General features: G+C 70.8%; 56 protein-coding genes and 1 CRISPR repeat array. Of the genes, 29 read left to right on the forward strand and 27 right to left on the reverse strand.

Going from position 1 to position 54,857, the window contains the following annotated elements:
* From ACIQNU_RS27700 to ACIQNU_RS27715, 4 genes are all read right to left on the reverse strand, one after another.
* The coding region (locus tag ACIQNU_RS27700) for a hypothetical protein (RefSeq protein ID WP_401371632.1) at nucleotides 1–547 on the reverse strand (547 nt) is incomplete at its 3' end.
* Nucleotides 544–822 (reverse strand): hypothetical protein, encoded by a 279-nt coding sequence (locus ACIQNU_RS27705; RefSeq protein WP_401371633.1) that lies wholly within the window; start codon nucleotides 820–822, stop codon nucleotides 544–546. The genes ACIQNU_RS27700 and ACIQNU_RS27705, both read right to left, overlap by 4 nt.
* Entirely contained in the window at nucleotides 819–1,103 is a 285-nt protein-coding gene (locus ACIQNU_RS27710) for a hypothetical protein (RefSeq protein ID WP_401371635.1), read from the reverse strand. The genes ACIQNU_RS27705 and ACIQNU_RS27710 overlap by 4 nt, the downstream gene beginning before the upstream one ends.
* Nucleotides 1,100–1,402 (reverse strand): hypothetical protein, encoded by a 303-nt coding sequence (locus ACIQNU_RS27715; RefSeq protein WP_401371636.1) that lies wholly within the window; start codon nucleotides 1,400–1,402, stop codon nucleotides 1,100–1,102. The genes ACIQNU_RS27710 and ACIQNU_RS27715 overlap by 4 nt, the downstream gene beginning before the upstream one ends.
* Nucleotides 1,403–1,613: 211 nt before the next feature.
* Between ACIQNU_RS27715 and ACIQNU_RS27720 the strand changes: the two genes are divergently transcribed.
* Both ACIQNU_RS27720 and ACIQNU_RS27725 read left to right on the forward strand, forming a co-directional pair.
* Nucleotides 1,614–2,858, forward strand: coding sequence for a Twin-arginine translocation pathway signal (locus tag ACIQNU_RS27720; RefSeq protein ID WP_401371638.1), 1,245 nt, complete (start codon nucleotides 1,614–1,616; stop codon nucleotides 2,856–2,858).
* A 2-nt stretch (nucleotides 2,859–2,860) separates the two neighbouring features.
* Nucleotides 2,861–3,181, forward strand: a complete 321-nt coding sequence (locus tag ACIQNU_RS27725) for a 4a-hydroxytetrahydrobiopterin dehydratase (protein WP_401371640.1) — start codon at nucleotides 2,861–2,863, stop codon at nucleotides 3,179–3,181.
* Nucleotides 3,182–3,264: 83 nt separating this feature from the next.
* Here ACIQNU_RS27725 and ACIQNU_RS27730 read toward each other — a convergent pair whose 3' ends face one another.
* The 4 genes from ACIQNU_RS27730 to ACIQNU_RS27745 form a co-directional block, all read right to left on the reverse strand.
* Nucleotides 3,265–4,296 carry an NAD-dependent epimerase/dehydratase family protein gene (locus ACIQNU_RS27730; protein ID WP_401372061.1) on the reverse strand — a complete coding sequence of 344 codons (1,032 nt, stop codon included), beginning with the start codon at nucleotides 4,294–4,296 and terminating at the stop codon, nucleotides 3,265–3,267.
* Nucleotides 4,297–4,791: 495 nt separating this feature from the next.
* Nucleotides 4,792–5,433 carry an HAD-IA family hydrolase gene (locus tag ACIQNU_RS27735; protein WP_401371642.1) on the reverse strand — a complete coding sequence of 214 codons (642 nt, stop codon included), beginning with the start codon at nucleotides 5,431–5,433 and terminating at the stop codon, nucleotides 4,792–4,794.
* A 94-nt stretch (nucleotides 5,434–5,527) separates the two neighbouring features.
* Nucleotides 5,528–6,223 (reverse strand): HNH endonuclease family protein, encoded by a 696-nt coding sequence (locus ACIQNU_RS27740; protein WP_401371644.1) that lies wholly within the window; start codon nucleotides 6,221–6,223, stop codon nucleotides 5,528–5,530.
* A 92-nt stretch (nucleotides 6,224–6,315) separates the two neighbouring features.
* Nucleotides 6,316–6,900 (reverse strand): short chain dehydrogenase, encoded by a 585-nt coding sequence (locus ACIQNU_RS27745; protein ID WP_401371646.1) that lies wholly within the window; start codon nucleotides 6,898–6,900, stop codon nucleotides 6,316–6,318.
* Nucleotides 6,901–7,129: 229 nt separating this feature from the next.
* On the opposite strand from ACIQNU_RS27745, the gene ACIQNU_RS27750 reads away from it, so the two are divergent.
* Complete coding sequence (locus ACIQNU_RS27750; RefSeq protein WP_401371648.1) at nucleotides 7,130–7,507, forward strand: DUF4267 domain-containing protein; 378 nt, start codon at nucleotides 7,130–7,132, stop codon at nucleotides 7,505–7,507.
* Between the two features lie 64 nt (nucleotides 7,508–7,571).
* Here the strand turns inward: ACIQNU_RS27750 and ACIQNU_RS27755 are convergent, their stop codons facing one another.
* Nucleotides 7,572–9,899: a hypothetical protein gene (locus ACIQNU_RS27755; protein WP_401371650.1), complete on the reverse strand. Its 2,328-nt coding sequence runs from the start codon at nucleotides 9,897–9,899 to the stop codon at nucleotides 7,572–7,574.
* Nucleotides 9,900–10,108: 209 nt separating this feature from the next.
* On the opposite strand from ACIQNU_RS27755, the gene ACIQNU_RS27760 reads away from it, so the two are divergent.
* The 3 genes from ACIQNU_RS27760 (at nucleotide 10,109) to ACIQNU_RS27770 (ending at nucleotide 12,542) form a co-directional block, all read left to right on the forward strand.
* Complete coding sequence (locus ACIQNU_RS27760) at nucleotides 10,109–10,615, forward strand: hypothetical protein (RefSeq protein WP_401371652.1); 507 nt, start codon at nucleotides 10,109–10,111, stop codon at nucleotides 10,613–10,615.
* A 187-nt stretch (nucleotides 10,616–10,802) separates the two neighbouring features.
* A complete protein-coding gene (locus tag ACIQNU_RS27765; RefSeq protein ID WP_401371654.1) occupies nucleotides 10,803–11,648 on the forward strand; it encodes a hypothetical protein in 846 nt (281 codons plus the stop codon).
* A gap of 375 nt (nucleotides 11,649–12,023) precedes the next feature.
* Entirely contained in the window at nucleotides 12,024–12,542 is a 519-nt protein-coding gene (locus tag ACIQNU_RS27770) for a DUF1203 domain-containing protein (protein ID WP_401371655.1), read from the forward strand.
* A 19-nt stretch (nucleotides 12,543–12,561) separates the two neighbouring features.
* Here the strand turns inward: ACIQNU_RS27770 and ACIQNU_RS27775 are convergent, their stop codons facing one another.
* Entirely contained in the window at nucleotides 12,562–13,062 is a 501-nt protein-coding gene (locus ACIQNU_RS27775; protein WP_401371657.1) for a hypothetical protein, read from the reverse strand.
* Nucleotides 13,063–13,351: 289 nt separating this feature from the next.
* Between ACIQNU_RS27775 and ACIQNU_RS27780 the strand changes: the two genes are divergently transcribed.
* Nucleotides 13,352–15,292, forward strand: coding sequence for a YncE family protein (locus ACIQNU_RS27780; RefSeq protein ID WP_401371659.1), 1,941 nt, complete (start codon nucleotides 13,352–13,354; stop codon nucleotides 15,290–15,292).
* Between the two features lie 45 nt (nucleotides 15,293–15,337).
* On the opposite strand, the gene ACIQNU_RS27785 is transcribed toward ACIQNU_RS27780, so the two are convergent.
* The 4 genes from ACIQNU_RS27785 to ACIQNU_RS27800 are packed head-to-tail and all read right to left on the reverse strand — an operon-like array spanning nucleotide 15,338 to nucleotide 19,725.
* Entirely contained in the window at nucleotides 15,338–16,174 is an 837-nt protein-coding gene (locus tag ACIQNU_RS27785) for a carbohydrate ABC transporter permease (protein ID WP_401371661.1), read from the reverse strand.
* Entirely contained in the window at nucleotides 16,171–17,130 is a 960-nt protein-coding gene (locus ACIQNU_RS27790; RefSeq protein ID WP_401372063.1) for a carbohydrate ABC transporter permease, read from the reverse strand. Before ACIQNU_RS27790 ends, ACIQNU_RS27785 begins: the two co-directional genes overlap by 4 nt.
* 5 nt (nucleotides 17,131–17,135) lie before the next feature.
* Entirely contained in the window at nucleotides 17,136–18,440 is a 1,305-nt protein-coding gene (locus tag ACIQNU_RS27795; protein ID WP_401371663.1) for an ABC transporter substrate-binding protein, read from the reverse strand.
* A 49-nt stretch (nucleotides 18,441–18,489) separates the two neighbouring features.
* Nucleotides 18,490–19,725 (reverse strand): aminotransferase class V-fold PLP-dependent enzyme, encoded by a 1,236-nt coding sequence (locus ACIQNU_RS27800; RefSeq protein WP_401371665.1) that lies wholly within the window; start codon nucleotides 19,723–19,725, stop codon nucleotides 18,490–18,492.
* Nucleotides 19,726–20,065: 340 nt separating this feature from the next.
* Between ACIQNU_RS27800 and ACIQNU_RS27805 the strand changes: the two genes are divergently transcribed.
* From ACIQNU_RS27805 to ACIQNU_RS27830, 6 genes are all read left to right on the forward strand, one after another.
* The gene (locus tag ACIQNU_RS27805; RefSeq protein ID WP_401371667.1) at nucleotides 20,066–20,776 is read left to right on the forward strand and encodes a FadR/GntR family transcriptional regulator; all 711 of its coding nucleotides are present in this window, start codon (nucleotides 20,066–20,068) and stop codon (nucleotides 20,774–20,776) included.
* 104 nt (nucleotides 20,777–20,880) lie between these two features.
* Nucleotides 20,881–21,458: direct repeats of the CRISPR family, unit length 29 nt; unit sequence GTGGTCCCCGCGCGTGCGGGGGTGGTCCC.
* 370 nt (nucleotides 21,459–21,828) lie between these two features.
* Nucleotides 21,829–23,082, forward strand: a complete 1,254-nt coding sequence (locus ACIQNU_RS27810) for a helix-turn-helix domain-containing protein (protein WP_401371668.1) — start codon at nucleotides 21,829–21,831, stop codon at nucleotides 23,080–23,082.
* Between the two features lie 94 nt (nucleotides 23,083–23,176).
* The gene (locus ACIQNU_RS27815; protein WP_401371669.1) at nucleotides 23,177–23,614 is read left to right on the forward strand and encodes a hypothetical protein; all 438 of its coding nucleotides are present in this window, start codon (nucleotides 23,177–23,179) and stop codon (nucleotides 23,612–23,614) included.
* Nucleotides 23,611–23,769 carry a hypothetical protein gene (locus tag ACIQNU_RS27820; protein ID WP_401371671.1) on the forward strand — a complete coding sequence of 53 codons (159 nt, stop codon included), beginning with the start codon at nucleotides 23,611–23,613 and terminating at the stop codon, nucleotides 23,767–23,769. Before ACIQNU_RS27815 ends, ACIQNU_RS27820 begins: the two co-directional genes overlap by 4 nt.
* The gene (locus tag ACIQNU_RS27825; RefSeq protein WP_401371673.1) at nucleotides 23,766–24,266 is read left to right on the forward strand and encodes a hypothetical protein; all 501 of its coding nucleotides are present in this window, start codon (nucleotides 23,766–23,768) and stop codon (nucleotides 24,264–24,266) included. The genes ACIQNU_RS27820 and ACIQNU_RS27825 overlap by 4 nt, the downstream gene beginning before the upstream one ends.
* A 115-nt stretch (nucleotides 24,267–24,381) precedes the next feature.
* The gene (locus ACIQNU_RS27830; protein WP_401371675.1) at nucleotides 24,382–24,570 is read left to right on the forward strand and encodes a hypothetical protein; all 189 of its coding nucleotides are present in this window, start codon (nucleotides 24,382–24,384) and stop codon (nucleotides 24,568–24,570) included.
* 66 nt (nucleotides 24,571–24,636) lie between these two features.
* On the opposite strand, the gene ACIQNU_RS27835 is transcribed toward ACIQNU_RS27830, so the two are convergent.
* Both ACIQNU_RS27835 and ACIQNU_RS27840 read right to left on the reverse strand, forming a co-directional pair.
* Nucleotides 24,637–25,104 carry an NUDIX domain-containing protein gene (locus tag ACIQNU_RS27835; RefSeq protein WP_401371677.1) on the reverse strand — a complete coding sequence of 156 codons (468 nt, stop codon included), beginning with the start codon at nucleotides 25,102–25,104 and terminating at the stop codon, nucleotides 24,637–24,639.
* On the reverse strand, nucleotides 25,091–25,852 hold the full coding sequence (locus ACIQNU_RS27840) for a DUF5919 domain-containing protein (protein WP_401371678.1): 762 nt from the start codon (nucleotides 25,850–25,852) through the stop codon (nucleotides 25,091–25,093). Before ACIQNU_RS27840 ends, ACIQNU_RS27835 begins: the two co-directional genes overlap by 14 nt.
* A gap of 284 nt (nucleotides 25,853–26,136) precedes the next feature.
* Between ACIQNU_RS27840 and ACIQNU_RS27845 the strand changes: the two genes are divergently transcribed.
* Genes ACIQNU_RS27845 through ACIQNU_RS27855 form a run of 3 tightly spaced genes read left to right on the forward strand, consistent with a single transcriptional unit; the run spans nucleotide 26,137 to nucleotide 27,001 of the window.
* The gene (locus tag ACIQNU_RS27845; RefSeq protein ID WP_401371680.1) at nucleotides 26,137–26,442 is read left to right on the forward strand and encodes a hypothetical protein; all 306 of its coding nucleotides are present in this window, start codon (nucleotides 26,137–26,139) and stop codon (nucleotides 26,440–26,442) included.
* Entirely contained in the window at nucleotides 26,439–26,618 is a 180-nt protein-coding gene (locus tag ACIQNU_RS27850) for a hypothetical protein (RefSeq protein WP_401371682.1), read from the forward strand. Before ACIQNU_RS27845 ends, ACIQNU_RS27850 begins: the two co-directional genes overlap by 4 nt.
* Nucleotides 26,615–27,001 carry a hypothetical protein gene (locus ACIQNU_RS27855; protein WP_401371684.1) on the forward strand — a complete coding sequence of 129 codons (387 nt, stop codon included), beginning with the start codon at nucleotides 26,615–26,617 and terminating at the stop codon, nucleotides 26,999–27,001. The genes ACIQNU_RS27850 and ACIQNU_RS27855 overlap by 4 nt, the downstream gene beginning before the upstream one ends.
* Before the next feature lie 24 nt (nucleotides 27,002–27,025).
* Here ACIQNU_RS27855 and ACIQNU_RS27860 read toward each other — a convergent pair whose 3' ends face one another.
* Both ACIQNU_RS27860 and ACIQNU_RS27865 read right to left on the reverse strand, forming a co-directional pair.
* Complete coding sequence (locus ACIQNU_RS27860) at nucleotides 27,026–27,655, reverse strand: NADPH-dependent F420 reductase (protein ID WP_401372065.1); 630 nt, start codon at nucleotides 27,653–27,655, stop codon at nucleotides 27,026–27,028.
* Between the two features lie 110 nt (nucleotides 27,656–27,765).
* A complete protein-coding gene (locus ACIQNU_RS27865; protein ID WP_401371685.1) occupies nucleotides 27,766–28,593 on the reverse strand; it encodes a hypothetical protein in 828 nt (275 codons plus the stop codon).
* Between the two features lie 185 nt (nucleotides 28,594–28,778).
* Here ACIQNU_RS27865 and ACIQNU_RS27870 point away from each other — a divergent pair, with 185 nt between their 5' ends.
* Both ACIQNU_RS27870 and ACIQNU_RS27875 read left to right on the forward strand, forming a co-directional pair.
* Nucleotides 28,779–29,654, forward strand: a complete 876-nt coding sequence (locus ACIQNU_RS27870) for a helix-turn-helix transcriptional regulator (RefSeq protein WP_401371687.1) — start codon at nucleotides 28,779–28,781, stop codon at nucleotides 29,652–29,654.
* Nucleotides 29,651–31,054: a PQQ-binding-like beta-propeller repeat protein gene (locus tag ACIQNU_RS27875; protein WP_401371689.1), complete on the forward strand. Its 1,404-nt coding sequence runs from the start codon at nucleotides 29,651–29,653 to the stop codon at nucleotides 31,052–31,054. The genes ACIQNU_RS27870 and ACIQNU_RS27875 overlap by 4 nt, the downstream gene beginning before the upstream one ends.
* A 35-nt stretch (nucleotides 31,055–31,089) precedes the next feature.
* Here ACIQNU_RS27875 and ACIQNU_RS27880 read toward each other — a convergent pair whose 3' ends face one another.
* Together ACIQNU_RS27880 and ACIQNU_RS27885 are read right to left on the reverse strand one after the other, a co-directional pair.
* Complete coding sequence (locus tag ACIQNU_RS27880; RefSeq protein ID WP_401371691.1) at nucleotides 31,090–31,632, reverse strand: GNAT family N-acetyltransferase; 543 nt, start codon at nucleotides 31,630–31,632, stop codon at nucleotides 31,090–31,092.
* Nucleotides 31,633–31,642: 10 nt separating this feature from the next.
* Nucleotides 31,643–32,365: a phosphotransferase gene (locus ACIQNU_RS27885; RefSeq protein WP_401371693.1), complete on the reverse strand. Its 723-nt coding sequence runs from the start codon at nucleotides 32,363–32,365 to the stop codon at nucleotides 31,643–31,645.
* Nucleotides 32,366–32,423: 58 nt separating this feature from the next.
* On the opposite strand from ACIQNU_RS27885, the gene ACIQNU_RS27890 reads away from it, so the two are divergent.
* Genes ACIQNU_RS27890 through ACIQNU_RS27905 form a run of 4 tightly spaced genes read left to right on the forward strand, consistent with a single transcriptional unit; the run spans nucleotide 32,424 to nucleotide 35,401 of the window.
* Nucleotides 32,424–33,032, forward strand: a complete 609-nt coding sequence (locus tag ACIQNU_RS27890; protein ID WP_401371694.1) for a GNAT family N-acetyltransferase — start codon at nucleotides 32,424–32,426, stop codon at nucleotides 33,030–33,032.
* A 25-nt stretch (nucleotides 33,033–33,057) separates the two neighbouring features.
* A complete protein-coding gene (locus tag ACIQNU_RS27895; protein WP_401371695.1) occupies nucleotides 33,058–33,939 on the forward strand; it encodes an SDR family oxidoreductase in 882 nt (293 codons plus the stop codon).
* Nucleotides 33,940–33,998: 59 nt separating this feature from the next.
* Complete coding sequence (locus tag ACIQNU_RS27900; RefSeq protein ID WP_401371697.1) at nucleotides 33,999–34,739, forward strand: hypothetical protein; 741 nt, start codon at nucleotides 33,999–34,001, stop codon at nucleotides 34,737–34,739.
* Nucleotides 34,736–35,401, forward strand: a complete 666-nt coding sequence (locus ACIQNU_RS27905; RefSeq protein WP_401371699.1) for a hypothetical protein — start codon at nucleotides 34,736–34,738, stop codon at nucleotides 35,399–35,401. Before ACIQNU_RS27900 ends, ACIQNU_RS27905 begins: the two co-directional genes overlap by 4 nt.
* 43 nt (nucleotides 35,402–35,444) lie before the next feature.
* Here ACIQNU_RS27905 and ACIQNU_RS27910 read toward each other — a convergent pair whose 3' ends face one another.
* The 5 genes from ACIQNU_RS27910 to ACIQNU_RS27930 form a co-directional block, all read right to left on the reverse strand.
* The gene (locus tag ACIQNU_RS27910) at nucleotides 35,445–40,358 is read right to left on the reverse strand and encodes a DNA repair ATPase (protein ID WP_401371701.1); all 4,914 of its coding nucleotides are present in this window, start codon (nucleotides 40,356–40,358) and stop codon (nucleotides 35,445–35,447) included.
* A gap of 122 nt (nucleotides 40,359–40,480) precedes the next feature.
* Nucleotides 40,481–42,568 (reverse strand): SPFH domain-containing protein, encoded by a 2,088-nt coding sequence (locus tag ACIQNU_RS27915; RefSeq protein WP_401371702.1) that lies wholly within the window; start codon nucleotides 42,566–42,568, stop codon nucleotides 40,481–40,483.
* Between the two features lie 131 nt (nucleotides 42,569–42,699).
* Complete coding sequence (locus ACIQNU_RS27920; protein ID WP_401371704.1) at nucleotides 42,700–43,410, reverse strand: hypothetical protein; 711 nt, start codon at nucleotides 43,408–43,410, stop codon at nucleotides 42,700–42,702.
* 262 nt (nucleotides 43,411–43,672) lie between these two features.
* Nucleotides 43,673–44,236: a potassium channel family protein gene (locus ACIQNU_RS27925; RefSeq protein ID WP_401371706.1), complete on the reverse strand. Its 564-nt coding sequence runs from the start codon at nucleotides 44,234–44,236 to the stop codon at nucleotides 43,673–43,675.
* Nucleotides 44,237–44,378: 142 nt separating this feature from the next.
* A complete protein-coding gene (locus tag ACIQNU_RS27930; RefSeq protein WP_401371708.1) occupies nucleotides 44,379–45,086 on the reverse strand; it encodes a DedA family protein in 708 nt (235 codons plus the stop codon).
* Nucleotides 45,087–45,200: 114 nt separating this feature from the next.
* Between ACIQNU_RS27930 and ACIQNU_RS27935 the strand changes: the two genes are divergently transcribed.
* Both ACIQNU_RS27935 and ACIQNU_RS27940 read left to right on the forward strand, forming a co-directional pair.
* On the forward strand, nucleotides 45,201–45,683 hold the full coding sequence (locus tag ACIQNU_RS27935) for a BlaI/MecI/CopY family transcriptional regulator (protein ID WP_401371710.1): 483 nt from the start codon (nucleotides 45,201–45,203) through the stop codon (nucleotides 45,681–45,683).
* Entirely contained in the window at nucleotides 45,680–46,621 is a 942-nt protein-coding gene (locus ACIQNU_RS27940) for a M56 family metallopeptidase (RefSeq protein ID WP_401371712.1), read from the forward strand. Before ACIQNU_RS27935 ends, ACIQNU_RS27940 begins: the two co-directional genes overlap by 4 nt.
* A gap of 300 nt (nucleotides 46,622–46,921) precedes the next feature.
* On the opposite strand, the gene ACIQNU_RS27945 is transcribed toward ACIQNU_RS27940, so the two are convergent.
* Nucleotides 46,922–49,642, reverse strand: a complete 2,721-nt coding sequence (locus tag ACIQNU_RS27945; RefSeq protein ID WP_401371714.1) for a GNAT family N-acetyltransferase — start codon at nucleotides 49,640–49,642, stop codon at nucleotides 46,922–46,924.
* 123 nt (nucleotides 49,643–49,765) lie between these two features.
* On the opposite strand from ACIQNU_RS27945, the gene ACIQNU_RS27950 reads away from it, so the two are divergent.
* The 3 genes from ACIQNU_RS27950 to ACIQNU_RS27960 all read left to right on the forward strand — a co-directional run bounded on the left by ACIQNU_RS27950 (nucleotide 49,766) and on the right by ACIQNU_RS27960 (nucleotide 51,083).
* Nucleotides 49,766–50,404 (forward strand): HhH-GPD-type base excision DNA repair protein, encoded by a 639-nt coding sequence (locus ACIQNU_RS27950; protein WP_401371716.1) that lies wholly within the window; start codon nucleotides 49,766–49,768, stop codon nucleotides 50,402–50,404.
* Nucleotides 50,405–50,519: 115 nt separating this feature from the next.
* Nucleotides 50,520–50,864, forward strand: coding sequence for a hypothetical protein (locus ACIQNU_RS27955; protein ID WP_401371717.1), 345 nt, complete (start codon nucleotides 50,520–50,522; stop codon nucleotides 50,862–50,864).
* A 60-nt stretch (nucleotides 50,865–50,924) separates the two neighbouring features.
* Complete coding sequence (locus ACIQNU_RS27960) at nucleotides 50,925–51,083, forward strand: hypothetical protein (RefSeq protein WP_401371718.1); 159 nt, start codon at nucleotides 50,925–50,927, stop codon at nucleotides 51,081–51,083.
* A gap of 68 nt (nucleotides 51,084–51,151) precedes the next feature.
* Here ACIQNU_RS27960 and ACIQNU_RS27965 read toward each other — a convergent pair whose 3' ends face one another.
* Nucleotides 51,152–52,738: a helicase HerA-like domain-containing protein gene (locus ACIQNU_RS27965; RefSeq protein WP_401371720.1), complete on the reverse strand. Its 1,587-nt coding sequence runs from the start codon at nucleotides 52,736–52,738 to the stop codon at nucleotides 51,152–51,154.
* 143 nt (nucleotides 52,739–52,881) lie between these two features.
* Between ACIQNU_RS27965 and ACIQNU_RS27970 the strand changes: the two genes are divergently transcribed.
* Both ACIQNU_RS27970 and ACIQNU_RS27975 read left to right on the forward strand, forming a co-directional pair.
* On the forward strand, nucleotides 52,882–53,178 hold the full coding sequence (locus tag ACIQNU_RS27970; RefSeq protein WP_003955420.1) for a type II toxin-antitoxin system VapB family antitoxin: 297 nt from the start codon (nucleotides 52,882–52,884) through the stop codon (nucleotides 53,176–53,178).
* Nucleotides 53,179–53,311: 133 nt separating this feature from the next.
* Nucleotides 53,312–53,950, forward strand: a complete 639-nt coding sequence (locus ACIQNU_RS27975; RefSeq protein WP_401371722.1) for a LytR C-terminal domain-containing protein — start codon at nucleotides 53,312–53,314, stop codon at nucleotides 53,948–53,950.
* Nucleotides 53,951–54,857: the final 907 nt, after the last annotated feature.

A 54,857-nucleotide genomic window follows, 5' to 3' on the forward strand; every position in this document is an offset into this window, starting at 1 on the left:
GGCCGGGGTGTCCGTGGGCGAGTTCGCAGTGGGTGTGGGTGGGGGTGTGGGCGAGGTCGTTGCCGAGGACGCGGCCTTGTCCGGCGAGGATGGCGAAGAGGAGGGGGGTGGGGGTGAGGGGGGTGGTGGCTTGGCAGGGGTGCATGGCTGGTCCTAGTGGGGGGTGGGGTGGTTGGACGGTGAGGGTGTAGGAGCAGTCGGTGTCCGGGATGAGGATGAGGAGGGGGTGGCCGGCTTTGATGCGGAGGCGCGCCGCTTGTTGGCGGGTGGGGTTGTGGGCCCATGTGCGGAGGTGGGTGGGGGTGTCGGGTTCGGGTGGGGTGGTGGCTTTGCGCATGGTGGGTTGCACCCACGGCGAGTGGGCGGGGTCGGGGTCGAGGCGGTCGGCGATACGGAGGGCCTGGCTGCGGAGCCAGCGGATGGCGAGTATCGGGGAGATGGTGTGGTGGGTGGCGAGGGTGTGGTGGGCGGTGTGTCCGGTGCCGTAGACGGGTCCTTCGGCGTGGACTTCGCACCGGTAACTCGGCTGGTCGGGGGCGCAGTTCATACGGGCCCCTGGCGCCACATCACCCAGGGACGCTCGATGACTTCGGCGTAGCTGGTGTGCTCGGGGTGGTCGCGGAGGTGGGCGAACGCCCAGGTCAGGGGTTCGGTGGGGTCGGTGCTCGTAGGTGACTTGGCGTCGCACTCGATGTCGTTGCCGTTGTCTTCGGTGAGGGCGAGGCACCGGAAGGCGTACGTGTGCGGCGGGGCGTCGTCGTCCTGGTCGGGTCGTAACGTCCATCGGACGTAGCGGAATACGCGGCGGGTCGCGGTGGTCACAGGTACTCGCCCCGGCTTCGGGCGTTCGCACGGGCGGTCTCGGCACGTAATCGTTCTTCGGGGCTGGACGGTCGTACGTCCTCGGGGTCAACGGTCCATTCGGCCCCGCCAGTTACGGGCCGCAGGGACCACCGGTCCCCGGACGTGCCGCAGAAGACTCCGACCATGTCCCTGTCGGCGTCCACGATCACGGACCCGAAGGCGGGAGGCACCCTGTTCGGGGTCGCGGCTTCCGGGAGCAGCGTGGCCTTGTCGTCCTCGGAGGTGGTGTGGCCGGTCATGAGCGGGTTCCGACGGTGATCGCGTCGGACCCGGCCAGCGCCGCGAGCGCGCGGAGCACGATCCCGAGGCGGCGGTCGTCCAGCAACTCGACGGGCCAAAGCGGGACGGTGCGGGGGAAGCGAACAGCGACGATGAAGGCGAGGAACGCCTTGTCCGCCGGAGTCGGTCCCGGGACCCGGGTGTAGCGGGACTCGAACCCCAACCAGTCACAGGACAACGCGCCGCCGTGTTCCACGACCAGGAGACGGCGTACCCACTCGCGGGCCAGCAACTCGTCCTCCTCGATCAGCGCGGCCACGGCCACCCGTTCGCATGGGGGCAGGTCCCGCGCCCACCTGGTGAGCCAATCGCTGAGCAGAGCACCAGCCGTAACTTCCCGTGCACTTTGCGTAGTCACAGGTGGATGATGGATCCGCACGTCGGACAGAAACCAGGCCAACTGTCGGCCACGCGTGGCCACGTAGCGGCCATGACCGGGAGCGCGCACGATGACACCTCACACTGGGCACATGGGCCGCAACGACGCACTGCGAGCTGCTCGCTTACGCAAGGGATGGCGGACCATGGAGGCAGCCGCCACATCCATCACCGAGCATGGACAACAGCTACTCGACGATCGACAGTTCACCGTGTCCGCACGGACATGGCGCCGGTGGGAGGGCGACCGCCCGGGGTGGCCGGCCGAGGAGACCGCGCTCGTCATTCACGATGCTCTCGGCCGCTGGCCGGAGGATCTTGGGTTCACGACTCCGCCGGGCTGGATCCGGCCTGAGCATCATGAAGAGGCCGACATGCAGCGCAGAGCCTTCATGTCCGTAACCGCCGCTGCGCTGGTCGCTGGACCAGTAGCCCCGCAGCACGTCGATCCGTCCCTCATCGACTACTTCCAACAGCAACTTGAGGGGCATTACCGCGCCGACATGTTCCTCGGACCACATGATCTGATCGGCACCGTGTCCGCGCAGTACCAGCTCATAGACAAGCTGACCCGCTCGGCCAAGGGTGAGACGCGGCGCGGGCTTCTTCGTGTCGGTGCCGCATACGCCGCGCTCGTGGGCTGGCTGTACCAGGATGCCGGAGACATGGACGGCGCGAGCTTCTGGCGAGGCATCACTCAAGAGGTGGCGGTGCGGTCTCGGGATCCGCACCTGATCGGGTACTCCCTCGTCAACCAGGCTCAGGTCCGTACCGACTTGGGCGACGGGCCCGCGGTCGTGGAGCTGTGCGAGGCCGCGCTGGATGACGCTGATCGGCTGGTGCCGAAGGTGCGGGTGATGTCCCTTCAGCAGCAGGCACACGGCGCGAGCCTCCTCGGTGACCGGGCGGCGGTGGACCACCTCATCGATCAGGCATACGGACCCCTCGCCCGGGTCGATGACGATCTGCCATGGGGCAACGCCTGCCGCCGGACGCCCGGTTACTTGGAGGTGCAGCGGGCCACGTGCTATGGGCGCTTGAGGCTCGGTGCCGAGGCCGTCTCCCTGTGGGACCAGGTACTCGACATCGTCCCGGAGACCGCGCGCAGGGACCGTGGCGTGTACCTCGCCCGGCATGCTACGGCGGCGGCTGCGGCGGGCGAACCGGACCACGCCCTGGAGATCGCCCGTAAGGTCACGGACATCGCGATCGAGACCCAATCTTCCCGGATGCGGCGGGAGTTGGTCACTCTTCAGGGCGCGATGCGGCCGTGGCAGGATGCCCAGGTCGGCCGGGATCTCGCCGAGATCCTGGAGCCCGTGACCGTAGGGAGTTGAGCGTGGCCGAGAATCCGGTGCCGCTGACCGGGGACGAGATCGACGCGGCGCTGCGGGAGGTGCCCGGTTGGCGCCGTGAAGGCGACGAGATCACCCGTACGTTCGGAATCCGCTACCACGGCGGCGTCGCACTGATCGTCCACGTCGCCGACATCGAACGCCTCATCGGCCACCACGCCGACATCGACCTGCGCTGGGACCGGGTCCGTTTCGGAATCACGACGCACGACGCCGGAAACCGGCTCACCACGGCCGACTTCGATCTGGCCACCCGTATCGACGGCATCGCCGAGGCACACGGCGCCCGCGCTCTGGACGACTGAAACCACTCGCCTCCGTACCCGCCGATCGACGCGACAGCGACAGCCCACAAACCCGCACCCGCACCCGCACCGACCCCTGACGACTACCCCTTCAGCATCGCGAGGATCCCCTCTTCCCTCGCCCCCGTAATGCCGTGCTCGGCCCACCGGGGATGCTGGACCGCCGTACCCCCGCCCTGCAACCACTCCCACGTAGCGGCAACCGTCTCCGCCAACGGGCGACACCGCAGCCCGGCCGCCTCCGCCCCAGCCGAATCGACGCTCCACACCCCGGCGTGCGTACGCCACAGAGGCAACTCCGTCCACTGCCGCACACCCTGCCCGACCAGAAGACCGTCCGGCGCCCACACCAGCCGCCCGGCCGTCCCCGTCACATCGAGACACGCGGTCAGGAACCCGCCCATCGTCTCCCGCCCCAACGGCGCCGTGACATTGAACGCCCCACCCCCCGAAGCAGCCGCCCGATCAAGTGCAAAGGCGGCCACATCCCTGACATCCACCGGCTGGATGTGCCTCCCCGGGTCACCGGGAGCGAGGATCGCCCCACCCTTCGCCACCCTGCGCAGCCACCAGGGAAGCCGCCCCACATACTCCCCCGGCCCCAGAATCACCCCCGGCCGAAGAATCGACACCCGCCCGGCCCCGAACGCCGCCAGCGAAGCCCGCTCCGCACCCGCCTTCTGACGGCCGTAGTACCAATCCGGCCCGTCCCAGTTCGCCGGCAGACGACCGTAATCCACATCGGCGTCAGCAGGCCCGTCCAGAACCTCCGACGACTCCGTCAACGGCTGGTCCGGCCACCCCCGATACGCATTCACCGTGGAGACATACACGTACCTACCTGCCACCGGCTCCAGCACCTCGGCCCCCGCCAGCACATCCCGCGGCGCCAGCTCCGAAGCCGACGTATCGATGACGGCATCCCACGGCCCGTGACCGGCGAGGGCCGCAAGGTCTTCCGCCACCCTGCGATCCCCGCGAATCTCACGCACCCCGTCCGGCGCCACCCCCGACCGCCCCCGGTTGAACACCGACACCGACCACCCACGCCCCAGCCCCGCCCGAACAACCGCCCGCCCCAAAAACCACGTCCCACCCAGCACAAGAATCCTCATGCCGCCGATCCTGCCCGCCACCACCTCAGCCACGCCACGACCCCGCCGTTGGCCCGCTGCGCAAGTAGGACAGGGACGAGACCCGCAAGCGCAACTACCTCTTCCCGTATGCCACTACGACGGCCGCCAGTGCGGGCGAACCGAACCATGCTCTGGGATCGCCCGGGACGAGCGAGGAGAGCGCGATCGAGTCCCGATCCACCTGAATACGGAGGGAGTCGGCGGGGGTTGGTTACTCACCTTGAGATCCTGGATGCCGTGGCCGAGGGGAGCTGAGCGTGGCCGAGAATCCCGTGCCGCTGACCGAGGACGAGATCGACGCGGCTCTGCGGGAGGCGCCCGGTTGGCGCCGTGACGGGGACGAGATCACCCGTACGTACGGAATCCGCCACCACGGCGGCGTCGCCCTGGAGAACCGGCGGCGCGCGCTCACTCTCACCGGGGGGGCGGAGCAGCGCTGTCGGTACCGGGACTGCGGGGACCGGCGGTCCCTGGTCAACGGTCCGGGCCGGCAGGGGTGCGGTCGGCGAGCAAGGCGTTCAGGAACGTCGCCGTGGCTGTCGGGTCCGTTGTGTGGTGCAGGGTGCGGATGCCCAGCGCTTCGGCCGGGGGCAGGTTCTCGTCGCGGTCGTCCACGAAGACGCACTCGGGGCCCGACAGGTCCAGGGCCTCCAGCGCGCGCCGGTAGATCAGCGGCGACGGCTTCCGTACGCCCTCCCGCTCCGACAGGATCACCGCGTCGAAGAAGCCGGTCCACAGGCCCTTGTCCTCGTACGGGTTGTACGGCTCGACGCCGAACGAGTTGCTGAGCATCGCCACCTTGATACCCGCCGCCCGCGCCCGCCGCGCCGCCTCGACTATCTGCGGCTCCGGGTGGAGGTGGGCGAGGGCGCGGCGCATCAGGTCCGTCGGGTCGATGTCGAGGATGCCGCCGATGACGCGGTTCCACTCCTCCTGCGTGGCGTCGCCGACCTCCAGCGCCGCATACACGGCGACGCCTTCCGGGTGTTCGTCCAGCGCGTGGAGGTAGGCGCCGGGCCGCAGCCCTTCCGCCCGCTCAAACGCTTCACCGATGAGGCTCATGCGCGTCGTGAGCACACCGCCGAAATCGAGGATCAGACCACGGTACGCGGACAAAGCGGCCTCCTTGCAGGGTCGTTGAGTGCCCTGTCCACGATGGCCCGTGGTCAATCCCTCGCCTACGAGTCGGCCCCGCAATTCAACGGCTGCTCTACGGCGCCTGCTCGTACGTCACCGTCGTACCCGGACACCCCTCCGCGAGCCGCCCCAGCGCCTCCACCTCCACGGTGTCCGCGCTCAGGCCCCACCGGAGTTTCGTCCCGATCCACTCCGAGGTGTACCGGCACCTCGCGTCGGTGGCCGGCGGCAGCCACTCGGCCGGGTCCTTGTCGACCTTGGCCCGGTTGGAGGCCGCCGAGACGGCGACGAGCGAGGTCGGGGCGTCGAGGTCATTGGCGTACGCCTCGCGCCGCTGCGCCGTCCACGCCGACGCCCCGGAGTCCCACGCCTCGGCGAGCGGCACCATGTGGTCGACGTCGAGCGCGTTGGCGGGGGTGACCCACTTGTCGTCGTAGTACGACCACCAGCGCCCACCCGAGAGCTTGCAGCCGGGCAGCACTTCGGGCGCGTCGACCGCCTCGGAGATCAGCACCTCCGCGCGGGTGTTGCAGCCGTCCGTGGGGTTCTTGCCCGCGTTCCAGTGCTTGAACTTCGTCCGCACATAGCCGTCGCGCACCTCGGCCGCGAGCGGCAGCAGGTGGACCGCACCGGCCATCGGGACGGTGTACGTCTCGTACCTCTCGGCGGAACGATCCTGCGCGTGGGCCGTGGTGGTGGGTGCGGTGAGCGCCGTCAGGAGGAGTGCGGCGGTAATCGTCGCGGCACGTCGGAGATTTCTCTTGATCACGTCAAGAAGAGTTGACCGACGGTCCCTCGTTCGAGGGGATTGGCTCGAACGGGTGAGCCATATGGCTGCGCGAGTTCACCTGCGTCCAACGGCTATGGACGTACGATCCGTCCCCGCGCGCTGCCCTCCACTGCCTCCACGTACGCGCGGGCCACCTCGGAGACCGGAGTTCCGTCGGCCGGGTCCGCGCCCATGCTCTCCAGGGTCTCTCTGATCCATCCGGGGCTGATGAGGTTGATCCGCAGGCCCCTTGGCAGCTCGTCGGCGGCGTTGCCGACGAAGCCCTCCAGGCCGGAGTTGATGAGGGCTCCCAGCGATCCGCCGGCCAGCGGGCCGGGGAAGGTGCCGCCGGTCAGCGTGACGGAGCCGCCGTCGCGCAGGTGACGCAGGGCGCGCCGGGCCAATGCGACCTGTCCCCAGAGCTTGCCGCGCACCGCGGCGGCCACCTCGTCGTCCGTCGCGGACGCCAGATCCACCAGCGGCCCACTGGCGGCACAGCACACCACCGCGTCGAGATCCGCGACCTGCCCGAACAGGGCGTCGAGAGAGGCGACATCCTCCAGATCAACAGTCACTGGCCCCCTTCGCGAGGCCTTCACGACCTCATGGGAGTCCCCCAACGCATCGACAACAGCCCGACCGACGGTCCCGGTCGCCCCGATCACTAGAACACGCATGTCACCGATCATGCCCGCTGGCCCTGGAGCGTCCACCGGCCGGGGCCGTAACCCGCTGCTGTCTCCGTCTCGGCGCCCAGGCCCTCGCCGCCACGGTCCAGCCAGGACCGACCGGCGCCGCGCCCTAGCAACGCTAGACATCCTGCCGGGGGCAGAGTACCTTCGCTATCACTACTAGCGCCGCTAGACAAAACAGCAGTGGGGCGCCGTCACCAAGGGGGAAACAACCATGCTCACCAACGTCGCCAGCGTGCTCGCCGGACTGATCGGCGCCGGCATCATCTTCATCGGCGTAAGCGCCTTCCGTGCGCCGCAGGGCGCAGTCGGCTTCGGCATCCCGGACACACCCACCGACGACCGCACCTTCCACGCCTGGCTGACCGTCAAGGCCGTGCGCGACATCGCCTCGGGGCTCTTCATCTTCGTCCTGCTGCTGGGAGCGACACCCCACCTGCTCGGCTGGTTCCTGCTCGCCGCCACCGTCACACCCCTCGGCGACGCACTGATAGTGCTGCGCAGCAACGGCCCCAAGACAGCCGTCTACGGCATCCACGGAGCCACCGCCGCGGTGATGCTGACGATCAGCGTGCTCCTGCTCACCGCGTAACCACCTCAACGTGCGGTGGCCCCCCGCCTTTCCGGCGAGGGGCCACCGCGTTGGTGCGTTGCTGCTATGCCTCCGTCGTCCTTCGGCGGCGGATCCACCACACCAGCGTCGCGCCCGCCGCCGCCAGCGCTGCCGCCACGCCCGTGATCAGGGCGAACGGGGTGTCCGAGCCCGTGTGGGCCAGGTCGCCGTTCGGGTCTTTCGCGGGGGGCTCGTGGCCGCCCGAGGGAGGAGTGGGGGCCGGGGTCGCGGGGGCCGTGGGGGTCGGGGTTCCCGGGTTCGTCGGGGTCGGTGTCGGGGTCGGCGTCGGTTTCGTGCCGCCTCCGTCATCCGTGTCCGTCGAGTCCGTGTTGCCGCCCAGGACCAGCAGCCCCGCCGTCTCCGCGTTGTCGGTCAGGGTCTTCACCGCTGTCTTCGTCTGCCGGGGCAGATAGCGGTGTTCGGCGGTGAAACGGGTCCCCGAGATGTTGCGCTTCGGCTGCTTCGAGAAGTCGACGCCTCCGACGCCGTAGGTGTACTGGCCACCGCCGGCGTCGTGCTCCCAGTGGGACTCGCCGTCCTTCAGGGACTTCAGGTACGCCTGGTACGTCTTCTCGCGCGTCCAGTCCTTGTTCTCCCCGCGCAGCGGCCACCGGCTGACGTTGTTGGAGTTGATCAGGGCGTGGTAGTCCGTCGGGGACGCCGCGTCCTGCTGGCGGATCCACTCGGCCGCGACGCGGGCGGTGTAGACGCGGCGCAGATCCGCGTACTCCGGGTCGTTGTTGATGCGCTTCTCGACCTCGGGGATGATCAGCGTGTTGACCTGCTGCTCGGCCCACTTCTTCTGGGTCTCGTCGAAGTCGCACAGGTACGAGCCCGGCGGTACGGCGTCGATCTTCATGTACTCGGACTTCACCTTCAACGGTGTGTCCAGGATGTAGATGCCGCCGTCCTGCTCGCGGACCTGCGCGGTGTCCGGCTCGATCCAGTTGCGTACCTGGAACCAGCACGGCACGCCCTGCGCGTTGCGCGGCATCGACTTCCAGAACCGGTCGGCCTCGGGCCGCTTGGTCGGGTTCATCGCGTCCGCGTAATCACGCTTCATTTCGAGGTCGGCCTCCAGCAGGATCCGGCCCGCGTCCGTCTTGCCGAACGCGGAGTCCATGATCTTGTCCGGCTGGTCCGGGTTGAGGTTGACCCAGAACTTCTCCGGCGTCAGCGCGAGCCACGTGAAGAACGCGTCCGACACGAGCTGGGACTTCGCCTGCCCGCCCCAGCCGGAGTTCTCCTCCGGGTCCTCCTTGGCGCTGAACGCGTAGTCCACACCCTTGCCCTTGACCGGCTTGCCGACGTACCGCAGTTCGAGCGTCGTGAAGTCCACGCCGCCCGGACCCCGGGGGTTCAGCCCGCGCGGGTCGGCCGCCCTGATCCGCTCCAACTGCTGCCGCATCGACTCCGGATTCGGCCGCGACTCGCGGATCAGATCGGAGGCGCCACCGCGGCTGCTGCCGGACTGGCCGGGCGGCTGCAACAGATTCGACGTCGCCCGCGAGCCGCCCTTCGGCGCCAACTCGACTTTGTCGGAACGGTAGTTGTACTCCGTGACCCGGCCCGGCGCCTGCTGCCGCAGGTCCCGCAGGAAGTTCTTCGCCTCGCCCTTCTGCGGCTCGGCGAAGACGTACTTGAAGCGGGTGTCCTTCCACTTCGGGTCCTTCGCCCACGCCTTGTCCTTGGGTATCTGGTCCCGGTCCGGCTTCCCGTTGGACTTGATCTCCACGATCTGACCGGTCCTGGGGTTGTACGCGTCCAGCTTGCGGCGGTACGTCTTGCCGTCCCGGTCGGTGAACTCGACCTCCTTCTGGCACCACCAGTCAGGGCCGACCAGACCGTGGTCCTTGACCACCTTCCGCTCGAACGCCTTGCCGCGCGGGTCGTTCCCGGCGTTCTTGATGTACCGGGCGTCCCGCCAGTCGTCGAAGGCTCCCCACGCGTTCGGGTTGCTCTTGCGGGCCTGGAGCCACGAGTACCAGATCCGGTCCTTGGGCTTGGACTTCGGCGGCTGCTTGTCTAGCTGCTCCAGCTCGGCGATCTTCTCCGCCGTCGGCGCCTCCAGGCCGTCCCACTGCTTGCCCGGATTGACGTACTCGTACGAGTCCCACTGCGACTTGGCGCGGGACGCGTCGTACTCCGGGAGATCCACGATGCCTTGCAGGTCCTCGGCCAGGCCGTACAGCTCGTCACAGCGCTTGCCGGGGTCGAGCGGCTTGGCGGCCGGCGCCGCGCCGGCCGTGCCGGTGAGGCCGGGCAGGGCGGTCAGGCCCAGCACGGTGGCGCAGGCCACGGCGGTCGCGGTACGGCTCAGCGTCCCCCAACGGGCCTGTCGTAAGGCCGGTTTGATGGTGCGTGATGTCACGATGCGTGCTCCCCCTGGGGCCCCGGGAAGGTCGGGTCTCCTGCGGCGCCGAGGAGCCCCCGTGTGCGATGTGGCGCCGCAGAGCGCCCATCACCCTAGGGGCGGGGATACGAGGAAGACACGGAGCACGGCACGGCGCGCCGCCGGTCAACTCGGCATGTACACAGCACCTCCACAGGTTCGAGCCGGGAGTGGTTAGGGTCGGGCGTATGGACTTGGACGACGAGGAGTTCGAAGAGCTGCGGCGGGTGGACGGGCTCAGGTCCGACAATCCGGTGCTCAGGGCGTGGCTGGAGCGGCAGCGGGGTGCGTTCGAGGGGTGGCGGGTGCGCCATGAGGGGGTGTGGGACTTCCGGCCCGACTCGCTCGACCGGCTCGAAGACCTCGTCCGCGCCTCCTACGGCAGCTACGAGGAGGCCCGCGCGGACGAGGACGGCGACCTGCTCCCCGTCGCCGCCTGGTACACGGGCGAGGTGCACAACCGGCACTTCGGCACCGTCTGGCAGTACCACCCCGATTCCCCCGCCGCACCGGGCCCGCGCATCCGCCCCTTCGTCACCCCGCCCTGGGACCGCCTCTTCGACTACAGGGACGAGGACGGCATCGAGGACGACGCCCGCCCCAAGTTCACGCCGATGGAGGCGCTGTTCCGGGTCCTCGTACCGGCGGACACATTGCCGCTGCGCGACGGATCCCGGTACGAGCCCACGAACTAGGACTTGTCCCGTCGCCCGTATGGCGGACATGCCTGGCTTGCAGAGAATCCGTGCAGGAGTGTCACACAGGCTGCACACAGTCTTTCGGGTTACTCGTTAACGTGACTGGCCGCTCGATTCCACGTGCGAACGTGAACGAGGCCGCGGTTCTGCGGCTCGACGGCAAGTCAACTCAGGAAGACCGCAGATGGATTACTGCTCCTCGTGTCGCCGACATCTCAATGGCGCCCTGGTGTGTCCCGGGTGCGGTGCCTACGCCCCGGACATCGCTCCGGTCGGCGAACCCCGCCCCGCCGCGGACGCCGTCCTGGACGCCGTTCCGCCCACCGCCGACGGCCGTGCCGCCGTGGCCCTGGTGGCGCCCATGTCCCTGGCCGAGTGGGAGCGTGAACCGTTCGAGCCGTCCGGTGATGTGCAGGCCCCGGCCGTGCTGCCGCAGGGGCGGGCGGCGCGGCGCCGGCAGCGGGCCCAGTGGAAGAAGAACCAGCGGCGGGCCGTCGTCGCCACCGCCGTCGCGCTCGTCGGGGGCGGGTTGACCGTCGCCGCGATGGACCGGGGGGCCGCCGACAAGGCGCAGGCCAGTGCCGCGCCCGAGCACGACGGTCCTGATGTCACGAGCATGGGTGTCGCCGAGGAGGAGACGGCGGACGAGCAGTCCGGTGCGCCCGCTGCGCGGCCCGAGGGGCGTCATCGGGCGCCGGACGGTGCGGGGTCCGGGTCCGGGTCCGGTCAGCGGAGTGTCGCCGAGGTTCCGAAGCAGCGGTCCGGTGTTTCGCCGCAGCAGAGTGTGGCTCCGCGGGATGTGCGGACCGAGGCCGCGGATCGGCAGTCTTTGGCGACTGCCGTTCCCAAGCCGGTGGTTACCGCGCCGAGTGTGGTGGAGACGGTGCCGGACAGTGGGGTTGCTCCGCCGGCTCAGACGCCTCCGGCCGCGGACCCTGCGGGTGGTACGCAGCCGGCGCCTCCGGAGACCGCCACTCCGCCGGAGAAGACCAAGCCGCAGCTTTGCGTACTGGTGCTTTGCATTGGGTGACGGTTTGGCTCGGTGACCGTTTGACTCCGGGTGACCGTTTGACTCGGGCTGTGCCCACCCGTCCCGCCGTGCGGGACGCCTGCCCACAGCGGGGACCGGGGGGGTAGGGCGGTACGGCGGGCGGGTACGGCGGGCGGGTACAGCGGGTACGGGGGGCGGGTACGCGGGTACGGGGACTAGGGCGGGTACGGCGGGACGGCGGGTACAGCGGGACGGCGGGTACAGCGGGACGGCGGGTACAGCGGGACGGCGGGTAGGGCGGGTACGAACTCCGCGTCCGAACCCCCCGTCCGAACCCCCCGTCCGAACCCCCCTCCGAACTCCCCGTCCGAATCCCGCCAGCAGACCCGCCGTCCCCCGACCGACACTCGCACCATGACGCACTACTCCGCCCTCCCCATCACCCCCTCCGCCCTCAAGGAACTCCGCGACACGGACGACTCGGGGCAGCCGATGCGCCCGTACATCGCGGGCGTGGAGGGTGCCCCCATCGACTCCGTGGGCAGTCCGCTGCGCTGCTGTCTGCGCGGGATCGAGCCCGGCGAACGGGTCGCGCTCGTCTCGTACGCGCCGCTGCGCCGCTGGGCGGCGGCGACCGGGGCCGAGCCCGGCGCGTACGACGAGGCGGGGCCGGTGTTCATCCACGCCGACGAGTGCGCAGGGCCCGCCGAACCGGCGGGATACCCCGCCATCCGGCCGGGAGCCCTGCGCACCCTGCGCCGCTACGACGCCCGGGGCCACATCGCCGGAGGCCGCCTCCTCGAAATCCCCGAGGACGCCGGCACCGCGTTCGACCGGGCCCTCGACGAGGCGTTCGCGGACCCCGAGGTGGCGCTCGTCCACGTACGGGCCGTGGAGTACGGCTGCCTCCACTTCGAGGTACGCCGCCCCTGAGCAGCAGTCCAGGGAGCGCTCACGCGCGACCGCTGTAGGCGAGGCTGCATGCCGAGTAGTCGCCCTTGACCGCGCAGAGCTGGATGTAGACCGCCGTGCCCTCGGTCAGATTGCCCGTGTTCCAGGGGCTGTAGTAGACGGCCGCGTGCCCGCGCGTCGTGGCGACGCGCCCCGTCACCGGGCTGATCATCGTGGCCTCCATGCCCCACCCGTCGGCGAGGCGGTCCAGCACCCGGAAGGCGTCCCCCGGGATGTTGGACGCGTCGATGGGGTCGGCGTTCCACTCCATGAGTCCCGCATAGGTGCCGTCGTAGTACGCGGCGATGGTGAAGCTTCCGTTGGCGGACACCGCGCTCTTGTCGAAGGTCCAGCCGGCCGCCGCCGCGTCGGTCGCTCCGAGCGTGAGGGAGCTTCCGCACACGAGCGCACCGGCCGCGAGGAGCGTGGCCCCACGGTTCCTCAGTTTCTTGTTCACCAGTCGCTTGTTCGTCAGTTTCTTGTTGATCAGTCTCTTGTTCATCTCGATTCCCACCCAAGTAGTCGAGAAATACGCCTGATTGGTCCGAGATCCTGACCCGCCGTACAGGCACGGTCAATCCCTCGATGAGGGGGGTGTGCCGGGAGGCCGGAAAACCCCCTGCGCCGCTGTCGGAGGCATGGCTTACGCTGCCCGATGGAAGCCGCGCCCCGTTCCGGCACCGTTCACGCGGTGTGGTCCGGGTGTTGCGCGGCGCCTTCGTCTCACCGGGCAGGCACCGCCATGCACCGGGATTCCTTGTGGGGGGAACATCACTGTGCGAAGACGCACCATGTCGACCGCGACGGCGCTCGCGGTCCTCTTCAGTTCGGCGGCACTGACCGTCACCACGGCCGGGCCCGCTTCGGCGGCGTCGGCCACCGTCGCCACACCCGGCGGCATCGTCGCCGACGCCACGCTCAAGCGGGTGTTCGTCGGCGACAAGTCGGCCGGAAAGATCCTGGCCGCCGACTACTCCGGCGCCTTCGTCGACTCGGCGAGCGGCATCAGCGGCGTCTCCGACCTGGCACTCTCCGCGGACGGTACGACGCTGTACGCGGCGGCGTCCGCCAGCCACGAGATCGTCGCGCTCGACGCGGCGACCCTCGACGTCAAGGCGCGCTACGCCGTGTCCACGAACACAGGCCCGCGGTACGTGGCCTTCGCCGGCGGCAAGGTCTGGTTCACGTACGGCGACCAGTGGGACGGCGACCTGGGCTCGGTCGATCCGGCCGTGGACCCGGCGAGCGGCACCGACCCGGTGACGCTCGGTCAGTTCCCGCAGGGGGACGGGAACATCGGGATCTGGGGCCCGGGGCTCCTCGACACCGACCCGTCGTCCCCCGGCCTGCTGGCCATCGGCCAGTCGGGCATCTCCACGGACTCGATGGCCGTCGTGGACGTCTCGGGCGACGCGCCGCAGATGGTCGCCTGGCACGACGGCGACTACACGCTGAACGAGGGCATCGGCGACATCGACCTCGTCCCCGGCTCCGCCCAGGTCCTGGTCAACGGCACCGCGCGGGACGCGTACGCGGACGGCAAGTTCACCCAGGCCGGCAAGTACCCCGCCGGGCAGCGCGCCGACATCGCCGCGAACGGCCTCGTCGCCCAGGTCAACGGCGACAAGCTCGCCGTCTACCGCCCCGACGCCACCAAGCCGCTGCGCACCTACACCACCAGCTCGACCGGCACCGGCGACCTGACGTGGGCGCCGGACTCCTCGCGGATCTTCGCGCTCGTCGGCTCGGGGGGCCGCTACACCCTCAAGGCGCTCACCGGTCCGACGCTGAACGTGCCGACCCTGACGGTGAACGCGCCGTCGAAGGCCACGCGCGCGAAGAAGCTCACGGTCACGGGCAAGCTCACCGCGACCGTGCCGCTGCCGGCGGGGGTCTCGCTGACGGTCACCCGTACCGACCTGGAGAGCCCGAACGGCAAGGCGCTGCCCGCCGTGAAGCTGAAGACGGACGGCACGTACAGCTTCACGGACACCCCGCCCGCGGGTGGCACGGTCACATACCGGGTCGCGTACGCGGGTGACGCGGGGCACACGGCCGTCTCCGCGTCCGACAAGGTCGACGTCTCCCGCGCCAAGACCACGCTGACGCTGAGCAACAACGGCAAGGTCTACTCGTACGGCAAGGACGTCTCCTTCAAGGCGCACCTCGGCTCGACGTACAAGAACCGCACGGTCGAGATCTGGGCCAACCCGTACGGCGCCGACAAGCCCAACAAGCTGGTGCGGACCGGGAAGGTCAACTCCAACGGGAACTTCTACGGCACCGTCGACATGAAGCGGGACACCACCGTCACCGCGGTGTTCCGGGGCGACGGGCGGTACGCGCCGAAGACCGTGAAGGTCACGGCGTACGCCAAGGTCAAGCTCTCCACCTCCGTCTCGAAGCACTACAAGACGGGCAAGGTCGGCGGCTCGACCACGTACTACTGGTTCCACAAGAACAGCGACCCGGTCCTGAACACGACGATGACGTACTACAAGGGCCGTCAGATGCGGTTCGACCTCCAGGTCTACTACCAGGGCAGGTGGTACGCCGCGGACTCGGAGTACTTCGCCCTCCCCACGAACGGCAAGCTGTCCGTCCGCCTCCCGGGCCCCGGCGAGTCCGGAATCAAGGCCCGCATGCGCTCGGCGTACATCAACAGCTCATCGGGCGACAACGTCAACTCGACGACCTACGGGTCCTGGAAGTACCTGTACTTCACCAAGTAATCGGTAACAGGCGGCCGGTAAAGGGGTCGGTGAAGGGGGAGCGCCTCATCCCTTCACCGCCCCCGAAGTGAGGCCCTGGACGATGTGGCGGCTGGCGAAGGCGAAGAGGAGCATCGTGGGGGCGATCGTGAGGACCGCTGCGGCGGACATCGAGCCCCAGTCGATGTTGAAGCTGGAGATGAAGCCGTTCAGGGCGGTCGGTACGGTCTTGTGGTCGTCGCCGTTCATCAGGGTCACCGACAGGAACAGTTCGTTCCAGCAGTTGACGAAATTGAAGATGAAAGCGGCGACGATTCCGGGGCGCATGACGGGGAGCAGTACCCGGAAAAGGGCGCCCAGGCGTGAGCAGCCGTCGATCATCGCGGCCTCTTCGAGGGCGTCCGGGATGTTTTCGAAGAAACCGCGGAGCATGACCGTGCAGAACGGGATGCACACCGCGATATAGACCAGGGTGAGCCCGAACCTGCTGTCCACCAGGTTGAGTTCCGTCATCATCATGTAGAGCGGGCCGAGCGCGATGAACGACGGGATCATCTGTGTGACGAGCGCCGCCATCAGGACGGCGCCCTTGCTGCGGAACTCGAAACGGGCCAGGACGTACGCCGACAGCATCGATATCGCCGTGGCCACCGTCCCGGCGGCCGTCGCGATGATCAGGCTGTTGGTGAGATACACACCGAACTGGGCATCGCGGAACAGGCCGGTGTAGTTCTCGAACGAGAAATGCGTGGGCCAGTACGAGATAGGGAAGGAAAAGATCGTCCCGGGGCTCTTGAACGAGGTGATGGTGATCCAGTACAGCGGAAACACCGTGACGACGAGCCAGAGGGAGAGAAAGACGACACGGACCGTGCGCCCGGCGGTGGACTCCTTCCCGATCACAGGTACTTTCCTTTCTTCTCGCGCGTGGCCGTGAGGTGGAAGAGGGAGAAGACGATGAGGATCGCGACGACGATCAGGCCGATCGCCGACGCCCTTCCGTAGTCGCCCTGCTGGGTCACCGTGATCATCCAGGTGGTCACGATGTGCGTCTCGTTGGACGGTCCGCCGCCGGTCATCGCGAAGATGAGGTCGGGGAAGTTGAATATCCAGATGACCCTCAGCAGCACGGTCAGCGACAGCGTTCCCCTGATGGAGGGGATGGTGACCTGGAAGAGGGTACGGACCTTGCCGGCGCCGTCGATCTCGGCGGCCTCGTAGATCTCGTCCGGAATGGACTGGAGAGCGGCGAGGATCATAATGGCGAAGAACGTGACCCCGTACCAGATGTTCGCGATGACGACAGCCGCCATCGCCGTCTTCGGGTCGGCGAGCCAGGGAATCGGCTCATGGATGATGCCGGCCTTCTCCAACAGGTCGTTCACGACGCCGAATTCGCTGTTGAACATCCAGCGGAACAGGATGCCGATCAGGAATCCCGAGATCGCCCACGGGAAGAAGATCAGCGCCTGATAGAGCCCGCGGAAGCGGAAACGGCGCCGCAGCCACAGCGCGATGGCGAACCCGATGACGAACTGCGGCACGATCGAACCGACGACCCAGATCCCCGTATTGCTGAGGACCGTACCGAACACCGGGTCGGTGAAGATGTCCCGGAAGTTCTTGAGGCCGACCCAGGATGTGTCCGTGAGGTCGTTGAGGTTCCAGTTGCGGAAGGCCATCTGACCGCCCGCGATCATCGGGTAGTAGATGAACGCGGCGACGAAGAGGGCGGCCGGGGCCAGGAAGGCGGCGATGGTGAGGCCCTGGCGGCCGGTGAAGACGGGGCGGCGGCGCGAGTGGACGGGCGGCGCCGGCCGCGGAGCCTCGGCCGGCTCCGCGGGGGCGGACGGCTCCAGAGTCTTCACTCGCTCTTCCACTTACCGGTCCAGTACGCGTCCCAGCCCTTGAGCAGATCCTCGGGCGTCATCTTGCCGAGCAGCACCTTCTGGATGTCCGCGTCGGACTTCTGGATCCACTCGGTCCACCACGACGATCCGCGCGGCTGCACCACCGTGATGTACGCGTCCGGGTTCTCCGTCATCTTCACGTAGCTCGCCCAGGCGCCCGTCCTGTAGTACGGGTCGTCCGCCGCGCTCTTGAGGATCGGCACCAGGCTGTTCTTCTTGCCAAACGTGGTCGCCGCGTCGCCCTCCGCGAGGAACTTGATCAGCTTGGTGGCCTCCGCCTTGTGCTTGCTGCCCGACGCGATCCCCCAGCCCGCGGTCGCCACCGGCTGCACGGCCTTGCCGCTGGGCCCGGTCAGCAGCGGCGCCGTCGTCCACTGCTTCTGACTGATCGCCTTCGACTCACCGAGCGTCGCGATGACCTCGGGGTCCTGGAGCAGGAACGCGGTCGAGCCGTTGGAGAAGCCCTCCACCATCTCCGGGTAGCCCCAGGCGACGGACGACGGCGGCGACGCCTTCTTGAACAGGGCGAAGTACGTCTTCAGCGCGTCGAGCGCTTCCGGCGCCGAGAAGATCGTGCTGCCGTCGGTGAGCTTGAAGCCGTTCTCCCGGTCGATCCGGTCGGCGACGTACGCCTCGATGACCGCCACCGCGTTGCTGTTGGCGTTCGTCCCGCCCCGGAACGCGTACCCGTACTGCCGCTTGCCCGGGTTCTGGATCGCGGTGGCCTGCTCCAGCAGATCGTCCCAGCTCGCGGGCGGGTTCTGGAAGCCGGCGCCGGTCACCAGGTCGCTGCGGTAGAAGAGGCTCAGCCCATAGAAGCCGTACGGGATGTAGAACGTGCGGCCCTTGGCGTCCTTCGCGTACTTGACGGTGTTGTCCGTCAGCTCGTCCCAGCCGGGCCAGCCCTTCAGGTCCTTGCTCATGTCGTACAGCCAGCCGTTGGTCGACCACGGGCCCGACGTGATGTCACGGACCTCCAGCGCGTCGACGCCGCTGCCGGACTGGAGCATCTGCTGGATCTTCTGGTCCGCCTGGTCGGTGGGCGGCGAGATCAGATCGACCTTGATCTTGGAGTTCTGCTTCTCGAACTGGGCTATGAGGTCCTTCAGGACCGCCGTACGGGTCGGGTTGGTGAGGCTCTCGACCATGTGCAGGGTGACGGTGCCGTCGGCGGCGCCGCCTCCGCCCGCGGCACAGCCCGACAGCACGAGAGCGGAGGCGAGACCGAGGGCCGTGGCGGCCCTTCTTCTGCTCAACACTGGTGTCCTCCCGGTTCAGGGGTGATCTGTTGATGACGGGTGCGGGCGGTTACGCCTGCGGGGCGGCGCGGGCCCACTCGACGAGCACGGGAACGCAGCGCTCGACGAAGTCCTCGAAGTCGGCGGCCGTGTTGTAGACGTGGGTCGACAGCCGGAAGTACCCGGCGCCGCCGAAGCTGGTGAAGGCGGCCTCGAAGCCGAGTTCGGCGGCGACCCGGTCGCGCAGGGCGTCGGCGTCGGGGTGGGTGGTGCCGAGCCCTTCGGGGAGGCGGACGAGCCGCAGCGCGCTGACGGGCATGCCGACATCTACGCGGGCGTCGGTGCCGGCGCCGGTGGCCTCGGCGAAGGCGTCCGCGATGAGGCGTTCCGCGTAGTCGGCGAGGTCCCGCATGTAGGTACGGGCGGTGTCCCAGCCCCATGCTGTGTCGATGAAGTCGAGCGATGTCGGTGTCGCGAGGTAGCTCGTGACGTCGAGGGTGCCCTGGGTGTCGAAGCGGTGCGGGTACGGTTCCTCAGCGCCCCACGAGTCGATCAGCGGGTAGAGCGCGTCCCGCAGCGGGCCCCGGGCGACCAGGGCCGCCGTACCGCGCGGTGCGCAGCCGAACTTGTGCAGATTGCCGATCCAGGCGTCGCAGTCGAGTCCGGCGAGGGGGTCTTCCGCGAGGCCGGGGACGTGGGCGCCGTCCACGAGCAGCGGGATGCCGCGCTCGCGGGCCAGCGCGCCGATCCGTTCGACCGGCATCCAGCGGGCGGTGGCCGAGGTGATGTGGTCGAGGACGATGAGCCCGGTGGCGTCGGTGAGATGGGCGGCGATCGCCTCGTACGCCTCGTCCTCGCCGGCGTCCAGCGGGACGTGCGCGGTACGGACGGTGCCGCCCCAGCGGCGGGCGAGGCGCTGGGCGCCCATGGTCACGGCGCCGTAGCCGTGGTCGGTGACGACGATCTCGCCGTGGTCCCTGGTGGGGAGGTTGGCGTAGACGACGCTGGCGCCGCCGCTGGCGTTGGGGACGAGGGCGAGGTCGTCGGCCGGGACGCGGAGGAAGGCGGCGATCTCGGTCCGGGCGGCGGCGACGCGGGTGTTCAGGCTCGGGAACCAGGTGCCGGGTGAGGCGTCCATCTCCTCGCGGAGTCGCTGCTGTTCCCGCTGGGCGACGAGCGGGACCGCGCCGAACGACCCGTGGTTGAGGTGCCGGTGCGCGCCGAGCAGCGACCATGCCTCGCGGGCCGGACGGCCGTCGGCGAGGAGGAGGGGGCGGGGCGCCGTGGTGACACCGGTCTCGCTCACGTGGTTCAAGATCTCCCCTAGGTCGTGCCGGCTGGGCGATGGATCGGTGGACTCATCGGACGGACTCATCGGACGGCCTCTGGAAGAGGTCTGATGACTCCGACGACTTGCGCGGCATCTTGGCACCGGATGTCGGAGAAAAACAAGAGTGTTCACGTGGTGGTTACGTGGGGGGAGGTCAAGTCATCTGATGACTGGCTGAGGGGGTGGGGGAAGAGATCGGACAACTCTCCGGCCGACGGTCGGGACACGTCTGTAGGATCGGGGGCACAATCGGGGGCACATTCGACCGTGGGCGACAGGGCGGGCCCGCGGCGCTCAGGTCTCGGGAGGGGAAGCGATGTCCGCAGTGGACCAGGCGTTCCACGGCCTACGGCGCATGATTGCCGACGGCCGGCTCGTCGCCGGGCAGCGCATTCCGCCGGAGGGCGAGCTGTGCGAGGAACTCGGCGTGTCGCGGGGTTCGTTGCGCGAGGGGGTGCGGATGCTCGCGGCGCTGGGGGTGATCGAACCGAGGCATGGCTCGGGCACGTATGTGTCGCAGCTCCGCCCGGAGGACATCGTAGGAAGCCTCTCGCTGACGGTGGACCTGCTCCCGCTCGCGGGCCTGTTGGAGATGTACGAGATAAGGCGGGTCCTGGAGTCGCACGCGGCGGCACAGGCGGCGGCCCGCATCACACCGGAGTCCCTGTCCACGATCTTCGAATACATGGAGGCGATGGAGGCGACGGAGGACCCGGAGCGGGTGTCGGCCCTCGACCAGGATTTCCACGCCGAGATCGCCCATATCGGAGGCAACCCGACACTGAAGTCGCTCCTGGGCGTATTCCGCGCCCGCTCCCGCGCATACCAGGTCTTCACCCTCCCGGAGGGCGCCCGCATCAAGCGGGCAAGCGACGAGGACCACCGGGCGATCGCGACGGCGATCGCGAACCGGGATCCGGTGGCGGCGGGGGCGGCGGCGTCGGCGCATGTGGCGCATACGGAGCGGTGGTTGCACGCGTTTTTGCCTCCGGCACGGGAAGCGGTAGATGGGGTGCCGGGGCAATAGGGTTGCGACATCTCGCCAACGAGGAGCGAATGGTCGGTATGTCCGTTCCCCTGAAAGTAAAGAAAAACGGCACCGTCCGTCCCTAAAGCACCAGGTCAGGGCCTGTGGTCCCCGCGCGTGCGGGGGTGGTCCCCTGTACCAGTCCGAGGCCACCCCTGACGGGATGTGGTCCCCGCGCGTGCGGGGGTGGTCCCCGAATTCGGTCTCTTCCTGGGCCTGTACCTCGGTGGTCCCCGCGCGTGCGGGGGTGGTCCCTCCGGCGGCCCCCGGGGCCGTTCGGGTAACGGGTGGTCCCCGCGCGTGCGGGGGTGGTCCCGTCTTCAATTGTTGACACCCAAGACGGGGGTGGTGGTCCCCGCGCGTGCGGGGGTGGTCCCATCCGCCGGCGTGGACGAAGGAGGCGGTGAGAGTGGTCCCCGCGCGTGCGGGGGTGGTCCCTCCGGCGGCCCCCGGGGCCGTTCGGGTAACGGGTGGTCCCCGCGCGTGCGGGGGTGGTCCCAGGGGGGCTCCCGTGCACAGGTTTCTGAGGGAGTGGTCCCCGCGCGTGCGGGGGTGGTCCCAAGGTAGTTACAACGCTCAACGGCGAGAGCCTGTGGTCCCCGCGCGTGCGGGGGTGGTCCCCTCGCGCTCTACTTCGGAAAGCGGGCCCCCATGTGGTCCCGCTCCTGTGGGCATGGCACTCAATCAGGCATCGTCAACTAGCCAGCCCGATCCGGACGAGGGGTGAACGTCGGGAGGCGGACGGCCACACCTCGTTTGATCCCAACTGGCCTACCGGCTACAGGCGTCAATCCGTCAGACCGACTCGCTGGGCCATCGTCATCAGGTCCGGACGGGTCCGCTGGTGCATGGCGAAGACTACTCTCACGACCTCATGGCACATGGGGTGCAGCTCGCCCATCTCCGGCGCCACCTTTAAGGCGACTTTCAGCGAGTCCAGAGTTCAGTCGGCCGCGACGCAGCCCCCGCGCGTGGGCGAGGGCCACAGGCCATACGTCCTGGACTTGGTCCGGGCGTACATTGCGAGTGTCAGCTACGCAATGGGAGCCATTATGCGCGAGCACAACGCCGCTTCCCCGCTTCCCGGCGAGACCCTCAAGGAACTCCGGCTCGGCCGGGGAATGACCCAGGAGGGACTTGCCGAACGATCCAAGGTCAGCCTCGGCGTCGTGAAGAAGCTCGAACGGGGCGGTACCGCCCGGTTGGAGAGCTATCACGCGCTGGCCCGAGCCCTCGGAGTCCGCACATCCAGGCTCTTCGAGACGAGCGGTCCGCACTCCACGACCCGGTCGGACGACGACAACATCCCCCTCATGCCGTTACGGCAGGCCATCGCTCCCGCCGTGACGCACTCCGGGCGCCTCGACACCGGCAACTCCACCTGGGCCGAGCCGGACTTGGACCAACTCCGCTCGGCAGCACACAAGGTGGGCCAGGCATACGCCTACTACAACGACGACTACAGCTACGTCGCCGAGGTGCTGCCTTCTCTCGTACGCGCGTCACACGATGCCGTGGGGCATTTCAGCGGTTCCCCGCAGCACGGGGACGCCTTGCGCGTGCGCTCGAACATCCTTCAGATGGCGGGCCGGTATCTCACGCAGGTACGCGCCTACGACCTCGCGCACATCGCGCTCAGGGACGCCATCACCGATGCGGCACGGGTCGATGACAAGGGCCTGATCGCCGGCGCCGTCTACCAGCAGGGATGGCTGCTCATCAGACAAGGGCGCCTGGACGAGGCCGAACAGGTCAGCATCGCCGCCGCAGAGGCCGTCGAGCCGCGCATCTCCCGGGCCAGCAGGCCCGCGCTGGGCGCCTGGGGCAAGCTGCTGGTCCACGCGAGCGCGGCTGCGGCCCGGAACAACCGGCCCCAGGAGGCCAGGGAGATGCTGCGCCTGGGGCGTACCGCCGGAGCGGCGCTCGGTGGCGGGCAGGTGGCGGAGCTGTCGAGCTGGGGGCGCTTCGACTGGCGGACCGTCGCCTTTCAGGGGATCGAGAACCATCTGGTGGCGGAACGGCCGGACCGAGTTCTCGGACTGTCCGCCCGATTGCCCCGTGCCAAGGACAAGAAGGACCGGTTGTTCATGCGTCGGCATATGCTCGACGTTGCCCAGGCGCATGTGATGCTGCGGCAGTTCGACGAGTCCACCGGAATTCTGTGGTCCCTGTGGGACGAGACCCCGGAGTGGTTGCGCCATCAGCGCATGGCAGTAGGCACATTCCGCACGATCACCAGAACGAGCAAGCGGCGCCGCATCTCCACGCAGCACCGGGACTTGGCGGCGTTCTTCGGCCCGGAGTAAGGGACACGGAACGTGTCCGTCACGGGGCGGCGGCCTGGCCAACAGCCACGAAGCGTGACTGTTGGCCATCTCGCGGTCACCATAGCTTCCTGGCATGGACGCCAGTGCCGCCGCCGCGGAACCTCCCACCAAGAACCCGAACCCGGCTCCTCCGCCGGACACTCCCCTGCTGACCGACCGACTCACCACCTGGGTACGGGATCAACCCCCCTGTGAACGCTTCGCCTTGGCCGCACTCATCGAAGAAGACGAGTTACTGGCGCGGGAGTGTGTGCGGCGGATTCTCGTCGCCGAACACGACGGCGGGACGGTGTCGTGCGACTGGCTGGCGTTCGAGGCCCGATACCCCCGGGCGCCCGGACTCACGTCATCCGACAAGGCGTTTCTCGCGCTGATCGTCGCGGTCCGCTTCCCCCGCAACATCACCTTCTGGAACCTGGAGTCACTGGGCGACCGCCGCCTCGCGATCGTGCTACGGGCGATGGCCAAACTCGCCGGCTCCGACACCATCGCCGTCGGGACACGGGTATGACCCGGAGCCTGTTCACCCTCACCGAGGACGGCCGCAGCGTGATGCTCCCCGACGCCGCAGTTGCGTACAAAAATCTGATCGAACACACCGTCACCTGCGCGCACTGCAATACCGACCAACGCCAGCGCCGCGCGCTGAGGGAGACCCGCCGATGAGCGCCACCGAAGACCAGGACCTCACCGACCTCCAGTTCTTCGAGATCCCCCACATGCGCCAACTCACCACCGAACAGAACACCGGCGCCGCCTGCGTATGGTGTGCCGAACCCCTCACCCCCGCCACCGGCATCAACCTCCACGCCGGCATCGGCTGGGCACCCCACTCCTGCCCCACCTGCTACCCGATCCGCACCGCCGTCGTCAGTACGTACAGGACCCTGTACCTCCACTGGACCTCGTGCGAACCGTGCGAGGCCGCTGTCCTCGTCGGGGATCGGTTGTGCGCGGAGGCCACGTCCGGGCAGACCGCTCTGCTACGGGCCCGCGTCGCGGTCGACAAGGGCCCACCGGTCTGCATCTCATGCCACCACCCCATCACCGAGGCGGAGTTAGAGGAGGGCGCCTTCGTCCCCCTCGCCTGGATGGGATACAGCTCGCCCCACCGAGGCTTCGTCCACACCGGGCCGTGCCTACGGAACGGAAGCACGCTCTGACCGGCTGTCCGCGTCCTCTTCTCCGAACGTCCGGAACATCTCTCCCTCGGCCGTAATCCCTTGCGTGTTCCCGTCGATCGGGCAAGGCTCGTGCCGCTGAGGACGGGGAGGGGATGTGAGTCGGAGGCGCTACGTCGCCAGAGGTGTGCCCGGGGGCTACCGGATCTGGGACAACCGACGGCGGGGGTGGTGGGGTGACCTCTACGAACTCTGCCCTGACGACCTGCTGACCGAACTCAACGGACCCGCGGACCAGGCGCGGATCACGGCGCTGCTCAAGCGGTACAGGGCACTCAAGCGGTAGTGGTGGCCAGGGCTGCGGTGCGTACGAGGTTCTGCATGGCACAGATGCCCAGCGATGACACCCCGGTCACCGGAAGGCAGGCATCGTGCCGCCGCGCCAGTCGTTCACGCGCTTGCGGATGCCGGACACCATGGGCAGGGTGTCGATCTCCGCCGGGTCGAACCAGCGGACGTCCGTCGACTCGTCGGAGACCCTGATCTCGCCGGTCACCGGGCGTGCCAGGAAGCAGATGGAGAACTCCTGCCGCACCTCGCCGTCGTCGTAGGCGAAGACGTGCCGTGGATTGGTGTACGTGCCGACGAGGCCGACGATCTCGACGTCGAGTCCCGTTTCCTCGCGGGTCTCGCGGACGGCACACTCCGGCAGGGACTCGCCGATGTTCATCGCGCCCCCGGGGAGTGCCCACATACCGTTGTCGGCCCGGCGCTGAAGCAGCACGCGCCCTGCCTGGTCGACCACGACGACGGAGGCGGCCGGTACGAGACTGTTCGCCTCGGGCGCGTCCGGATCGTCCTCGTAGTCACGCCTGCCCATCAGTCTCCCCTTCCCATACCGGGGTGCCCCGGTTCCACAACTCCTCGACATGCGAGGCGAAGCGATCGAACATGCCGTCGTCCTGATGTCTGCGCAGGTGCAGCGTGGGGGCATCGTGTCCGACGCTGTGTGTCAACAGAGGGGTGACGATCATGTCGTCATCGAAGCGGAACACGGACAGATGGGCGTGTCCGTCGCTGTACCGCGCGTCGATGCCCGACTGCCCCTTGATCTTCTCCAGCTCGGCGAGCGTCACGCGGATACGTGTCGACAGGGTGAGCGCGACATCTTCGTCCTGCTCGCGTGTCCGTGTGAGATCGCTGTCGGGATCCCCGAGCAGGAAGCGTACGCGGCACCCTTGCGCCGCCTTCCGCCCCAACTCCTTGCCGAATCTGGCCTGTTCCAGCCAGAGGAAGTAATTGGTGTACCCGGCGAAGGTCAGTTCCCGCCTGGCGTTGCCAATCAGTGATCGCCACAGTGAGGCGGGGCAGCCGGATCGGTACGGGTACACGGAGACGACTTCCCTGTCCGGACCAACCTTGATCGCCTTCTTCGCCGCCACTGGCCACAACACGGCCTCGTCCTCCCCGAGCGCTTTGCAGACGGCCCACCGGTGGCGTGCCCGGGGCACGCGGCCCGTCTGGGTGAGCCACCGGCCGATCGTCTTGACGTCGACGCCACACTGTTCGGCCAACTCACGGTCACCCACATGTGCTTCGGCCATCGCGCGGCGCAGTGCTTCGTTCACAAGTACCCCCAGGACGTTAGGGACGCTTTCTGGAGCCCTTCCACTGTGTACCTAACGTTCTCGGGCCGCAGTAGGAACGCCCGCCTCAACTCGCAAGAGTGAGGGAGGTGCCACAGCAAGTACCCCGGTGATCGCGCTAGCGAGCCCGGGGCGTGGCCGACCAGTTGAAGGAGTCGACGTGCCACACCACACAACCGACCCGGACCCGACCGAAACGGCACCCTTACTGTCCGACCGACTCACCGCCTGGGTACGGCACCAACCCCCCCTGTGAACGCTTCGCCTTGGCCGCACTCATCGAAGAAGACGAGTTACTGGCGCGGGAGTGCGTGCGGCGGATTCTCGTCGCCGAACACGACGGCGGTGCGGTGTCGTACGACTGGCTGGCGTTCGAGGCCCGGTACCCCCGGGCGCCTGGGCTCACGTCATCGGACAAGGCGTTCCTCGCCCTCATCGTCGCGGTCCGATTTCCCCGCAACATCACGTTCTGGAACCTGGAGTCACTGGGCGACCGCCGCCTCGCGATCGTGCTGCGGGCCATGGCCAAACTGGCCGGGGCCGACACCATCGCCGTAGGGACACGGGTATGACCCGCAGCCTGTTCACCCTCACCGAAGACGGCCGCAGCGTGATGCTCCCCGACGCCGCCGTCGCGTACGAAGCGCTGATCGAGCACACCATCACCTGCGCGCAGTGCAACACCGACCAGCGGAAGTGCGAGCCGGGCACCGTTCTGCGCCGCGCGCTGAGGGAGACCCGCCGATGAGCGCCGCCGAAGACCAGGACCTGGCCGACCTCCAGTTCTTCGAGATCCCGGGCATGCGTCAGCTCACCGACCAACAGAACACGGGCGCCGCGTGCGTATGGTGCGCCGATGACCTCGCACCCGGGGCAGGCGTCAACCTCCAGGCCGGTACCGGCTGGGCACCGTACTCCTGCCCCACCGCCACCCCACAACAAACCGCACTCCTACGAGCCCGCACCGCCGCCCACAAGAGCCGGCCCATCTGCGTCTCCTGCCACGCCCCCCTCACCCAACAGGACTTGGCGGCCGGCACCTTCGCCCCCCTCGTCTGGATGGGCAACAGCTCGTCACACCGAGGCTTCATCCACACCGGGGCCTGCCTGTGGAACGGTGGCACGCTGTGACCGGCTGCCCCCCCCCACGTCGGATCAGTCAGCCACTCGGCGGGGAACCACCGCGATGTTGAAATCGTGGGCTCCCAAACCGTTCGCGATGCCCATGAACAAGAGGGCAAAATGTTCCTGGCCGCGCGCCGTGGTGATGCCGCCCAGGTCCAGGTGGGTCGACGGGGGCCAGCCGAGGTCGGTGAGGAGGCGGGCCGTGGTCCGCTTGGCCTCCGGGGCGTCGCCGGAGAGGAAGACGGTGCTCGGGCCCGTCAGGGCGGCCGGGTCGGTCATCACCGTCGAGTCCATCGTGCAGAGCGTCTTCACGACCGGGGTACGGGGGAACGCGGCCTGGATCTGTTCGCCCAGGCTGCTGTTGGGGTGGGCGAGTTCGGTGTAGTCGTCGGAGAGGCCGACGCCGACGTCGATCAGGATCTTGCCGTCCAGGGCCCGTGCGCCGATCTCTCTGAGTAGATCCACCGAGACGGTGCCCGGCGTGGCGTTCACCACGACTTCCGCGTGGGCCACCGCCTCGGCGACCCCTTCCACCACGAATCCGAGCCCCACCCGCCCCTCGGGGTCCCGCGACCCCAGAACGACCTCATGCCCCGCCGACTTCCATCCCCCGGCGAGAGCACGGGCCACATGTCCGGTTCCAAGAATTCCTATACGCATACGCATAGAGCGAAGCTAACGGCGCTACCACCGGGGGATATCGGCCCGGAGGACCAGGCAGCGGAACCATCGACCTAGTCCGCTGGTGCCTGCCCCTCGGCACCGCCTGTTCACGGCCTTTCCGTCCTCGCCACCGGTAGCTCCGTCTGGCCCGTGACGAAGTGGCTCCAGAGGGCCAGGCGCAGGGGACCCCCGGCCCCGGCCCCGGCCCCCTCCCGGTTCAAGTGCGCGAAGCTGCGGTCGCCCCACTTCGCACCCCACGTCAGCTCGAACCGCGACGTGCCCACACGCTCGGCGGGCGGCACTGCCGTCGCCGGAAGGATTTCGTCCAGCGCCCATGCGTAGCCGAGGCGTTGGTACGTGGGCGTGACCCGTTCCCAGGTGAGTTCCAGGATCGTGCCGTTCGCCGGGACCACCACCAGGGCGCCCCGCATCCCGTTCGCGTGACGGGTGTTGTACGCCCGTACCTCCGCCGTGCCCTCGGGGTACGCGTGGCTCGTGCCTCGGCCGACCAGCGAACCCGCCGGGCAGGCCCCCGTACCACCCTCCTCGATCGTGCCCCGCGCACACGTGGGGAAGGACTCCGGGCGGAACGTCAGCGCCTTGTCGAAGAGGAACACGAAGCGGCGCGCGGCGGCCGGCGGCCCCGCCGGTTCCGCCCGGCTCGTCCGGTCGAAGGTCACCCCCACCCCCCGGGACCCGCCCCCGTACCCGCCGCCGTACTCGCCCCCGTACGCCGTCACCTCCGCCGTCAGCGAGTCGACGTTACGCGGACCCTCCACATCCGGTTCGTACGGGCGCTGCGGTCCCCCCGGTGCCGGATCCGGCGGCGGACCGCCCGCCGCCCCCACCGCCCCCGCCGGACCCGTCCCCGACAGCAGAAGCACCCCCGTGACCCCCGCTGCCGCCACCGCTCCGCGCCACCCGTACCCCGTCATGCGCCGCCGCCTCCCCGCCGTTTCGACCGCTGGTACCCCCATGTTCAGGGCCCGCGACGCGTCCTCCCGTCACCCGGCGCCACCCGGGGTCCGCCAGACCCGGGGACCCCCGTACCTGGGTACGCCCGGACCTACGGGCCCGCACCCCCGGGTGCCCGGCCCCCGAGCCGGGAACAATGGTGGACATGGGTCGACACGGTCAACACAAGGGTGAGCAGAAGGAGTTGGGGGAGTTCCTGCGTTCGCGCCGGGCCCGTATCCGGCCGGCGGACGTCGGATTCGCCTCCGGTGCCGGGCCACGGCGGGTGCCGGGGCTGCGGCGCGAGGAGCTGGCGCATCTGGCGGGCGTGAGCGTCGACTACTACGTACGCCTGGAACAGGGCCGCAACCGGGGCGCGTCGGACGCCGTACTCAACGCGGTCGCCGACGCCCTCCGCCTCGACCAGGACGAACGCGCCCATCTGATCCGGCTCGCCCGTCCCCAGGAGGCCCCGGGAGAAGACCCGGGTGCGGGGGCCGCCGGTGTCGGAGGACTCGCGGTCACGCGCCCCGGCGTCCAGCACCTGCTCGACTGGATCGCGGCCCCGGCCCTCGTCATGGGCCACCGCATGGACGTCCTCGCCTGGAACCGGTCCGTGTGCGCCCTCATCACCGACTTCGCCGCCCTGCCGCCCCGCGAGCGGAACCTGTGCCGCCTCCACCTCCTGGACGACGAGATCGGCGCCCGGTACCCCGACCGCGAGATGATCGCCCGGGAAGCGGTCGGCCATCTCCGTATCGCCGCCGGACGCTTCCCGCAGGACCCGGAACTCTGGCGCCTGGTCGGCGAACTCACCGCGCACAGCCCCGAGTTCCGGAACCACTGGGAGCGCCACACCGTCCGTACCAAGTCGTACGGGGTCAAGCGCGTCGACCACCCGGCGGCCGGCCCGCTCAGCCTCACGTACGAGATCACCCGCTTTCCCCAGGACCCGGAGCTGAGCCTGCTCGTCTACACGGCTCCACCGGGTTCGAGGGAGGAGAAGGCGCTGTTGACGATGGCCGAGGAGGAACGCGCGTGAGCGACGGGGGAACGAACACGACGGGCGGGGAGCCCGGAGCGACCCGGCGAACCGCCCGCTGGGCCGCCGCACTTCGCGCCTCACCCCGCATCACCCTCGCCGTCGCCCTGGCACTGGCCCTCCTGCTCGGCGGCGCCGGCTGGTGGACGTACGACCGGCTGACCGACGACGGGCCCCGCGAGTGGAGCCGGGGGCCGGAGAGTCCGGTGCCCGCCGCGCTGGGGACCGAGGCGCCGGTCCGGCCGAGCGAGGAGGTGCGGCGGATGGACGGGGGCCCGTCGGCGATCGTGGGCGGGCTCACCCTGCACAGCGGCACGTCGGACGAGGGCAGTCACCTCACGGCCCGGGACATCCGCACCGGCAAAACCTACTGGGCGTACGGGCGCGAACGCTCCGCGATCTACGGCCTGGAGTTCTCGGACGACCTCGCGGTGGTCTGGTGGAGCAGCGGACCCTCCGGCCACGCACTGACGGCGATCGACCTGCGGACCGGCACGGCGCGCTGGCGCCTGGAGCCACCCACCCTGATGGACGGGTACCACCACATGTCCAGCCAAGTGGCCATCCTGGACCGGACCGTGTACGTCATGACCGAGGCCGAACTGTGGGCCCTTTCGGCGGCTGACGGCGAGCGCCGGTGGCGGGCCGGACCGCCCAAGGGCTGCGAGCAGTGGGCAGCGTTCGAAGACCTGGTCCAGACGCGGGACCTGGTGACGGCCCTGGCCACGGACTGCGCGGACGACCCGGCCTACGACGACGACCCGCAGACCGCGCGGAACGCCCGGGTCGGCCTCGCCCCGGACACGGGCACCGTACGGTGGCGGGAGCCGCAGGACGCCAGCCTCAGGCCCGTCCTGCGCGTGGACGACACCACCCTGCTCCGAGCCGAGGACGATCCCGACCGCGTCTCGGTCATCGATGTCTCCGGCGCCCGGCCCCGTATCCGTACCTTCCCGTTCGCGGACGACCACAGCACGCGGGGCGTGCACGAGGGAACCCTCGTCGCCCAGTCCCGCGCCGAGTCGGCCGCCGTACGCGGGGTGTCCCTGGCCGACGGCGAGCAGCAGTGGATCCGGCGGCCCGCCCGGGACACCCGCTTCGGAGCCGCCAGGGTCGCCGACGGGCGGGTGTACGTCGTGGAGCAGCCGTTCCAGGAGGAGAGCTGGCCGCCGGAGGCCGGGCCGTCCCGGCTGCTCGTCCTGGACGCCGTGAGCGGCGAGGAGCTGCACACCACCGATCTGCCGCGACTGCGGCTGACCGGTTCCGGTTCGGTGCGCCAGGAACTGGTCGTCGGGCGGGCCCAGGACGGGATCGTCACCGTGTACTGGAGTCGCCAGGAGCTGATCAACTCCAGTGGGACTCCGACACAAATGCTAATGCTGGCCGAACCGGCCGCGTGACACGCACCCGGACGGAACGGATCCCGGGGCGTCGGTCAGGCGGCGGCGCCCCGGTCCGGCGGCACCTCGTAAATGATCTCCAACCCGTCCTCCTCGTCCCACTGCTCGCCGACCTTCTCGAAGCCGAACCCGGCGATCGTGGCGTGGGACGCGGCGTTGTCGGGGCTGATGGTCACGCGGACCGTCCGTACGCCCTCCTCGGTGGCGGCCCGGCGCACCAAGCCGGTCAGCATCGCCCTGGCGTACCCCTGACGGCGGCGCTCGGGCACGACCGAGTAGCCCAGTTCGACCATGCCCGTCTCGTCCGGCGGCCCGTGGAACCCGGCGTATCCGACGGCCGCGCCCTCCGCCGCGTCGTCCACCACCGCGTGCGTGAGCCAGCCCTCGATGCCGGGCCGCTCGGCGAGCTGGCCGAGCCGGTGCCGCCAGACCCAGCGCGCGGTGTCCGTGGCGAAGAAGTCACCCAGGCCGACCCCGGCCTCGGCGCTCCCGCGCACCAGGTCCGCCTCGGCGAGGGCACCCAGCGCGGCGGTCGACAACGGTACGAAACGGAGGGATTTCTCTGATTGATCTGTCACCACCGAAGCGTCACCCCCGCCCCGGACCCTGTCCAACGCTTTTCAGGTCCCTCAGCAGACCCACGGCGTCGTCCAGAAGCCCCACCTCGGCCGCCGTGAGGCCCCGGTCGTCGGCCCGGCGGGCGCGGGCCGCCGCCAGACACCCGGCGTCCAGGGGCGCGAGATGGGCGAGCAGCGACACGAGTACGGAGCGGGCGGGCGCGGCGTACGGGCCCGGGGCGACCGCGACCTGCGCGAGGATCAGCGCCGACATGCACTGGTCGAGACCCGGCGGCCCCTCCTCGGTGTTGCCCCAGTCGATCACGACAGGTCCGGCCCCGGTGAGCATCACATTGTCCGGGTGCAGGTCGAGGTGGAGGACGCGGTGCGCGGGGTCGGCGGAGCGGCGGGCGGGGAGCGCGTGCAGGCGGTGCAGCAGGTCGACGAGGATCGCGCCCGCCTCCTCGGGTGTGAGGGTCCCGTCCGCCAGGGCCCCCAGCATCGACGGGCCGCGCAGCCGCCGCATCACGAGGTCGGTACGCGCGCCGGGCCCGCTCGCCACCGGGTCCCGGACCTCCGGTACGGGGTATCCGCACCCCGCGAGATACGCCATCACCCGCGCCTCGGCGCCGGCGTCACCCCCGTTCCGATACCGCCGCAGCACCCACTCGCCGTCGAGCGCGAAGACGTCGGCGCTGCGTCCCGTCCCGATCAGCTCCCCTGTCGACTCCCCGGCCAACTCCCCTGATTCCATGGGCCGTACGGTACGTGTGCCACCCATCCGAAGCCCCGGACTTTCCAGGAGTACGCGAGTGATCCGCACCGGACACGGGCCCCATACCGACGCCTCGGTCCGCCGTGTCTCCGGCACCGGGCTGCTCGCCCGCGCGGACGGCGTCCGTGCCGTCTACGCCGACGCCTTCGCCGGGGCGCCCTGGCATGACGGGGACGCGGAGGCGGAGGCGTATGTGCGGCGGCTGGCGGGCGAGGTGACGCGGCCCGGTTTCGCCGCGGCGCTCGCGCTCGACGGCGAGAAGGTGCGGGGTTTCGCGACGGGGTGGGTGACGCCCGCGGACTTCCCCGACGGCCCGGGGTACGCGCAGGTCGCCTCCATCGGTCCCGGCCGCGCCGCCGCGTGGCTGTGCGGAGCGGTCCGGATCGACGAACTCGCCGTGGCGGAGGGTGCCCGGGGGCGGGGTCTCGGCGCCGCGCTGCTGGACACGGTGGCGTCGGGCGCGCCGGACGGCCGGTGCTGGCTGGTCACGTCGGTACGGGCGGAGGCGACCGTACGCTTCTACCGGCGCCTCGGCTGGCACCAGGTGACGGACCCCGCGCCGGGCGGCACCGAACTCGCCCTGTTCCTCGGCCCGGTCCACCCCGGCCTTCACTCTGGGGCGGGTCCGGTCGCGGACACTCACTGACCGCAAGCGCTCCTAGCGTGCCGGTATGGCGAACACGCACACGCACACACGTACGCACACGGCAGACATTCATCTCGTCGCCGGAGCGACCGGGACCGTCGGGCGACAGGTCGTCCGGGAGCTGCTGGAGCGGGGGCACAGGGTCCGCGCGCTGACCCGGGACCCGGCCGGGGCGGCCTTCCCCGACGCCGTCGACGTCGTACGCGGCGACCTCACCGCCCCCGCGACCGTCGCACCCGCGCTGAACGGTGTGACGGGCCTCCACCTGATCACGTTCTCCGGTGGCTACGAGCCCCTGGAGACCGGCCCCGACCTCGTGGACCTGGCCGACGAGGCGGGCGTCCGCCGGGTCACCGTCCTCAACGGCGGCGGCCCGACCCCGCTCGAAGACGCGGTGCGCGGGAGCGGACTGGACTGGACGGTGCTGATGCCCGTCGAGTTCATGGCGAACACCCTGGAGTGGGCCGAGTCCATCAGCACCGAGAGCACCGCCCGCGCCCCCTTCGCCGACCGGCTCAGCGCGCTGGTCCACGAGGGCGACATCGGCGCGGTGGCCGCCGTCGCGCTCACCGAGGACGGGCACGCGGGCCAGGAGTACGTGATCACCGGGCCGGACGTACTGACGGTCCGCGACAAGGTGGCCGCCATCGCCGCCGCCCGTGGCCGCGAGGTGACCCTCGTGGAGCAGACCGAGGAGGAGGCGGCGGAGGCGATGCGCGCGTGGGGTCAGGACGAGGGGTCGATCGCCTGGCTCCTCGACGTCTACAAGAACACCCCGCCCGTGGGCCGCACGGTCGTGGACACGGTCCCCCGCGTGACCGGCCGCCCGGCCCGCACCTTCACCGACTGGGCCCGGGAGCACGCCGATTCGTTCCGGTCACCGACACAGGGCGACCGTCCCGTATAAGGTCCCTGCGGGCAGGGGACGTACGACCTACGGGGTCAGGGGACAGGGGGCGGGGGAGCGTGCGCAAGGCGGTGGCGGTCGCGGTCTACGGGCAGGGGCTGCGCGCGCTGGCGTGCGGACTGCTCGGCTGGCAGGTGTGGCTCCTGTGGTTCGTGTCGAGTTCCGAGGCGGCGGGCGTGAAGGCGGCCTGCGACGGGAACGGGGGCTGCGCGAGTGACCAGTTCGCGGCCTGGGCGCCCCTCCCGGGCATCGCCGGCGCCCTCCTCCTCGGCGTACTCGCCGCACGGTTCCTGCACCGGGCGACGGCGGGCGCCACGCTCGCGTTCTCGGCGCTCGCGTGCGTCGCGGGCTGGTACCGGGCGGTCACGGACGGCCGCGTCGACTACGACACCGTCACCGACTTCCCCCTCCTGATCCCGGTCGTCCATCTGTCCGTGTCGGGCTGGCTGGTGTTCCTGTGGGCCGTCTTCGGCGTCGGCGCGCTGTTCGCGAGCCGGGGCGCCGCGGTCAGCCTCCGCCGCACCGCCGCCCTTCACCGCCTCTCCCGCCGGTACGCGACCGCCGACGCGACGGTCCGGGACTGGCGCCGCGTGACCGGCAACTACGGTGCCGCGACCCTCGTGTTCGAGGACCGTGACGGCGTCCGCCACGAGGTGCCCGCCGTCACCGAACGCCTCGCGCTGGGCCGCCCGGTGCTCGCCGTGTACGCGCCGGACCACCCGGACGACCCGCGCCGCACCCGGGTCGCGATCCCGCGCGGAAGCCGGACCGCGAACCTCGCCGTACGGCTCCCGGCGTGAGCCGCCCCGCGCGCGGTTCGGGCGCGCTCTCCGCCGTACGGCGCCTGTTCGCGCCGCATCTGCTGGTGGCGGCCCTGGTGGTGACCGCCGCGTTCACCGCGCTGGGCGTGGGCGCGATCGAGGGTCCCCGGTGGCTGCTGGTGACCGGCGCGACGTCGTCGGCCGTGGTGTTGGCGATGTTCGGTGTGCTCGGGGAGACGGCGCCGGAAGGGGGCGTCGCGATGTCGCTGCGGTCGGGCGGGCCGCGCGCCTTCGCGCCTGCCGTGGTGCACTCGGTACGGGCCGTCGACACGGTGACCGGTCTCACCGCCGATCCGCAGTCCCTGACCAGCGTGTTCGCCTTCCAGCTGACGGTGGTCCCACCGGACGGCAGCCGCCCGTACCGCATCCAGCTCCGTCACCCCCTCGACCACCAGGGCCTCCTCCACCGCACCCGGGCCGTCGTCGAGTACGACCCCCGCCAGCCCTGGCGCGTGATCCTCCCCCCATACCCGCCCACCCCCTGGCTGGTCCGCGCGGACAACCTGGACCCGGAGACGGCGACGACGTCGACCACCCTCACCACCCAGGGCCTCCCACCCGGCTCCCCCGTCCTGATCGCCTCCCTCCTCCTGGCCACAGCGGCCACAACAACCCTGCTCAACCTGGGCCTCACCCCCTGACGAGCCCGGTGAGCCCGGTGAGCCCGGTGACCCGTCACCGGGTTCACCCCCACCGAGGCCCCGCCGCCCGTACGATCGCCTGCTCCATCGACGTCATACGGTCCGCCAGGACCGTCAGGGCCGCTATCGCCCGGGTGGCCGGATCGTCGTCCGGGGTGCCCAGGGTGAGGGTGCGGGTGTAGGACGCCTTGACGCGGGTCCAGCGGTCCTCGTCCGCCTCCGTGAGCGTGCCCCGGAGTTCCGCGAGTTTCAGGAGGTTGGACTCGGCGCCCGTCGTGAGCGTCTGGGACTCGGTCGCGTAGTGGTCGTCCAGGAGGGCAGCGAGTTCGGCGGGGTTCATGACCGGGCGGATCCGCTGGACGATCTTGTTCATGTTGCGGTACGAGCCCTGGAGGCGGAACGGCGGTTCGGTGCGGGACGCCTCGGCGCGGGACGCCGACGCGATGTACTCGGCGTTGACCGCGAGGACCGTGTCCCGAGCCGCGAGCAGGGGGCGCAGCACGCCCAGGATTCCGTCGAGTTCCACCGTCGAGTACGGGTGGACCAACTGGTCCGCGCGGGCGCCCGCGTCGCCGTTCGCCAGCCGGATCAGCAGGTCCAGGTCGGCGCGGTCGCGGCCGGCGAGCGGGGCGAGCACCGGGTGGGACGTGAGGGCGTTCTCCACGAAGCTCAGCGCGAACACCTCCTCCTTGCCGGTCACCACCTCGCCGAGGTTCCAGATGTCGGCCCGGTTGGCCAGCATGTCGGGGATCCGGAACCGGTCGCCCGACTCCGTGTACGGATTGCCCGCCATGCACACCGCGAACCGCTTCCCCCTCAGGTCGTACGTGCGCGGCTCGCCTTCCCACACCCCCTCGATCCGCCGTGTGGCATCGCAGAGCGGGATGAATTTCTGGAGCAACTCCGGTGAGGTGTGCTGGATGTCGTCCAGGTAGAGCATCGTGTTGCTGCCTGCTGCCAGGGCGAAGTTGATCTTCTCCACCTCCTGTCGTGCCGTCGCGTTCGGCGCGTCCGCCGGGTCGAGCGACGTGGTTCCGTGTCCGAGCGCCGGGCCGTCGACCTTCACCAGGACCAGCCCGAGCCGGTCGGCGACATACTCGACAAGCGTCGTCTTGCCGTACCCGGGCGGGGAGACGAGCAGCAGCAGACCGCTCGTGTCGGTGCGGCGGGTGTCGCCGGTCGTGCCGAGCTGCTTGGCGAGGTTGTCGCCGATCAGCGGCAGATACACCTCGTCGATCAGCCGGCTCCGCACGAACGACGACAGCACCTTCGGACGGTGGTCGTCCAGGCGCAGCCGGGTCCGCTCGGCGGCGACCAGCTCGGTGCGGCGCCGCTGGTAGGCGCGGTGTGCGGGGACGTCGTGGGTGCGGAACGCCCGGGTGCGGGCGAGGAATTCGTCGATCCGGACGGTCAGGGTGCGGTGGGCGATACGGGGGTGGGTGCCGAGGAGACCTTCGGCGGTGGCGGTCACCGGGGCCTCGTACTCGTAACGGACGAGCCCCGGGCAGAGTTCCACGGCCACCGCCTCCGCCAGATCACCGGCGCCCGGCTCCTCCCCCGTCGACGCCGTGTACGCGCTGAGCCACGCCTCCACCAACTGCCGCCGCGCCCCCAGGTCGTCCGGGTCCCCCAGCGCCGCCAGATCGTCGTCGTACGCCGCATCCCCCACCGCCCCACGGAACTTGTCGAGCAGCGTGCGCGTCGCCGCGCTGACCACGAATCCGTCCGGCCCGGTCGTCAGCTCCTCGAAGAGATACGCGGCGGCCGACGCCCCTTCCGCTCCGGCACCCGGCTCGATCGCCTCCGCCAACTCCCCCTGGAAGTCCGCGACGGCCGGTGCCAGGCCGAAGGTCTCGCGGGCGCGCGCGAGCGACACCGCGCGCCGTGTCCACGCCTCCCGCGCCCCGGCGGTCGTACCGTGCGCCCAGAAGAGCTGGGCGGCGGCCCGCGCGGCCGGCTCGTACCGCAGCGGTCCCGCACCCTCGTACAGCCGAAGCAGCACCCGCAGGATCGCGGTCGCGTCCAGGTCGTGGACGCCCCGCTCGTACCCCTCGTCGTACGCCTCTTCGGCCGCCCGGCGCACCAGCGCGGGCAGATCGGCCGCCGTCAGCCCGTCCGGACCGTGCTCCTCCAGGAGACGCGCGGCCAGATGCTCCGCGCGGTACACCTCCGGCGACTCGGACGGCAGCGGGCGGTCCCAGAAGGCGCGGGTGTCCGCGAAGCCTCCCGCCTCGGTGAGGGGCGCCCGGTAGTCCGTCCCGGTGACCGCGAAGGCCAGCCCGCCCCCGTCCCCAACACCGTCCGGCACCAGCGTCAGATCCAGCGGGCGCGTGTTGACCGCGAACCGGTGCCGCCCGAGCCGCACCACCGCCCCGCCGTCCGAGTACAGGTCCCCCCGGTCCCGCAGGGCGCGCGCCGCCTCCTGCCGGGTGGCGGCGAGCCGCCCCTCCAGCTCCTCCGCCCGTACCGCGTCGCCGAGTGCGCGCAGCGCGTCGGCGGTACGGCGGACCTTGGCGACCATCGGATCCGACGCGAAGTACGTGCTGACACCGTCGGCGTCGGGCAGCGCGGCGGCCCGCCGGGCCACGATCTCCAGGACCCGTCCGGCCGACGCCGCGAGCTGTTCGGCCCGCCGCGCGTGGGCGTCGGCGAGGGTCTGGCGGCGCGCCGAGAACGTCTCGTAGACCTCGGTCCGCTTGGCGTCGAGCTGCGCGAGGAAGCCGTCGAACTCGGCGAAACGGGACTCCAGTGTCTCCAACTGGAGCAGGCAGCGGGCGAGTTGGTCGTCGCACGCCTCGGGGCTGTCCGCCGCCGCGAGCGCCCCGGTGACCGCCTGGCCGAGCAGCGCGAACTCGGCGGCGAACTCGGCCCGCCCCTCCTGGTCGAGCAGGTCGCGGCGCCGGGACTCCAGCTCGGCGCGGGCCCGGTTGACCCCGCCGAGCACGTCGGCGATCCGCTCCAGGACGGCGGTACGGACGGTCGCGTCGCCGATGTCGAGCCCGGCGACGACCTCGGTGACCGTCCGCAGCCCTTCGGCCAGTTCGTCGACGCGGGCAGCGAGCGGCGCGGCCCCGGCGACCGTCGCGATCTCCCGCGCCTCACCGATCAGCCCTTCGACGTCCTCGTGGTGGCCCCGGAAGGCGTCCTCGCGCGCGAGGAACGCGACGGCGCGCCGCCCGAACGCCCCGAGATCGGCCTCGACATCGGCAGCGAGCGCGTCGATCCGGTCCGTGTCCGCGTACCGCATGTCCTTGAGGGTGAGCAGGTGGCCCTGGGCGCGCCGGAGTTCGGTGAGTCCTTCGACCCAGGCGACCGCGGAGCGCGGTGCCTCGCCGCGCAGCCGCCGTACGACGGCCGCGATCCGCACCGCCGCCTCGCCGAGCGCGTCGGCGGCCTGCCGGGTCAGCGCGCGCACGGCGGCGAACTCGGCGATCACCTGCTCGGCGGTGGCGCGCAGCTCGGCCAGCGGCTCGCCCAGGGCGCCGAGTGCGGTGTCGGACAGCCAGTGGTACGAGTCGGCCGCGCGGGCGCAGTCGGCGGCCAGCGCCTCGTACCCCTCGGTCGTCGGCGTGGTCGCGGTGGCCGCGCGCGTGAGGGAGAGGCAGTCGGAGATGCCGCGCACCAGGTCGGCGTTGCCGACGCGGGCCAGCGGTCCGGACGCGGTGGGTCCGGCGGCGGCGCGCGTGTCGGACAGGAACGGCGAGCGCCACACCTGCACTGGGTGCACGCGCGCCGCCTCGGGACCGGCAGGGCCGGTGCGCAGTGCGCAGAGGGTGCCGTCGTCGAAGAGGGCCCAGCCGTGGCAGACCAGCGGCGGCGCGGTCTCCTTGCGGATCAGGTTGTAGGGGAGCAGCACGCTGCGGCCCTCCGCGCGCGCGTGGAACGCGTACAGGACGTCCTCGCCGTTGGGTGAGCGCAGCGTCCGCTCGAACTCCAGGTCCGTGGCGTCGACCCCGTCGAAGATCTTGTGGGAGCCCTCGGCGAGGCAGTAGCCGCCGGGGAAGACGATGCCCTGGTCGTCGGGGAGGCGGCGGCAGGCCCGGCCGATGGCGTCGAGCCGGACGGCGGTCCGGGTGAGCGTGTTGAACACCAGATAGCGGTGGTCCGGCTCGCGGTAGGGGCGCACCCGCAGCAGGATCAGGGCAGCACCCACGCGCGCGTACGCGATGTCCGCGTCGGCGAGCGCCTGGAGCGGCTCGTCCACCGGCTCGGAGTGGAGGGAGTCGGCGGTCTCGGTGTCGTCGTCGGTCTTCAGGGTCAGCGCGCCGCCGACGGTCGACACGAACACCTCGCCCTCGACCGCCACATGGGGATGCCTGCCGAGTACGTGGTCCTCGCGCGTCGTCTCCGTCCAGGTGAAATCGTGCGACGGCGGGAACACGGCGTGGTGCTCACCGCGTTCACCGTGCCCGTCGAGGAAGGCGGCGGTGCCGTCGTCGCCGATCGCCCAGCGCAGCACCCGCACGTCACCGCTCTGCTCCCCGGTACGGAACACGGCGAGCAGCTTGCCCTCGGTGTGCCGCAACTGGAGCAGCCGGCTGCCCTGGTAGTAGCGGAACAGCGCGGCGAACTCCCGTACGAAGGCGGGGTCGTCGAGCAGTCCGGGCACCGCGTCCTCGGGCAGCGGGTTCAGGTCCCGGTCGTACAGCGTGAACACGTCGGCGGGCGTGGTCTCGGCGCCGGGCGCGAGTGCGGTGCGGTGGCCGAAGAGAAGCCGGTCCGCGACGGCGACCAGGTCGCGCGGGGTACGGGCGCGTTCGGTACGGAGATTCCCGGTGCCGGTGAGTTCCAGGCGGGCCGAGCCGAACTCCTCGATCCGGCGGGCGTTCAACTCCTCGGCGCGGTGGGCCAGTTCGGCCGCCCGCGCGGCGAGCCGGTCGCGCAGCACCTCGTAGGTACCGGTGTCGGACGCCTCGTGGGTACCGGTGTCGGCTGCCTGGTGGGTACCGGTTGCCATCTCGTCCTGCCTTCGTCTCTCTCGTCTTTCGACATGTCCCGACGGAGCGGTCCGGAGCCGCCCACCCCCGTGTGGCGGCTCCGGACCCGTTTCGAGGGTGGCCAGAGGGTCCCGTGCGGGACCTAGACCTTGGCGGCGCTTCCGTTCAGCTCCGACAGCGGCAAGTCGGCGAGGCCCAGCTCACCGGCCTTCTGGAGAAGCTGGCTCACCTGGTCGGAGTTCACGGCGCCGCCCGGGGACTTCATGAGCTTCATCAGCAGCGCGGAGACCGTGAGGTTCTGCACGTCGGACGTCGACACCGAGCCGAGTACCCGCGTCACGTCGTCCGTGAAGCTGGACGTGCCGTCGAGCCACGGCCGCACCAGCGCCTGCGCGGTCTCGGAGTGCTGGACGAAACCGTCGACGCCCTTGCCGAGCGCGATGGAGTTCATCAGCCGGTCGAAGAAGACGGACTCGCCGCCGACGATGTTGATGTCCGCGTGCTCCAGACCCGTCGCCAGGACCGTGGCCTGCGCCTCGGCGACCTGCCGCTGCACGTCGAGACCGGCGAGCCGGATGTCCTTCTCGGCCTCCAGGCGCAGCCGGTACTCCTCGTGGCCCCGCGACGCCTCGTCCAGCGCGGCCATCGCGATGGCCTTCTGGTTGATGCCCTCCGCCTCGGCCTTCAGCCGCTCGGAGATCGCGGTGGCGTCGGCGAGCGCCTTCGCACGGGCGCCCTCCGCCTCGGCGAGCGCCTTGGCCCTGGTGCCCTCGGCCTCCGCGCGCATCCGCGCCTCGGCGGCCTCCGCCTCCGCACGCCCCGCCTTCTCGATGACCTCGGCCTCCTTGTCCCGCACCTGGACCTCGGCGAGCCCGGCGGCGGCGGTCTCGGCCTGGACGCCCTCGGCGAGCCGCAGCTTGGCGCGCGCGTCCAGGTCGGCGGTCTTCAACCGGGCCTCGGCGAGGGTCAGTTCCTCGGCGGCGCGGTGCGTGGCGGACTGCTCGGCTGCCTCGGCGGCCTTGATGTCCTTGACCAGCTTCTCCTGCGCCTCCGCCTCGGCCGCGATGATCACGGCCTGCCGCTCGCGCTCGGCCTCCTCGACCGCGCGCAGCCGCTTGATCGACTCCTCCTGCTCGGCGACCGTACGGTCCACCGCGACCCGCTCCCGGATGACCTCGGCGATGTCACGGCGCTCCGCCTCGACCTCCTTGTCGGCGGCGATCCGCGTCAGCTCGGTCTCCCGGTCCCGCGAGATGACTTCGAGCAGCCGCTCCTTCTCGACGCGCTCGCTCTCGACGGCGATGACGCGCTCGCGGTTCTTCGCGGCGACGGCGACCTCGCGGGCCTGGTTCTCGCGCTGCACCCCGAGCTGCTCCTCGGTCCGCAGGAACGCGGACTGCGCCCGCAGCCGCTCCTCCTCGACGACCCGCGCGGTCTCGGCCTCCTCGCGGGCCCTCACGGTGTCGATCTCCCGCTTCTGCTTGATCTCGGCGTCCGCCTGGCGCCGCTCCAGCTCCAGGATGGCCTCGCGGGCGTCGACGTTCTGCCGGGTGATCTCCTTCTCCTCGTGGCGCTGGAACTCGTTCGTCCGCACATGCTCCACGGCGGTCAGCTCGGTGATCTTGCGGATGCCCTGGGCGTCGAGGACGTTGGCCGGGTCGAGCTGCGAGAGCGGGGTCTGCTCCAGGTAGTCGATCGCCGCGTCCTCCAGGCTGTAGCCGTTCAGATCGGTGCCGATGACCTGGATGATGCGGTCGCGCAGCTCGTCGCGCTTGGTGTAGAGGTCGGCGAAGTCCATCTGCTTGCCGACGGTCTTCAGGGCCTCGGAGAACTTGGCGTTGAACAGTTCCTGCAAGGTGTTGCCGTCGCTGGCGCGGGCCGTGCCGATGGCCTGGGCGACCTTCACGACGTCCTCGACGGTCTTGTTGACGCGGACGAAGAACGAGATACGGATGTCGGCGCGGATGTTGTCCCGGCAGATCAGGCCCTCGCGGCCGGTCCGCATGATGTCGATGGTCTTCACCGAGATGTCCATCACCTCGGCCTTGTGCAGCACGGGCAGGACGACCTGCCCGGTGAAGGTCACGTCGACCTTGCGCATCTTGGAGACGATCAGCGCCTTGCCCTGCTCGACCTTGCGGAAGAGCCGGGACACGACGAACAGCAGCGTGATGACGACGAACAGGACAACGGCGACGAGCACGCCTATGCCCAAGGAGATGGCATCCATGGAAGTCCTTGGTGGTGAAAAAGCGGCGGACGTAGGGAAATCGGTGACCCGTCGTGGCGCGCGGCGGCCCGCCCACCGGGCGTGGTGAGCGCTGCGGGGCGTACGGGCTCGGGTTTTGAGGGGCTACGGGGTTACGGGCGCGGTCGGGACCGCTTGCGACCGGGCTCCCGATCCCGATCCCGATTCCGCCCCGGTTCCGGTTCCGGGTCGCCGGGTGCGAGCGCCGCGTCGTAGGGCGCGACCCAGAAGAACTCGCCCGGCTCGTCGTACGCGTACAGCAGCCCGGCACCCCCGTACCCGAGACCCCCGTCCCCCTCGACGGCCGCGACAGCCGCGTCGGGCGCCGACAGCCTGACCTGGACGACGGCCGTGGACCCGTCACGCGCGGCGACCTCGGCCTGTCCGAAGCGGCTGTCGACGCGGCCGGTGCGGATGGTGCAGATCCGGCCGACGAAGTCCTGGCGGGACGGCCCGGTCTCCTCGGGGAAGAGGGTCGCGAGGGGCCGTACGAGCCATCGGGTGACCCGCCAGGCGACCAGCAGGGCCCCGGTGAGTACCAGCAGATGGACGAGTGAGCGCAGTGCGCCGCCGGACGGGACGACCGGTGCGAGCAGCACGGTCGCGGTGAGGCTGGTGAACCAGCCGAGGACCGTGATCAGCGAGAACGCGACGGTGACGGGGACCCCGCCCAGGCCCCAGGACCCGAGGTCGGCGTCGGAGTCGAAGCTGTCCGTGCCGGAGAGCCCGACGGCCACCAGCACCCAGAAGCCGATGACGACGGCGAGTGCGGCGGAGAACATGACCGTGGGGAATGCCGCGACGGTTTCCAGAAACGTCCCCACGTCCGACCTCCCCCTCCCGAGGCTCCCCGGACCCCTGTGCGGGCTCCGGAGCCACCCCGGCGCAATCGGTCCCGGTGTCGGGCCACCTGCCGGTGTCCGGCACCGGGACCGTCCGGTGCTCCCCTTGCGGTCATCTTGACGCCCCCTCACCCCGTGGCGCATTGCCGTATCCCGGCAACGTTCACACCGTCCTTCATGCCGAGGGGCGTTAAGAACGCGTTAAGACGCCGTCAGGACGCCGCAAGGAAACGTCACTACCCCGTCACTTCCCCTTGTCATGACGCCCCTTGTCATGACGCCCCGTCTGCTCCGCCCTTCCGCTCACCCGGGATCTGAGGCGGCCCGAGAGGGTGGTGGCGGCTGCGGTGAGGAAGACGAAGGTGTAGACGATCTGGAGGACGACGACCAGGCGGGCGGACTGGCCGGTGGCGGTGATGTCGCCGTAGCCGACGGTCGCGAGGGTGACGATCGTGAAGTAGATCGCGTCCAACTTGGTGACCAGGCCGGACATCTCGCCGTGCTGGCGGGCCAGGGCCAGATAGGTGAAGGCGAAGACGAGGACCGTGAGGCACATCAGGACGAGGAGGGCGTACGCCGGGTAGGTGCCGGGGCGGTCGAGGACGGCGTCGCGCATGTGCCTCAGGAGGAGGGCCGCGATCACGACGAGAGCCACGATGAACACGGTCCAGCTCAGGAACGGGTGCTTCGGGCCGAAGACGGTGACCGGGAGCAGGGCGAAGACGGTCACCATGACGGCGATCGTCAGGCCGACCAACAGCCAGGCACGGACCGGGTCCCGGCGGTAGGCCGGCCCGTCGGACACCATCGCGCCTCCGCGTGTCGCCACGTGTCGCCGCTCGGTCGGGAAGAGAGCGACGGGAAGAGAGAACGGAAGAGAACACGCACAGCGTCCGACGGGGAGCCGGGGGCCGCAGCCGGGGTGGACCGACCAGGTGAGGCCTTGTCGGTTACGAGACCTTGTCGCCGGTCGGGCGGGTGGTGGTGGCGCGGCGGGCCGCCGCACGGGACTTGCGCAGCTCCAGGGCGAGCGGGATCAGCGAGATGACGACGATCAGGGCGACCAGCGGCAGCAGGTACTTGTCGACGTTCGGAATCGAGGACCCCAGTGCGTACCCCCCGAGGATCAGGCCCGTCGTCCAGATCAGGCCGCCGGCGACCTGCCAGAGCAGGAAGGTCCTGGCTGGGACATCGAGGGCGCCGGCGAGCGGGTTCAGCACGGTGCGCACCACGGGGACGAAGCGGGCCAGGACGATCGCTCTGCCGTATCCGTACTTGGCGAGCAGCTCCTCGGCGCGGGCCGCGCCCTCATGGAGCCGTTTCGCACCGCTGCGGGCCAGCAGGGCGCGACCGCCGCGCCGCCCGATCCAGTACCCCACCTGGGCGCCCACGACGGCGCCGACCGCCGCCGCGATCAGCACCTGCGGCAGGGAGAGGTGCACCCCGCCATGGCTGCCGCCGCTGCCCGGGACGCACAGCAGGCCCGCCGTGAACAGCAGCGAGTCGCCCGGCAGGAAGAAGCCCACCAGCAGGCCGGTCTCCGCGAAGAGCACCACGGCGATGCCGAGCGCGCCGAAGGCGGCGAGCAGCGAACTGGCGTCCAGAACATTCACCGCGAGCGGCTGGGCGAGCGTGGATCCGAACGCAGATACGCCCATGGGCGCGGCCCCTCTCATAATGGAGTGCGGGGCGGCCTTGCCGGGGCCCCGATGACTACAGTGCAGTAGACGGTCTACATCACTGTAGACGAATAGCGGGTGAGGAGTGTTCCCATGGCCGAAGAACAGTCCGGCCGACCGTCGGAGCAGCCGTTGGAGCGGCCGTCGGAGCGGCAGGTGGACCAGCCGTCGGACCGGCGCCCCGCGGGCGAGCTGGAGGCCAGCGTGCTCGCGGCGCTGTGGGCCGCCGACGCGCCGCTGACGCCGGGCGCGGTGCAGCTCGCGCTCGGTGGAGGGCTGGCCAGGACCACGGTGACGACGATCCTCACGCGCCTGCACGCGAAGGGCGCGGCGACCCGTACGCGCGCGGGGCGCGGTTTCGCGTACGAGCCCGCCCAGGACCGGCACGGACTGACCGCCCGCCGGATGCACGCCGAACTCGACAAGGACGCCGACCGGCACACCGTCCTGGCCCGCTTCGTCTCGGAGCTGAACACCGAGGACGAGCAGGTGCTGCGGGAGCTGCTGGGGTCGGTGGGCGACGCGGAGTTCGGGCACATATCCGAGGGCGTGCCCGAGGAAGGCGGAGGCTCATGATCTATGCCGTATGGGTGCCGCTGCTCGTACCCCTGTTCGCCGTGCCTGCCGCGCGCCGCCTCGGCCCCGTCCTGCCGCCCCGGATCGCCGCCTGGGCGCTCGCCGCGTGCGCGATCGTCCTCGCGGGGTGCAGCACCGCCGCGCTCGGGCTGCTGATGGCCGCGGGCGCGCTGCGGCTGCCCTTCGTCGCCGCGTACGGGCATCTCTCGCTGCCGCTGCTGCGCGAACCGGCGCCCCTGATCGTGCCCGCCGCCTGTGTCGCGGCCGTCCTGCTCGCGGTCGCCGCCGGGACGCTCGTCCACCGGGCGCAGGGTCTCGTCCGCGAGCTGCGCGCGGCGCACGCGGCGCACCGCGAGGAAGGCTGCGGGGGCGATCTCGCGGTACGGGTCGACGCCCGGCCCTATGCCTATGCGCTGCCCGGCCGGCCGGGGCGGGTCGTCGTCACGACCGGCATGCTGCGGTCGCTGGGCGCGGCCGAACGGGAGGTCCTTTTCGCGCACGAGCGCGCGCATCTCGCCGGGCGCCACCATGTCTTCCTGGCCGTCGGCGAACTCGCGGCTGCCCTCCATCCGGCGCTACGGGGGCTGCGGGCGCCGCTCGGGTACGCGCTGGAGCGCTGGGCCGACGAGTCCGCCGCGACGAGTGTCGGTGACCGGCGCCTCGCCGCCCGCGCGATCGGCCGCGCCGCCCTCGCGACCCACGCGGCGGGCCCCCAGGGCGCCCCGGTCCCCCGGATGGCCCTGGCAGCCGCCCATGGCCCGGTCCCGCGCCGGGTAGCGGCCCTCCTGACCCCCACCCCCACCCATACGCACCGCCCCCACCGCGTCCTGGCCGCCGCCCTCCTGACCTGCGTGGCGATCTCCACCACGACAGCCCTGGAGGCGGCTCACGACCTCCACGGCAACGTAGAGGTGGCCCAGGGCGAACTCAGCGACTGAGGTCCCGTCGGCGAGACCGGTACGGAAGCCGCGGGCCGCGGGTGGCTGGTCGCGCAGTTCCCCGCGCGCTGCCCCGCAGGAAGGCCGGTACGGAAGCTGCGGGCCGCAGGTGGCCGGTCGCGCAGTTCCCCGCGCCCCTTAAGAAACGCCTGGCACCCGGCACTTCCCGGTCGCGCAGTTCCCCGCGCCCCTTAAGAAACGCCTGGCACCCGGCACTTCCCGGTTGCGCAGTTCCCCGCGCCCCTTGAACAACGCCGCGCCTGCTCCGCAGGAAAGCCGGCACGGAAGCTGGGGGCCTGGTCACGGCGTACGTGGACGCGGGGGTGGCGCGCTGAAGAACGCCAGCCGGGCCCTCTTCGCCGGGATGTGCACCTCCGGCAGATCGACCTCCGGCAGGACCACCTCCGGGCCCAGCGTGAAGCCGGAGCGGGCGAGTCGGGTGAGGGCCTTCGTGTTGGCCGCGTCGGGCTCGGCCACCACGCGGCGTACGGCCGGGTCCGCGAGGACGTACGTCAGGAAGACGTCGACCAGGGTGGCCGTGTGCCCGCGCGCGCCCTCGGCCGGGCCGGGCCCGATGAGCAGGTGGATTCCGGTGTCGCCCGGCTCGACCTGGTAGCACTCGCTGACGCGGTCGGCCGTCGGCTCGTACGTCTGGAAGAGCGCGGCCGACTCCTCGTCGCGGAACATCAGGAACGCGTGGTGCGTGTCGAGCGAGTCCAGATGCGCGTACGTCCGACGGACCTGCTCGCGGCTCTGCCCGGTCATGCCCCAGAACCGCGCCCGCTCCGGGCTCAACCACGCGTGCAGCAGCGCGTGGTCGGCGTCCGGGTCGACCGGCCGTATCCGGACCGTCCCGAAGCCGTCGACCACCTGCGCGTGGACGACGGGACGGGCGGCGACAGCGGGGGGCTCCGGCAGAAGCAGATTCCAGTCGGTGATCACCGGGACCAGTTCGCCGCGCAGCCACAGCGGCAGTTGGTCGCGCTGGTGAGGGCCCGGCGCCCCGGACGCGCCGAGCGGGACCACCCAGAGGCTGTCGTCGCGCCGGGCGAGATCCCAGACGTAACGGGCGGCGGGTCCGCGCGCGCAGCGGTCGGTGACGGCGGGCAGGCTGGACGTGCAGAGGACGCAGTCGTGGTCACCGGCGAGCGCGGGCCCCGGCTCCGCGTCGGGGTCGGGGTCGGGGTCGGGCAGCGCGCGCCACGGCGTCAGCCGGTGCGCCTCGCCCCACGGCACCGCGCCCGGCGCGCCCGCCGCGACCTCTTCGACGGCCGCGCGGACCAGCGCCGGCCGGTCCACCCCGGGAAACCGATCGGTCGTCAGCAGCGTCTCCAGGGCGAACGCGACCCGGGGCGCAAGGGCCAGCCAGGGGCGGAACACCTGGGGCACATCCGGGAGTTGGGCCACGGGCGCCAGCTCGGGGTGGTCGGCGAAGCGCCGTACGACCGCGCCCCGCACCTCCGCGTACGCCATCGCCTCCCTGCTCCCGGCGGCCATCCGCCGGTCCCAGCCGAGCAGCCGCTCCCGCAGCCGCGCGGCCCGGTCGCTGAGTCCGTCGAGCCCGGCGAGCAGGTCCAACAGGGGCCGCGCGGACGGCAGTCGCGTATCCATGTGGATCGCCGCCATGTCCTTCGCCGTCCATGTGTGGTCCGCGTCCAGCAGCTCCTGGATGCGGTCGGCGCGATACGGCGGCGCGAACTCGACCCCGAACGGCGCCGCGAGACCCCGCTGGTTGGCCATCACGGCCGTGCCCCGGTCCCCCACCTCCGCACGCGGCATCGGCCCGTGCCGGCCGTGCCAGGCGTACGCGGGGTCCCAGGCCGGTACGGTCCGGCGGCCGTTGTCCGCGTGCCGCACCGGCACCCGGCCCGCGACCCGGTGCAGCAGGCCGCCGTCGGTGTCGGCGGCCTGGACGACGTTCACCGGCTCGGCCCACCCGTCGAGCGCCCGGTCGACATCGGCGACCGTACGGGCGCGGAGCAGCGCGGGAAGCGCCGAGAAGCCGAGGTCATGGGTGACGCGGGGCGGGTAGCGCAGGCTGACGGCCGCCCAGACCCCTTCGCCCAGCACATCACGGCCGTCGCCGTCGCCGTCGCCGTCGCCGTCGTAGGAGTCGATCACCACCGGCCCCCGTTCCGTCTCGACGACCTCGATCCGTACCGGCTCGGCCCCCGCGACCTCGATCGTCTCCGTGTGGACCGCCACGGCCTCCCACCCGTCGGGACCGAAGGCCTCCACACCGCCGCCCACGCGGCGCAACCGCTCCCGGTAAAGATCCTGGTAGTCCGCCATCGCGTTGGTGATCGCCCACGCGACCGTCCCGGTGTGCCCGAAGTGGGCGAGGCCCGGCACGCCGGGGACCGCGAGGCCGATCACATCGAACTCCGGGCAGACCAGATGGATCTGCTGGTAGACCCCCGGATCCTCGATGAAGCGGTGCGGGTCGCCCGCGATGACCGCGTGCCCGGTGCCGGTACGGCCGCCCGCGACTAGCCACCCGTTACTCCCGGATGTGCCGGTCCCGTCGGCCGCGAACAGGTCCACCGCGCCCGGCCCGAGCCGCCGCGCGGTCGCGTCCCGCCACAGCTTGGCCGGGAAACCCGCGAACAGGATGTGCGTGGACAGCCACACACCCAGCGGGGTCCACGGCCGCCAGCCGCCGGGGGCGAGCCCCGTGGCCGCGAACTCCGGTGCCACGGCGGCCCCTCGCGCGAGCCCGGCCTCGACCCCTTCGGCGTACGCGGTGAGCCAGGCGGCGGTTTCCGGGTCCTCGTCCGCCAGGCGCCGGAAGCAGCGGCGCGCGGTGTCGTCGAGCCGCGCCTGCCGCGCGAAGGTGTCCCAGCCGACCGCGTCGACGCCGAGGAACGCGGCCGTGGTGCCCAGGGCCCGGTGCCGCTCGACCTCGATCTGCCAGGCGCGGTCGACGGCGGCGTTGTGCCCCTGCGCATACGCGAGCGCGCGGGCGTCGGCGGCCCGCAGATGCGGGATCCCCCACGAGTCGCGCCGCACCTCGAAGTCCACGAATCCCCCCACATGCCGAGAAAGTTAGGTAAGCCTAACTTAGGCGTGGCGAGGGGGCGGATCGGGGGCGGGCACCCGTCGACGCGGACTGCGGGCGCGCCGGTGCCGGGCCATCATCGACCTATGGACGTCACCCTTCACCTCGCCCAGGACCCCGACGCGGACCGGCTGCTCGGCCGCAGTCCGCTGGCCGCGCTGGTCGGCATGCTCCTCGACCAGCAGGTCCCGATGGAGTGGGCGTTCTCGGGCCCGTACACGATCGCCACGCGGATGAACGCGGACGACCTCGACGCGCACGAGATCGCCGCGTACGACCCGGAGGCGTTCGCCGCGCTGCTGTCCGCCAAACCGGCCGTGCACCGCTACCCCGGCTCGATGGCGAAGCGCGTCCAGCAGTTGTGCCAGTACCTGGTCGAGCACTACGGGGGCCGGGCGGACGCGGTCTGGGAGGGCGTCGACACGGGCGCCGAACTGCTGCGCCGGCTCCACGAACTGCCCGGGTTCGGCGAGCAGAAGGCGCGGATCTTCCTGGCCCTGCTCGGCAAGCAGCTCGGCGTGCGCCCGCAGGGCTGGCGGGAGGCGGCGGGGGCGTACGGCGAGGCCGGTTCGTACCGGTCCGTCGCCGACATCAAGGGCCCCGAATCGCTCGCGAAGGTCCGCGCCCACAAGCAGGAGATGAAGGCGGCGGCGAAGGCGGCGAAGCCGTCCACGGCACCGTCCGCGAAAGCGGCGCCCCGCAAGCCCCGCATGCCTCGGAAGTAACAGCCGCCGCCCACGTCACGGTGGTGCGTCAACATGGCGCCGCACCCGTAGTCCGACCGGGCGTTTCTCGTCCGTCACCGTGCGCGGCGCCTCCCACCTGGGCACATCACCTCGTATGAGCGCCACCACGTCCCGCACCACCCACCGTGCCCCGCGCGGCACGGTGTGGGGACGGGCGCTCGTCGTCCTGGTGGCCGTGCTCGGCACGGCCTTCGCCTCGGGCTCCCCGGCCGGCGCGCTCCCCGCACCGCCCGCCCTGGTGTCCACGGAGTCGGGCGAGACGCACCCGTGCCCCGAGCCGGCGCTGCGTCCCCCCGCGCGGCCGACGGCCGCACCTCCCGCACCCGGCCCGCTGACCACCCCCGAGCGCCCCCGCACCGCCCGCCCGCCCCTGGCGACCCGCACCGGATCCCCCACCGGTGCGATGCGCGCCCTGCGGACCGTAGTCCTGCGCTGCTGACCGGCCCGAGCCGTCTCGGACCACCCCCCACCAGCACATGCAAGGACAGGCGGTACACCCATGCCCATCGATCCCTTCGCGGCCCTCCAGGCCCTGGTCCGCGCCGAGGCCGTACGCGACCGACGCCCCCCGGTCCGCGAGACGAAGCCCGCGGAATCCTCCGTACCGGAACCGGCCCCCGAACCCGTACCCGACTACTCGACCCCGCTGCGGACCTGAGTCCGGCAGGGCCGGGCCCCGGGGGATCGCCTCCGGGGCCCGGCTCCCCTACGGAGATCCCTTTGGGCTCAGCGCCTGCGGGCCGTCCCGAAGACCGACCGGCTGATCTCCCGCCCGATCTGCGTCCCCAGGGACCGCGCGAGCGACTTGAAGACGCCGCTCCCCACGACCTGCTCGACCACCGACTGCGGCTCCTTCCCCCGCCCCTTCGCCGCCTGGCGCGCCTCCTTCTCTGCCGCCGCCGCATCCGCGTCGGCCCGCTTTTGGGCCTCCGTTTCCGCCTGCCGCGCAGCGAGCCGTTCGTACGCCGACTCCCGGTCGATCGCCTGGGCGTACCGCCCGTACAGCACCGACCCCTTGACCGCCTGGTCGAGCGCGGTCTCCGGAGCCGGGCCCATCAGGGACTCGGGGGCCCGCAGCCGGACCGCGGCGACCGGCGTCGGCGCGCCCTTCTCGCTGAGCACCGTGACCACGGCCTCTCCGGTCCCGAGCGAGGTCAGCACCTCCTCCAGGTCGTACGGCGAGGTGGGGAAGGTCTTCACGGTCGCCCTGAGCGCCTTCTGGTCGTCGGGCGTGAACGCGCGCAAGGCGTGCTGCACCCGGTTGCCGAGCTGCGCGAGGACATCGGCCGGCACGTCCTTCGGCGTCTGCGTCACGAAGAAGACGCCCACTCCTTTCGAGCGAATCAGCCGCACGGTCTGCGTGATCGACTCCAGGAACGCCCGCGAGGCCCCGTTGAACAGCAGATGCGCCTCGTCGAAGAAGAAGACGAGCTTCGGCTTCTCGACATCGCCGACCTCCGGGAGGTCGTGGTACAGATCCGCGAGCAGCCACATCAGGAACGTCGAGAAGAGCTGTGGTCTGTCCTGTACGGAGGGCAGTTCGAGCAGCGACACCGTGCCCCGGCCGTCCGGCGCGAGCCTCAGGAACTCGCTGGTGTCGAACTCGGGCTCCCCGAAGAAGGCGCCCATGCCCTGCTGCTCGAACGCCGTCAGGGCGCGCAGGATCACCCCGGCCGTGGTGGACGACAGACCGCCGATGTCCTTCAGCTCCGGCTTGCCCTCGTCCGAGGTGAGGAAGGTGACGACGGCCCGCAGATCCTTCAGGTCGTAGAGTTCCAGGCCCTTCTGATCGGCGTAGCTGAAGATGAGTCCGAGGGACTGCTCCTGGGTCTGGTTGAGCTGGAGGACCTTCGACAGGAGTACGGGGCCGAAGCTGGTGATCGTCGCGCGCAGCGGGATGCCGTGGCCGATGCCGCCGAGCGCGTAGAACTCGCAGGGGAAGCCCCGCGCCTCCCAGTCCTGGCCGACCTCGGCGGCCCGTCCGGTGACCTTGTCGTCCGGGGCGCCGGGCGCCGAGATCCCGGACACGTCGCCCTTCACATCGGCGAGGAACACGGGGACGCCCTGCGCGGCGAGCTGTTCGGCGACGAGTTGGAGCGTCTTCGTCTTGCCGGTGCCGGTGGCGCCCGCGACGAGTCCGTGCCGGTTGAGCATGGCGAGCGGGATACGGATCCGGGCGTCCGGCAGACAGGCGCCGTCCCACATCAGGGCGCCGAGGTCGAGGGCAGGGCCGGTGAAGGCGTACCCGGCGGCGATCTCCTGGGCCTGCGGCGGCAGCGCCGGACTCGTGGGCGACGGCTGGCTGTCACTCATTTTCAGGCCCCTGTTCCCGGCCGGCCCCCGGCCTACCCGGGGCGCTCTGGTGCCGGTTCGTACAGTTTTACGGCGATATGTCCCAGCCTCGCACTCCACCGCCATGGCTGCGCCCGGAAGGTCATGACCGGTAGGCTTTCCGTGTGATCTTCAAGCGCATCGGAAACGGCCGGCCGTACCCCGACCACGGCCGGGAAAGCACCCGGCAGTGGGCGGACGTCGCGCCGCGACCGGTCCGCCTCGATCAGCTCGTGACGACCAAGGGCCAGCTCGATCTGGAGACCCTGCTCGCCGAGGACTCGACGTTCTACGGCGATCTCTTCGCGCATGTCGTGAAGTGGCAGGGCGATCTCTATCTGGAGGACGGGCTGCACCGCGCGGTGCGGGCCGCACTCCAGCAGCGCCAGGTGCTGCACGCGCGCGTGCTCGAACTGGGCTGACGCGCCGTCGCCCCTGTGCGGGGCCGGCTCATCGGGCGTTCGCCGGACACACATTGACCCTTTTGGGTTGGACTGCTCGGCTGTCGATGATCATTTGATAGGCATCGCCGTCAGGTCGCACTACGCTGCGCCCATGAGCATGCTCACACCCCCCGGCATGGGCGGTCGCTACCGCATCACGGGGGACAAGTATCCCCGTATGCGTCCGGGCCGTCGGCGCAGCAGGATCGTGCTCGCGCTCGTCGCGTCGACCGCCTCGCTCGGTCTCATCGGCTGGGGGACCCTCCAGCTCGTGGACGTGTTCACGGGTGGCGGGCAGGCGACGGCGGCGGGGCCGCGGGCCGGGTGTCCGCCGAAGTCGACGGCGTCGACGGCCCCTCAGGCGGCGGTGTCGCTGCCCCGGCCCGGCGGCATCAAGGTCAACGTCCTGAACGCGACGCCGCGCAGCGGTCTGGCCAAGCAGACGGCGGACGAGCTGAAGAAACGCGGGTTCGCGATCGGTCAGGTCGGCAACGCGTCCAAGGAGTACGACAAGAAGGTCGCCGGGACCGGGATAGTGCTGGGACCCAAGGCGGCGGCGGAGGGTGCGCTTCCGGTACTGGCCGCTCAGCTCGCGGGAGCCGAGCAGAAGACGGACGCGCGGGCTGGCGGCGATGTGGACCTGATCCTCGGCACGGCGTTCACCCGGCTGGCTCCGGCGGCCGACGCGACAAAGGCCCTGACGGCCCTGACGACCCCACCGTCCCCGTCACCGACACCCTGCAAGCGCTGATTCCCCCCACCCACCCGCCCTTACTTCCTGCTACCGCAGGAACCACCCTCCGGGCCGCCGAGGATTCCGCTGAACTCTGGGGCGTGGGTGGCTGAGCGCCGCTGGGGCGGGAGTGAGTGCCTGCGGCGCCCTCCCCACCGGGTGGTCGCCATTCCGCCGGACACGGCGGGTCGTGGCTGAGCGCGGCTGCGGCGGGATTGAGTGCTTGCGGCACTCGACAGAGCCCTGCCCACCGGACGGTCACCATTCCGCCGGACACGGTGGGTCGTGGCTGGGCGTGACTCCGGCAGTCAAACGGAACCCGGCCTCCGGCCGAGAGCGAGTACGTTCGGCAATCGGCCCTGCGCAAGCGCCATGCGGCCGTTGCCATTCCGCCGGACACGGCGGGGGGTGGCTGAGCGCCGCTGCGGCGGGATTGAGTGCTTGCGGCACTCGACAGAGCCCTGCCCACCGGACGGTCACCATTCCGCCGGACACGGTGGGTCGTGGCTGGGCGTGGCTGCGGCGGGAGTCTGTGACTCCGGCAGTCGAACCGAGCCCGGCCTCCGGCCGAGAGCCGGTGCCTGCGGCAATCGGCCCTGCGCAAGCGCCATGCGGCCGTCGCCATTCCGCCGGACACGGCGGGTCGTGGCTGCGGCGGGAGTCTGTGGCTGCGGCAGTCGAACGGAGCATGGCCCCCGCGCGAGAGCGAATGCCTCCGGCAATCGGCCCTGCGCAAGCGCCCACAGGGCCGTCGCCATTCCGCCGGACACCGCAAGTCGTGGCTGGGCGCCGCTGCGGCGGGATTGGGTGCTCACCTGACTCGATGATGCCGCCTCTCCCCACCGAGGGACCCCGTTGCCCGCACCACTCGACGGAGACCGGCCCACCGGGGTACGGCGGGCGGTGGCTGGGCGCCGCTGCCGCG

This window comes from Streptomyces sp. NPDC091292, assembly GCF_044757265.1.
Taxonomy (GTDB): domain Bacteria; phylum Actinomycetota; class Actinomycetes; order Streptomycetales; family Streptomycetaceae; genus Streptomyces.

Coding starts and splice junctions, on each gene's coding strand:
- ACIQNU_RS27710 (WP_401371635.1), bottom strand. CDS start 1,103: ATGACCGGCCACACCACCTCCGAGGACGACAAGGCCACGCTGCTCCCG.
- ACIQNU_RS27720 (WP_401371638.1), top strand. CDS start 1,614: ATGGGCCGCAACGACGCACTGCGAGCTGCTCGCTTACGCAAGGGATGG.
- ACIQNU_RS27730 (WP_401372061.1), bottom strand. CDS start 4,296: ATGAGGATTCTTGTGCTGGGTGGGACGTGGTTTTTGGGGCGGGCGGTT.
- ACIQNU_RS27745 (WP_401371646.1), bottom strand. CDS start 6,900: ATGCGTGTTCTAGTGATCGGGGCGACCGGGACCGTCGGTCGGGCTGTT.
- ACIQNU_RS27750 (WP_401371648.1), top strand. CDS start 7,130: ATGCTCACCAACGTCGCCAGCGTGCTCGCCGGACTGATCGGCGCCGGC.
- ACIQNU_RS27760 (WP_401371652.1), top strand. CDS start 10,109: ATGGACTTGGACGACGAGGAGTTCGAAGAGCTGCGGCGGGTGGACGGG.
- ACIQNU_RS27765 (WP_401371654.1), top strand. CDS start 10,803: ATGGATTACTGCTCCTCGTGTCGCCGACATCTCAATGGCGCCCTGGTG.
- ACIQNU_RS27770 (WP_401371655.1), top strand. CDS start 12,024: ATGACGCACTACTCCGCCCTCCCCATCACCCCCTCCGCCCTCAAGGAA.
- ACIQNU_RS27775 (WP_401371657.1), bottom strand. CDS start 13,062: ATGAACAAGAGACTGATCAACAAGAAACTGACGAACAAGCGACTGGTG.
- ACIQNU_RS27780 (WP_401371659.1), top strand. CDS start 13,352: ATGTCGACCGCGACGGCGCTCGCGGTCCTCTTCAGTTCGGCGGCACTG.
- ACIQNU_RS27805 (WP_401371667.1), top strand. CDS start 20,066: ATGTCCGCAGTGGACCAGGCGTTCCACGGCCTACGGCGCATGATTGCC.
- ACIQNU_RS27810 (WP_401371668.1), top strand. CDS start 21,829: ATGCGCGAGCACAACGCCGCTTCCCCGCTTCCCGGCGAGACCCTCAAG.
- ACIQNU_RS27815 (WP_401371669.1), top strand. CDS start 23,177: ATGGACGCCAGTGCCGCCGCCGCGGAACCTCCCACCAAGAACCCGAAC.
- ACIQNU_RS27820 (WP_401371671.1), top strand. CDS start 23,611: ATGACCCGGAGCCTGTTCACCCTCACCGAGGACGGCCGCAGCGTGATG.
- ACIQNU_RS27825 (WP_401371673.1), top strand. CDS start 23,766: ATGAGCGCCACCGAAGACCAGGACCTCACCGACCTCCAGTTCTTCGAG.
- ACIQNU_RS27835 (WP_401371677.1), bottom strand. CDS start 25,104: ATGGGCAGGCGTGACTACGAGGACGATCCGGACGCGCCCGAGGCGAAC.
- ACIQNU_RS27850 (WP_401371682.1), top strand. CDS start 26,439: ATGACCCGCAGCCTGTTCACCCTCACCGAAGACGGCCGCAGCGTGATG.
- ACIQNU_RS27855 (WP_401371684.1), top strand. CDS start 26,615: ATGAGCGCCGCCGAAGACCAGGACCTGGCCGACCTCCAGTTCTTCGAG.
- ACIQNU_RS27860 (WP_401372065.1), bottom strand. CDS start 27,655: ATGCGTATAGGAATTCTTGGAACCGGACATGTGGCCCGTGCTCTCGCC.
- ACIQNU_RS27865 (WP_401371685.1), bottom strand. CDS start 28,593: ATGACGGGGTACGGGTGGCGCGGAGCGGTGGCGGCAGCGGGGGTCACG.
- ACIQNU_RS27870 (WP_401371687.1), top strand. CDS start 28,779: ATGGGTCGACACGGTCAACACAAGGGTGAGCAGAAGGAGTTGGGGGAG.
- ACIQNU_RS27885 (WP_401371693.1), bottom strand. CDS start 32,365: ATGGAATCAGGGGAGTTGGCCGGGGAGTCGACAGGGGAGCTGATCGGG.
- ACIQNU_RS27895 (WP_401371695.1), top strand. CDS start 33,058: ATGGCGAACACGCACACGCACACACGTACGCACACGGCAGACATTCAT.
- ACIQNU_RS27910 (WP_401371701.1), bottom strand. CDS start 40,358: ATGGCAACCGGTACCCACCAGGCAGCCGACACCGGTACCCACGAGGCG.
- ACIQNU_RS27915 (WP_401371702.1), bottom strand. CDS start 42,568: ATGGATGCCATCTCCTTGGGCATAGGCGTGCTCGTCGCCGTTGTCCTG.
- ACIQNU_RS27925 (WP_401371706.1), bottom strand. CDS start 44,236: ATGGTGTCCGACGGGCCGGCCTACCGCCGGGACCCGGTCCGTGCCTGG.
- ACIQNU_RS27930 (WP_401371708.1), bottom strand. CDS start 45,086: ATGGGCGTATCTGCGTTCGGATCCACGCTCGCCCAGCCGCTCGCGGTG.
- ACIQNU_RS27935 (WP_401371710.1), top strand. CDS start 45,201: ATGGCCGAAGAACAGTCCGGCCGACCGTCGGAGCAGCCGTTGGAGCGG.
- ACIQNU_RS27940 (WP_401371712.1), top strand. CDS start 45,680: ATGATCTATGCCGTATGGGTGCCGCTGCTCGTACCCCTGTTCGCCGTG.
- ACIQNU_RS27950 (WP_401371716.1), top strand. CDS start 49,766: ATGGACGTCACCCTTCACCTCGCCCAGGACCCCGACGCGGACCGGCTG.
- ACIQNU_RS27955 (WP_401371717.1), top strand. CDS start 50,520: ATGAGCGCCACCACGTCCCGCACCACCCACCGTGCCCCGCGCGGCACG.
- ACIQNU_RS27960 (WP_401371718.1), top strand. CDS start 50,925: ATGCCCATCGATCCCTTCGCGGCCCTCCAGGCCCTGGTCCGCGCCGAG.
- ACIQNU_RS27965 (WP_401371720.1), bottom strand. CDS start 52,738: ATGAGTGACAGCCAGCCGTCGCCCACGAGTCCGGCGCTGCCGCCGCAG.
- ACIQNU_RS27975 (WP_401371722.1), top strand. CDS start 53,312: ATGAGCATGCTCACACCCCCCGGCATGGGCGGTCGCTACCGCATCACG.